The sequence below is a fragment of the Bacillus sp. JJ1566 genome, assembly GCF_036962685.1.
In the GTDB taxonomy this organism is placed as follows: domain Bacteria; phylum Bacillota; class Bacilli; order Bacillales; family Bacillaceae_L; genus Ferdinandcohnia.
Genome location: NZ_JBALOP010000002.1, coordinates 92,132 through 142,277, shown reverse-complemented (window position 1 = coordinate 142,277; position 50,146 = coordinate 92,132). Strand labels below are relative to the sequence as shown.

Below are 50,146 nucleotides of genomic sequence, written 5' to 3'. Positions count from 1 at the left end.
TGGCGTTCTTAGTCTTTGATCTTAAGCTCGAAAAACTTCCTTTGAAAAATCTGAGGCATCCGCCGGAGGCTTTAACTTTATTCAGTCGGCTTATAAAATTCCAACTGACTTAAATACTTTTTATCACATTTATCCCTTTTAAAAGTAGGACTTGTGCTGAATAAAGTTAAAATTCTTTACCCACAAGTGAAGTACCTATTCGAACGAAAGTAGCTCCTTCTTCAATTGCGGTTTCATAATCATTCGACATACCCATCGATAGCTCTGTACATGGCGCATATGGGAAACCAAGTGCTTGTACATCATCTCTTAACATTCGAAGTCTTTGGAAGCATTCACGAATCGTATTTTTGTCTTCAGTTAATGGAGCCATTGTCATTAATCCGACAACCAAAACCGACGGGTAGTTTTCTAATTGCTTTATGAAAGGCACAACTTGTTCGGGTGTCATTCCATGTTTGGACTCTTCTCCAGATACATTAACTTGGATAAAACATTTTATTTTTCCGGTTGCCCGCTTTTGTATTTCCTCTGCTAAAGAAATTCGATCAAGTGAATGAATGTAGTCCACCTTATCGATAATGTTTTTTACCTTTCTTGTTTGAAGAGAACCGATAAAATGCCAATTCGGCCCGTCTCCAATTTCCTCTCGTTTCTTTAACAGACCGTCGTCACGGTTTTCTCCAATATGGTGAACTCCTGCTTCAATTGCTGCTTTTGCAGTTTCAACACTTACATATTTCGTAACTGCAATAATGGAAACAGCATCAACTGGACGGTTTGATCGTTTGCATGCTTGTTCAATATGTTCTTGTATGTTTAAAAGATTTTCTTTTATGCTCATTTGAAAGTTAATCCTCCTTAAAGCCAATAAAACTCATCATCCTTCCCGTTTTCCCAGCATCCCTTCGATGGGAAAAGAAAAGCTGATTCTCACAAGATGTACAATACGAGGAAACTTGAATATTTTCAGGAGGAATTCCTGCTCTTACCATTAGCTGATAGTTCAGCTCTTTTAATTCCAGTCGATATTGGTTATCACCTATTTTCTCGTAAGGTTTTGAATCGATATCGTCCAAATTTTTAACGAAATTCATTACATAATCATCAACGATGTAACAGCATTTACCTATTGATGGTCCGACGATAGCTTGAATCTCATCTGGCTTGATACCTTCAGTTTCCCAAGCTCTAACCATCTCTCCAGCAATATCCTGAACAGTTCCTTTCCACCCTGCATGAGCAATTCCAACGAATTGCTTTGATGGTGTAAAAAAATAAAGTGGAACACAGTCTGCAAAGCAAAGGGTTAACAAAATATTTTTCTCATCCGTATATAATCCATCAGTATCCTTGATGCCATCCTCGTATGTAAAAACACCAGTATCAAGATCTTTAGTAGTGACCTTAGCAATTTTATTTTTATGTGTTTGTTGAGAGCATACCCAAGTTTCAAGTGGGAAATGAAGATTGTCTGCAAGTTTCTTACGGTTGGAAATAACTAAAGTTTTCTCATCATTAACATGCAGCCCTAAATTTAGGGATTCGTATTCAGTCTTGCTGTCTCCTCCATTTTTAGTCGTAAACCCGACAACCAGTTTTTCTGAAAACTTGCTCCAGGCCGTGACCTTTAAAACCTGTTCTGTATCCTGAATAAATGGTTCACGTTTCATAACAACATCCCTTATTCACATGTTCAACCCATATTATCCGAGACGGGTCGACAATTTTTTATTATTTTTGAAAAATGAACCCTTCTCCTGCCTATTTTATCACATCTTAGCAAAAGAATGGAGAATATGTTAGGAAAAATGTCAAAATTTAGCCGTACTTATTCGATATTATTTTGTGTTCTAACTAAAATAACATCCTTTCCTACTTTTATGATATTTCTCCATGGTATTACAATCTCTTCTTCCCGACCAAATAAACCTAATACTTTTCCATAGCCACCAATTATAATGGATTCGATTTTCCCTGTTGTTAAGTTAATATCGATATCACCTATACTGCCAAGTCTTTTTCCGTCGACAACACTCACAACATCCTTTGCCTGAAAGTCAGAAATTTTCACCATATCCCCCGCCCCCTTATAGTAAACTATATGACTGTCTCACTGTCTTTTATGAGACAAAAATAGACGGGTTGAACGACCGTTCTGACAGTTGACGAAAAAAAGACATTCGAATAATCCGAATGTCTAGTGATTTTACATTTTTCAAGTGATAAACTTGTCCGAAAAATGGGTTTTAGCCCCATTAATTTTGGATATTCTTATTCATTTGTTTGATTGCTGCTTTTTCAAGACGTGAAACTTGGGCTTGAGAGATTCCGATTTCTTCAGCAACCTCCATTTGTGTTTTTCCTTGAAAAAATCGTTTGCGAAGGATTAGTTTCTCACGATCGTTTAATCGTCTCATCCCTTCTTTTAAGGCAATCTCTTCAATCCAATTTGAATCGCGATTTCGCTCATCACTTAATTGGTCTACCACATAAATCGGATCTCCGCCATCATTATAAATTGGTTCAAATAATGATACAGGGTCTTGTATCGCATCAAGCGCAAAGACGATTTCTTCATGTGGCACTTCAAGAACCTTTGCGATCTCTTCCGCTGTGGGCTCCCTGGATGTTTCGCTCATTAGACGCTCTCTTACTTGCAGGGCCTTATAGGCAATGTCTCGCAGTGAGCGCGACACCCTGATAGGATTGTTGTCTCGTAAATAGCGCCGAATTTCCCCGATAATCATCGGGACTGCATAGGTAGAGAATTTCACATTTTGACCGAGATCAAAATTGTCGATTGATTTCATTAGGCCGATACAGCCGACCTGAAACAAATCATCCACAAATTCTCCTCTGTTGTTGAACCGTTGAATCACACTGAGAACAAGTCGTAAATTTCCATTTACGAGTTTATCGCGGGCTGACAAATCATCACCACTTTGCATTTGTCTAAATAAATGCCGCATCTCTTCATTTTTTAATACTGGAAGCTTTGAAGTATCAACACCACAAATTTCTACTTTATTTCGAGTCAATTCTTTCCCTCCTAACAGGAGTTGCTGTACAAAGTTAAGTATCTCCGTTAGAGGGAAAAATATGCATTTTCAATTCACAACTATTTCCAAAATAGGTGAATAAAAACAGTAAAATCAATTGCTCACAACGTAAAACTTTATTCTATTAAATACGCTTTGGCGTATTTTCTCCCGATTTTTAGGCCTACAGGAAGTGGGTCATAAAGACGATGCCACAGGATGTGGCGTTTTTAGTCTTTGATCTTACTGCACGAAAAATTTCCTTTAAAAAATCGTGGCATCCGCCGGAGGCTTTCACTTTATTCAACCCCAGTTGAATAAAGTCAAACCATTTTATTAAATTCTTTACGTAGTCGTTTAATGATTCGTTTTTCTAATCTTGATATATAAGACTGTGAAATACCAAGCATGTCTGCAACATCTTTTTGTGTCTTTTCCTCGCCACCAATTAATCCGAACCGAAGCTCCATAATTTGTTTTTCACGGTCATTTAGCTGGTGGAGAGCTTTTACTAATAATTTACGGTCGACATTTGCTTCTAAATCCTTTGTAATGATGTCCTCCTCTGTTCCTAGAACATCAGATAATAACAACTCATTGCCGTCCCAATCGATATTTAATGGCTCGTCGAAAGATACCTCAGACCTAATTTTATTGTTACGACGTAAATACATCAAAATTTCATTTTCAATACATCTTGATGCATAAGTTGCGAGTTTAATTTTCTTTTCAGGATTAAATGTATTCACTGCTTTAATTAAGCCGATAGTACCAATACTAATTAAATCCTCAATATTAATTCCAGTATTTTCAAATTTACGAGCGATGTACACCACTAGTCTTAAATTTCTTTCAATCAAGATTGATCTTGCAGCCTTGTCTCCGCTAGGAAGCTTGTTTAAAAGGACTTCCTCCTCATCTTTTGACAGGGGTGGCGGTAACGCCTCGCTCCCACCTATATAATAAATCTCATCCGTTTTTAAGCCTAATTTTATTAACAGCTTATACCACCAATATGTAAGTTTTAATTTTAATTTAGTCACAAGTAAGTTCTCCCTTCTAATTTGTAAAAAGCGTGAGTATGATATTTATAGGAATCTATTCGTTGATTTCACCATTAAGAAGCTGTTTTGATGGAGGATGAAATAAGCATTTTCGGATGGACGATGCAATCATATTCCCCGTCTGTAGACAATGTTGTATGGTTGAAAGCAACAAGACCTTTTTTCACGATATTTTCATCTTTTCCCTGATAAATCGTAATGTGATCTGGCTTAACAGCGAGTAAAAATTGATGCTCTTGTCCAACCCCCCGATATGGAATAAGTCTTACACGGCTTTCCCACTTATGGGATTCTGTTGATGTACTATTTGTTAATAACTCGATATTCTTGGATTGTTCGATTAATGTTTTAGGAAATAATTCCTCATATTTCGTCGTGTCTAAAATCATAACCGGACTTTTTGAAATTGGATCAAACAATTGATTTCCGCTGTCAACCAAACCTTTTAATTGTAAGGTAACATCATCTATTTCAAGCTTTACATCAACAATCTGGTCATAGAAAACTTGTTTCGTTTCGATGTCCGCTATTCTATTTTTAGAAAAATACCATAAAAGGGGAAAACCGATTAATACAAATCCCCAACTAATTGGATTACCATATCCAGTAGATTCCGTTAGGATTGTTCCATCAAAAATTTGAACATCAAACTCTAAGAAATAATGAACCCCTATCATTCCTCCTCCAATCATGAATGTAGCAAAATAAAAGGTTAATAGCCCCTGAATAAAATAACGAAATCGTTTATACCCAAAAGCAACTCCTACAATTACGATTGAAAAGAGTAGTTTAGAAAGTGGATGTGACCCAAATGCCGCAAAAGGAGAAACTACTATCAGGACTACTAATGATCCAATTAAAGCACCTACTAAGATTCGCCATTTAACAATCTTACGCTTAAGAATCATCGCAGTTAAAAGTAATAATAGGGCGTCAAAGAAAAAGTTTAATAACCATATTACATCTAAATAAATGGACAACCTATTTCTCCTTTCACCAATAGTCACAGCTCTTTTTCAAACGTAATAAATGAAACTAGTTAGCTTAAAAAATAGTATATAGTACATCTAATATGAAAGTCTGTCACTTCATGCCGATAATAAAAGAGAAATTTTGGAAGATTAGTTCTTATTTTGTCAGTTTGTTAAGAATAAAGAAGCAAGGGAGTAAAACGGAGAAAAAGAAAAAAGGCATTCGACAATTTTTTGTCAAATGCCTCTCTAAATTTTATAAGGATAACTAATTATCCTCTTCTTTTACGGTTTCGTAAGAATGTTGGTACATCGATTTCATCTTCAACATGAACTGAGCTACGTGTATTTACTTCTTGTACTGGCTCTTCACGCTTCACTTCTCTTCTTGGCGCAGCCTGTACCTGTGGTTGCGGTTTAGCACCAAATGAAGGACGGGATGGACGTGGTTGTTCAATCTCAGTTTCTTTAAAACCAGTAGCAATTACAGTAACAACTATTTCTTCTTTTAAGTTTTCATTGATAACAGATCCAAAAATCATGTTAACTTCTTGGTCTGAAGCTGATGCAACAATATCGGCAGCTTCTTGAACTTCATAAAGACTTAAGTTTGTTCCGCCTGTGATGTTCATAAGGACACCTTGTGCACCATCAATTGAAGTTTCAAGCAATGGACTTGAAATAGCCTTTTTAGCAGCTTCTGCAGCACGGTTTTCACCAGTAGCAACACCGATACCCATCAGTGCAGAACCTTTATTAGACATAATTGTTTTTACGTCTGCAAAGTCAAGGTTGATTAATCCAGGAACAGCGATTAAATCAGAAATACCTTGAACACCTTGGCGTAATACATTGTCAGCTTCACGGAATGCTTCAAGCATAGGTGTATTTTTGTCCACAATTTCAAGAAGACGATCATTTGGAATAACAATCAAAGTGTCTACTGATTCTTTCATTGCAGCAATACCGCCGGCAGCTTGTGTTTGACGTTTTCTACCTTCGAATGTGAACGGTCTTGTTACCACGCCTACTGTAAGAGCACCTAAATCCTTTGAAATTTGTGCAATCACTGGAGCAGCACCTGTACCTGTTCCACCACCCATACCGGCAGTTACGAATACCATATCTGCTCCTTTAAGAGCTTCTTCAATTTGTTCTCTGCTTTCTTCTGCAGCTTTTTTACCTACTTCTGGATTTGCTCCAGCACCTAAACCACGGGTTAATTTCCCGCCAATTTGCATTTTTATTTCAGCTTTTGAAAGATTTAAAGCTTGTGCGTCAGTATTAACCGCGATAAACTCAACACCTTGTACACCATGTTCAATCATTCGGTTAACTGCGTTATTTCCACCGCCACCTACACCTATTACCTTTATCGTAGCTAATTGATCAACATTTGTATCAAACTCTAACATTATTAGATCCTCCTAATTTGCAAATATACTTCTCTTGTAAAATCGTTATTCAAAGAAGAGACCAAAAAACCTCTTAACCTTTTTCCCTATATTTTGTTCTTCCTTTGAGTTTTTAGGGTGACTTTTCGCTTGAGGCTGTCTGGTTGGTCTTTTTTCAGGGCTTTCCACCTGGACCGTCGTGCTAATTTTTCTTCCCTGAACTCTTGCTTGTTCATAAGCGAACTGCAATAATCCTACACCTGTTGCATATTGAGGCTCTCTAACGCCAATATAGTCAGGCTTTGCAATTCTAACATTACTTCGTAATACAAGTTGAGATAGCTCTAATACTCCAGGCATATTTACAACTCCACCTGTAAGAACAAAGCCACCAGGAAGATCTCCTACACCCATTTTCTTAATTTCCTTTTGAACCAATTGTAAAATTTCTTCTAATCTTGCTTCGATAATTTCAGAAATTTGTAATTGGGTAAATTGTTCTTGTTGATCACTGCCGATAATTGGAACTTTAAATACTTCTTCATCAGAAGCATCATCGTAGAAAGCATGTCCATGTTTAATTTTAATTTTTTCAGCATCTTCAGTTGATGTGCGCAAACCAATTGCTAAATCCTTTGTAATATGGTAACCACCAACAGGTAGGACACTTGTTGCTTTTAAGTAACCATTATCAAATAGTGCAACCGTAGTAGAACCTCCACCAATATCAACGAGAGCAACCCCAAGATGTTTCTCGTCATCCGATAATGAGATTGAACCAGATGCAAGTGGCTGCAAAGATATTGCAGTGATATCAAGGCCTGCTTTTTCAACACAACGAAGCAGGTTATGTAAGATTGTACGTGAAGTTGTAATGATGGTACCTTCCACTTCAAGTCTAACACCTAACATACCACGTGGATCACTTATTTCATCATATCCATCCACAATAAATTGATTTGGAATCATATCGATAATTTCTCTTTCTGGTGGTAGAGAAATAAATTGTGCGGCGTCGATTACACGTAGAACATCTTCATTGCTTATTTCTCGGTTTTGACGAGACTCAGTAGAAACTGCTACAACACCGTGGGCATCCTGTAACTGTACATTAATCGCTGGAACAGATACGACTACTTGATTAATAGAAATGCCTACCATTCTTTCTGCTTGTTCAACTGCCTTTTTAATAGAATGAACGGTTTCATCTATGTCTACAATTGAACTCTTTTTCAATCCTTCTGATTTAACATTACCCACACCTATTATGTTAAGAGAATCATCAACCATTTCACCAATGATAACCTTAACATTGGATGTACCGATGTCAAGACTAACACATATTTCATTGCTGTTCATTCTGTGGCACCTCCTTTTTTCACATAACACATTTAAATATCATTTTGAAAAACAGCATCAATTTTTCATATACTTAAAAATCAAATACGCCTTGGCGTATTTGCGCCCAGATTTTTTAGGCCCACACGATGTGGGTCACAGAGACGTTGCCACAGGACGTGGCGTTCCTAGTCTTTGATCCTAAGCCCGAAAAGATTCCTTTGAAAATCTGTGGCATACGCCGGAGGCTATTATTTTTTTCAGTTTAGCTGAAAAAAATAATCATATGAAAAATATTCAACAACCATAGGGATTTTCCCTCTATAAAAAATCAATTTTTTTCTATTTTATCACGAGAAAGGCTCCATTTGGATAAAATTATTCGTCTGATAACCGCAATATTTTGGAAAAGCCTCACTCCGAATGCAAAAACGGCTACCAAGTACAAGTCTACACCAAGATGAACACCTAGAAAAGCTAAACTTGCTGCCAACAAAATATTAAAAAAGAAACCAGAAACAAAGACGGACTGATCATAAATATTTTGTAGGTGTGCACGAATACCACCGAATAATGTATCAAGTGCTGCTAAAACCGCAATCGATAAATAATTTGAATACTCTGCCGGAATTTTAAATTCCGATAATAGTCCGAGAATAATTCCGACTATTAGTCCGAAAATTGGGAGCCACATGACTATGTTCCACCTTTATCACTTTTTATCTGGTACCATATTAGGTTGCATTTCTGTAATCCTAATTGGGTCGTCATACGCAGGTATCGTTACGACTTTATTTGGCTTTGATATTTTCAAACGTAAATTGTCAATGAAAAACTGACGCTCGGCTTCTGATGCTTTTAGCTTATTGTAAAGTCGTTCTGCATCATCAGCAATGACTTTTATTTCAATCGGTAATGGACTTATAGAGTACGAATCGATTTTCGGTCTTCCTTGAATTTCTCGAATCACCGTTGTTGTAATGACTCGGTGACCATCAATTGAAATCGCCTTTGCTTGATAGGAATTTAATTCATTTACTAGCCATCTTAGCAAACTAGGAGTAATGGTTGTGGCTTGCTTGCCAGCTTCATTGAACGATTGCTCAACCGTAATCGTGATTCCAGGGCCAGATACTTGGGTAAGCCCAGCCTCTTTCTTTAATTCATCAAGAGTATCCTTAAGAATCATGATTTTACTATCATCACGCTGACTTTCATATTGTTCTAACTTCGCTTCATATGTATAAATTTTTGTTAAAAGCTCCGTATACAATTCTTGAGATTGCTTTAAATCCTCGCGTAATTCCCATAAATCACGGGTATCACGTACTTCAGGTTCTTTAATGGTTTGAAATTGGACAGCAACCATAAACCCAATTATACACGTAATAACCGTGAAGCTAATGCCTGTTTTTTTGTCCAATTAATCCACCTTACCTTTTATGTAAAAACACATTACCCGTATTATTATTTTGCATTAATTAATGGAGCCATTTGAATTTGTGCCTTGTTCTCAATTTTTACTACAATATTGTCCTGTATCAATTGGTCAGTAATTCCTCCATTCATATTTAAAGCAGGCACCAGTACATTTGGATCACCGATTGCTGAAATCACAAATGGAGCCGGAAAAGGGTTACCGTCAACGACAACAACAGGTCCATTGCAGTAAATATAAGAATCATGGCTAAGTCTCTTTCCATTAACAGAAACCGCTTGAGCACCAGATACATAAAGTTCGTTAATGACCTTGAATAAATGACTTTCATGAACTAAATAATTATTCACATCCTGACCTGATGGTACGTAAGAGGCATCTTCAAGTGACACAACAACCCCCGGACCTTTTACACCAATCTCACCGACAACCATCCGGTACTTTTCTACTTCCTCGACAAGATTGAAATAAATTTGTTCCTGTTCTTCTTTTGCGAGCTCTTCTTCAATTGCTTGAATTTCATTTTGCTTTTCAATCAACTTTATTTGGAGCTCATTATTTTTTTCGTTTTGTTCATTCAAATCAGTTCGAATTTTAGCTTCTTCATTCCATTGTTGTTCAGTTACCCGATTTGATTCCAATTGTTCCTTTGTAAATTGGTACGAGAATGAAATCATAAAGCCCAGGACTAAGCAAACAAATGAGAGAATGACGTGCTTACCCTTCACCTTCATCTGTTACCATCTCCTCATTTTCATTGGTGTTCTCGTATTCGTATGGAATAAATGTTGGTACAACATCTAGTTCAATATATCCATTAAGAGACGGATCCAATTCACTTATGATCGTTGGATAAGCCGTTATATTTTTCGCAAAGTTTCTTACCGTAGCTTTTACCTCATACCCATCTATCATATACAAAGTCATCTGAAGCGGATCATACTCTGTGGGTGTATGATGAATTTCAGAAATAAGCTTTGCAATCGACGGTTGGACTTTTTTAAGTTCCTTTGCAAGCAGTGTTAAAGCCTCATCCTCCCAATCAACTAAGATGGGTGCATCAACTGGAATCGCTTTTGATCCGAACTCCTGTGGTTTTTCAATAATGTCTCCATTTTCAAGAATTGGATAAAAAGTATTAGGTCCACTTATGTATCCTACCCGATTCAATTCACTAACATTTAGCATAATATGATTTGGAAGTCTTTTTTCAACCGTAACTTCCTTAATTTCAGGGTGTTTATTAATATTTTGGATTACTATATCCTTATCGACCTTCCAAAAGCTTGTCCCAACTTTTAGTTTACTTAAACTTACAATTTGATCAGATGAGATATTTTGGTTGCCTGTAATGGTGATATCGCCAATTTTACTAAAAGGAGATTGAAAATAAAGAATTCCAGCAAGCAAAAAAAAGAAAAACATAATATACATAATCAACCTTCGATTTGCCTTTTGTTTTCTCCGTTGCTTCAGCTTTGGAATTCGGTCTTCTATTGTAACAACCTTTTGTTTTGCCAAATACATTCACCCCGCTCTAGGAAAATCCTAGAAATACAAAATTATGTATGTTTTAATCAGTTTTCAGTTAAGAATTATCTCGGTCATAAAGTACTTAAAACGAAAGAATAAACGGCATGTATACATGCCGTTTTAATTAATCAATACAGTAACACATACATGTTATTGTATTATATCATATTTTCCTAAGAAATGGGTGTTGAAACTGACTACATTCGACCAATTATTTCAACTTCCGTTTCCATTCGCACACCATGTAAAGTGTAGATTTTCTCTTTTACAAATTCAATTAGATCCAGCACGTCCTGGGCTGTTGCATTTCCGGCATTGACAATAAAATTCCCATGCATTTCAGAAATTTTTGCTCCGCCAAGGACATACCCTTTTAAGCCTGATTTTTCAACTAATTGTCCCGCATAATTTGGAAGTGGATTACGGAAAATACTTCCGGCACATGGAAGGTCCCATGGCTGAGTATCTCTTCGATAGTCTTTATTTTTCTTCATAACTGCCGAAATATCTGCTTTATCTCCTTCAGATAATTGAAATGTCGCTTCCACTACAATCCCCGGTCGCTTTTTTTGAAGGATTGAGGTGCGGTATGAATAATCCATTTCCTCATTTGATATCCATTCAAAGCTACCGTCATCAAATAAAATATGTGCTTTTGTTAATACTTTAGATATATCAGACCCGTGTGCCCCTGCATTCATATAGACAGCCCCACCAACGGAACCGGGAATCCCACTTGAAAATTCAAGTCCTGATAATCCTTTTCTTGCAATTTGTACGGCAAGACTTACAATTGAAAATCCTGCACCAACTGTTAACGTGGTTCCATCAAGTTCCATTTGGTTAAGGCCATTACCTAGCTTAATGACAGCTCCTTCAATCCCTTTATCAGAAACAAGGAGATTTGACCCTCTTCCGATTGCTCGCCATTTGATTCCATGCCTTTTAATTATCTCAAGCGTCTTTTTTAATGATTCAATACTATTTGGTTCGATGAATAAATCGGCCGGTCCACCAATCTTAATCGTTGTATGCTTTGATAAAGGCTCATTCACTAAAACCTTGCCAACATTTTCCTCTTGAAGTTCTTTTACAATTTTGTCCATATTAACCTCCTTTATCAGCATTTTCACTGGGAACAAACATAATATAGTTTATGCTCCACGTGAGCTTCATGGTACATTTGTCTAAAATAGAAAAGCGCAAGGCGCCTGCTTATCGGCGACAAGCATAAGACGTGCACTGATAGAAGGCGTTTTTGCCTTCAGAAGTGATTGACTTATGACCTCGAGCCGATGGCGCATGAAGCTAGACACTAAATTAGATTTTTCATTACATTGTATAGCCGTTTTGCTGCATCTGGTATACCTATTTGTGAGGATGCTTTTTTCATTTCCTCAAGTTTTAATTGATTTAAAAGGATGGAGTCAATGTCATTTATTAGCTGAGTGCCAGTTAACTCCTTCTCAAGGCGTAAAATCGCAGCCCCTTTCTCACTTAAGGACCTTGCATTTTTTTCTTGGTGATTATTTGTTACATATGGGCTTGGCACCAAAATGCTTGGCAGACCAAGGGCAGTCAACTCAGCTAATGTCGTCGCACCTGCACGAGCAACTACGAGATCTACGCCAGCTAACACCTCTGGCATATTGTGAATAAACGGCTTGATAATGACATTATCAGGATTTCCAACCGCTTTTACCTGGTTAAGTACATTTTCATAATGAACCTCACCTGTTACATATAAGAATTGATAATCCTTTACCTTCACTTCAGATAAGGCATTTAAAAAAGCATCATTTAAAGGTTTCGCGCCTCTACTTCCCCCCACTAATAAAACGGATTTTTGGGAGCTGTTAAGTCCAACAGATTCTCTACCCGCTCGGCCATCTTTGCCTATGACTTCAGAAGCCCGTGGATTTCCTGTAAGAATGACTTTTTCCTTAGGAAAATACTGCCCTGCTTCTTCAAAACAAATTGCCACTTTATCGACATAGCGGCTTAAAAATTTATTAGTGAGTCCTGGAATGCTATTTTGTTCATGAATTATTGTAGGAATATGTAATTTTGATGCTGCGTAGACAACTGGTCCACAGACATAACCGCCTGTACCAATAACCACATCTGGTTTAAAATCTTTAATTAATTTCTTGCTATCACTAACTCCCTTTAGAAAACGCGTAATGGTTTTAATGTTTTCAAAGGAAAGCTTTCTTTTAAACCCTGTGATATGTATCGTTTTAAAAGGAATACCTTCGCGTGTCACAATACTACTTTCTAACCCTTTTTCAGTGCCGATATAAAGAAATTCAGCTGTAGGGTTTAGCTTTTTGATTTCTTTGATTAAGGCAAGCGCAGGATAAATATGCCCCCCTGTACCTCCACCACTAACAATTATTTTCAAGGAAACTCCTCCCGTTTGGAAGTTTTATCATTAAAAGAAGTTTAACCCTGTTCAAGTAAACAGGGTTAAAACCATAACATAGTATAACATATATTCATATCATTTGGGGTTAATACCTTGAATACCTGCTAATATTTAAAAGGACTCCCACTGCCATAAGCATTAAGGTTAGGGATGAGCCTCCGTAACTTAAAAATGGAAGAGTAATTCCCGTTACAGGCATTAGACCTGTAACCACTCCGATATTGATAATCACTTGAATCGCAATCATTCCAATAATTCCAATCCCCAGAAAACTTCCATATAAATCAGGAGCACCTAGAGCAATACGTACGCCTCTCCATAGTAAAATACTAAATAAAATGATGACAAATGAACCTCCGATAAAGCCTAATTCTTCCGCAAGGATAGCAAAGATAAAATCTGTCTGCGGTTCTGGTAAATAGAAAAACTTCTGTCTACTTTGTCCTAAACCTAAACCGAATAAACCGCCCGGACCAATTGCGTAAAGGGATTGAATGATTTGAAACCCAGTTCCCAACGGATCTTCCCATGGATCTAAAAAGGAGGTAATTCGTTTAATTCGATATGGAGCTGATAAAATTAAGGCAACAAACCCGGCCACACCGATTAATCCCAATCCAACAAAGTGGGAGATTCTTGCTCCCGCCACATAAATCATTACGATACAAGTACCTATCATAACTGTTCCTGTTCCTAAATCCGGCTGTAACATAATCATACCGAATGCTAGAAAAACAATAGACAGGGATGGCATTAAACCTTTTTTAAAGGATGTAATTTTCTTCTGATTTTCAGATAAGAATTTTGCTAAAAAGGCAATCATCGCTAACTTCATAAATTCTGATGGTTGGATAGAAAACGCTCCAACACCAATCCAACTTTGTGAACCGTTACGCTCCATCCCAATTCCAGGGATCAATACTGCAACCAATAAAACAAAACAAATAATGATGAGGACTTTTGCCCAAGTTCTCCATGTCCAATAGTCCACATTCATTATAAAAAACATTGCAATGACTCCAACACTAGCAAATAGAAGCTGTCTTTTAGCAAAGAAAAACGAATCATCAAATTTATATGTAGCCCATATCGCACTGGCGCTGTACACCATAATCAATCCGACTGCTAAAAGTGTAAGTGTTGTAATAATTAATATGATATCCGGAGTCGTTTTTTGGCTCACAATCAAAACACCTCTACATTCTAGATTCAGAGCTTATGATGACAATCAGTAAGTGGATTTTCCCACCACAAGCTTTGCTCTAGATTGTCCAAGCCCTTACTTAAGCTTATGCACGGCGTTTATAAAAATGTCTCCTCTTTCTTCAAATGTTTTATGTTGATCCCAGCTTGCACATGCAGGTGATAATAAAATAATATCATCCTCATTTGAAAGGGCATAAGCCGTATTTACCGCTGCTTCAACATTATCGACAGTTTTTAACATTTCTATTCCAGCTATTTTCCCTGCTCGTTCAAGCTTTTTCGCTGTTTGACCAAACAGAACCATTGCTTTAACACTAGTTAATTCAGGGACAAGATCGTCAAATTCATTTCCTCGATCAAGCCCTCCCGCTAATAAAATAACCGGTTGTTCAAAAGCAGAAATCGCCTTTTTCGTTGCAAGGATATTTGTTGCTTTTGAATCATTATAAAATTTACGATTCTGAATCGAAGTGACAAATTGAAGGCGATGTTTTACCCCCGTGAAGGTTGTTAATACCTCGGCAATGGCACTATTAGGCGTATTAACGAGCTTTGCAACCGCAACAGCAGCCAAAATATTTTCAAGATTATGGACCCCAGGTAAAACAATATCCTTAATTTCGATGATTTTTTCTTGGTTAAAATAGATTGCTTGGTCCTTAATATAGGCACCCGTTTCTAATACTTTCATCGTTGAAAATGGAATTTTCTTTCCTTGAGTACCCTCTGCTGCTCTAACAACATCCTTGTCATCGACATTAATGACGCTGTAATCGGCTTCCGTTTGATTTTCAAAGATTCTTGCCTTTGCTTTCACATATTCTTCTTTCGTTCCATGATAATCGAGATGGGCATCAAAAATATTTAATAAAACGGCTATTTTTGGTGCGAAATCTTCAACTCCCATTAATTGAAAGGAGGAAAGTTCAGTAACGATGATGTTTTCCTGCTTCGATTCTTGTGCAACCTCACACGCAACTGTTCCAATGTTTCCTGCAATCAAAGGGGATTTCTCACCCTTGTGAAGCATTTCAAAAATCAAGGTCGTCGTTGTTGTCTTTCCATTTGAACCCGTAATACCAATAAATTCCGCAGGGGTAATATGGTACGCTAGTTCCACTTCTGTAATAATGGGAATTCCTTTTTCTGTCGCCTTTACAAGAAGTGGGTTGCTATAAGGGATTCCCGGATTTTTAACAATAAAGTCAAAATGATCATCCAAGATTTCAATTGGATGACCTCCACATACTACCTTTATTCCTATATTGTCAAGTTCCTGAGCAGCCTCGTTTTCTTGAAATGGCTTCTGGTCATTAACCGTTAGGCGTGCGCCAAGATTATGCAGAACTTTAGCAGCAGCGAAGCCACTTTTGGCAAGTCCAAGTATTAAAATATGTTTGTTAGTAAACTTCTTTGTATTTTTCAATTAAATCCACACCTCAATATAGATTCCAAGAATCGCACATAATAAACCTACTGTCCAAAATGTCACAACAACCCGCCATTCAGACCATCCCACTAATTCGTAATGGTGATGTAAAGGACTCATTCTAAACACACGTCTACCGGTTGTTTTAAATGAGATAACTTGAATAATAACAGACAATGTCTCAATTACAAAAACGCCACCGATTAATATAAGTAAGATTTCTAGCTTTAGCATAATGGCAACCGCTGCAATCGCTCCACCAAGTGCTAGTGACCCTGTATCACCCATGAATACCTTTGCCGGATTTGCATTAAACACTAGGAATCCAAGAACCGCTCCGACCACAGCTACACAGAAGATAGCAACATCATATTGCGCTTGGTTCCAAGCTAATACCGCAAACGCACCAAATGCAATTGCTGCCGTCCCTGACACCAATCCATCTAAACCATCCGTTAAATTGACAGCATTGGAGAAACCAACTAACCAAAAGATTAAAAGGAGTACATACAGAATTTTTAAATCAAACACAAAATCTGTACCTGGTATTGAAACTGCCGTTGAGAAATTATTTTGTTTAAAAATAAAATAAAAAATGATAGCAATAGCGATTTGACCGAGCAACTTTTGTAAGGAGGTCAAACCGAGATTCCTTTTTAATACTACTTTAATAAAGTCATCCAAAAATCCTAATACCCCGTATCCCAATGTTACAAATAAAAGTAAATATGTCGTAACCGACAGCTCTCCTAATCGAGTCGACACTAAAATCGTCGTAAGTAAAATCGAAACCAAAATAATGATTCCACCCATCGTTGGTGTTCCCGATTTTTTTTGATGGGATTTAGGACCTTCCTCACGGATACTTTGTCCAAATTTTAATCTACGTAAGAAAGGGATAAAAATGGGGGAGAGAATGACACTTATGATAAATCCTATAGCGATTGAATATATGACTACTTCTTCAATCATTTTTATCCCCTCCCTTTTTCAATCATTGATATTTTTTTTGCTAGCATCTTAATTTCATTTACCGTTTTTTTGTCTTGCTCATAGGTTTTAGTTTCATTTGTAAATAGTTTAAATTTTGTCATTGTATCATACCCATTTTCTTCGATTTTTTTTAGATAAAATTCTATGATTTGTTTGAGTGCTGGTAATGGATCTGTGACTACGAATACAGGGAAATGATTGGGAAGAAATAGCGGTATTTTTTCATCCTTTGGCCAAACTGCTGCAACAGCACCATTATAAAGTGCCTGCCTTAAAAATTCATCCCTTTTTTCTTGTTCAATTGAAATATAAAGTCCTTTTTTCGATAAGACGCTCGAGTCGGTTATCACTTCCTCAAGATTAAAATTTTGTGTTTTAATCCCATACGCCTCTTCAAAAAGGGTCCACATATCTTGATTGGATAACAATTAATTCAACTCCTTAATTGCACGAGCTGCAACAAGGCGGTCATCAAATGAATGAGTTTTATTCCCAATGATTTGATAGGTTTCATGTCCTTTTCCAGCAATGATTATTATATCATTCTCAGACGCATTTGAAATAGCATAAAAAATTGCTTTTTCACGATCAGGGATGGTGATATAAGATTCACCTACAACCCCCGCTTCCATCTCCTTTAAAATTTCAAGAGGATCTTCAGAGCGAGGATTATCTGATGTAAAAATGGGGACATCCGCGAATTTTGTTGCGATTTTCGCCATGAGTGGACGCTTCGACCGATCTCGGTCTCCGCCACATCCAATAATTACGTTGATTTTCCCTTTTGCAAATTGTCTAACCGTTTTTAAGACATTTTCTAAGCTATCAGGAGTGTGTGCATAGTCGACAATCACAGTAAAATTTTGCCCTTGGTTCACTATTTCAAAACGTCCAGGTATACCCTTGACCTTTTCGACAGCTTTAATAATCGTTGAAATCGAGATCCCGGAAACGATACAGGTAGCAATAGCAGCTAATACATTATAAACACTAAACAATCCAATTAAATTCATTTTCACCTCGTAAGAACCAAACGGGGTTTGTAAATAAAATTGCGTCCCAGAGGCGGTCATACGAATGTTAGAAGCCACGATGTCTGCCGCATGTTGTATTCCATATGTAACGATTGTTGCTGAAGTTGATCTTGCGTATTGCTCTGAAGCAGGATCATCATTATTTAAAACCGCGTATTTCGGATGATCTTTATCAAATCGATTTCCTAAACTAGCAAACAACAAACCTTTCACTCTGCGATACTCATCAATTGTCCGATGGTAATCCAAATGATCCTGTGTCAAATTTGAAAACACTGCAATATTAAAATCACATCCATGTACCCTGCCCATATCAAGAGCATGGGAAGAAACCTCCATTACAGCCCTGGTTACTTTTTTTAATACCATTTGATGAAAATACTTTTGGAGCATCACTGATTCCGGAGTTGTATTCTTCATTTCAAATGTTTGCTCTCCGATTTTAGTATACATTGTTCCAACAAGGCCCGTTTTTTCACCGGCTTCTTTAAAAATTTCTTCAATGATATGACTTATTGATGTTTTCCCATTCGTCCCAGTTACCCCTATTAATTGAAGCGTGTGTGTCGGGTGCCGATAAAAAGCATCTGCTATTATCGCCATTGCTCTTCTTGTATCCTTTACCATTATGACCGGAATGGACACCTGTACCTGTTTTTCCGCGATAATCGCAACTGCACCCTTCGCTTCAGCTTTTGCTGCGAATAAATGACCATCAAATGAACTACCTTCTACACAAAAGAATAAACTCCCCTTTTCGACCTCCCTCGAGTCCATTTCAAGAGATGTGATAAAAGGATTGGCATTACCTTTTTCCGTAAAATCATGCAGGTTCGCTAATAAGTCCTGTAATCTTATCATGAATTTTACCATTCCCTCTCGAATATATCTTTAGGAATTGCATCAGAGTAACATAATCCACAAGTGTTGTCTAGTACCCTATTTTCCTTTTAAAAAGGACACCTTACCAAAAATTTTATTCCTCTATATTAAAGGTATTCCTTTTTATAGAAAAAAGAAGCCTAAAGGAGGAATCCTCTAGAGCTACTTAGTTCTTATCTTTTGATTCACTTTTATCTGCAGCTTCCCCTAGATGGATCCGTAATGTCGTACCTTCTTGAACCCGTTCTCCTGCATTCGGTGCCTGGTCAACAACAACATTTCCTTCTCCACTAATATCCAATTTTATATTCATTAATTGTTGCTGTAATTCTTGTTTCGTTAAGCCAATTACATTCGGTACTTCAAGATATTTTTTGTCCGTCCATAATCTCATTTCTTTTTCGATTTGGTTGTCACGCTTTTCAATTCCAAGCAGCGGCAGGCTTTCACGCATGATATTTCCAACTATAGGTGCTGCAACGACTCCACCGAATTGGACCGTGCCCTTCGGATTATCGACCGCAACGTAGACGACTATTTGTGGATCATCCGCGGGTGCAAAACCTATAAAGGATACGATATGGTTATTTTGGAGATAGCCACCACCTTTTTTTGATTTTTGAGCCGTACCTGTTTTACCACCTACACGATAACCATCCACATAGGCTCCACCACCTGAACCTCTCGCTACAACATTTTCAAGTGCATATCTAACTTTTTTAGACGTTTCTTCAGAGATGACCTTACGTTTTACTTCAGGTGTGTTGCTCTTTACCACTTCCCCGGTAATAGGGTCCACCCATTCCTTTGCAACATATGGCTTATACAAGGTTCCACCATTTACGGCAGCCGCAACAGCTGTAACCTGTTGAATTGGTGTTACTGCAACCCCTTGACCAAATGCAGTTGTGGCTAGCTCTACGGGTCCTACGTTCTCTGGTTTAAAAAGAATACCAGTTCCTTCTCCCTGAAGGTCAATGCCTGTTTTTTGGCCAAATCCAAAATTGCGAACATAGGTAAATAATGTGTCCTTCCCTAATCTTGTTCCTAACTCTACAAAACCTGGGTTACAGGAGTTTTGAACAACTTCTAGGAATGTTTGATGGCCATGTCCTCCCCGCTTCCAGCATTTAAGGGTCGCTCCCCCTACCTTAACGAATCCAGGGTCATTAAAATAATCATTATCTAAATTGACTTTCCCTTCTTCTAATGAAGCAGCTAGAGTGATAATCTTAAAGGTGGAACCAGGTTCATACGTACTCCAAACTGGGAGATTACGGTTGTATACCTCTTGTGGAACATTCCGAAAATTTGCTGGATCAAAGTCTGGCCTTGATGACATCCCTAAAATTTCACCATTATTAGGATTCATCGCAATCGCAATGATTCCATCAGGATTATATTGTGCTTCGGTATTATCGAGTTCACGTTCAATAAGGGATTGAATTCTCGTATCAATCGTTAACCTTAAGTCCAGACCATCCTCTGGTGGTGTATAATCATCTGCAATATCTGGCATTCTTCTTCCTTTTGCATCGGAATAGAATTGCACACTTCCTTTTTCACCCTTTAATTCTTCATCATAGCTTTTCTCAAGTCCTGTCAATCCTTGATTATCAATTCCAGCAAAACCTAATACATGAGATAGATAGCTGCCAAATGGATAATGACGTTTCGAATCCTCCGCTATATAAACACCCTTTATCCCAAGTGCGCGGACTTCATTGGCTTTTTCATGAGAAATCTTTCTGCCCTCAGGGTTGATATAAACTTTTGATTCATTTTGGGTTATTTTTTTATACGCTTTTTCTTTAGACATATTTAAAACCGCAGCAAGCTTTTCTGCCGCTTCAGCAGGATTTTCAATTTGCCGAGGAACAACTAGAACAGTTGGAGCACTCTGGTTCGTTGCAAGAACGACGTCATTTCGGTCTAGTATTTTTCCCCGCTCAGGCTCAAACGGTATATCCCGGCTCCATGAATCCTTCGCGAGTGCGGTTAGCTTATTCCCAACAAAAAATTGAACATATCCTAAGCGAACGTCGATAATTAAAAATAATAAAATCCCTATAAATAGTACTAATGATAATCTTTTACGTACTGTCACATTCGAAACACGCATATAGATGTACCTCCTATTAAACTTGCAAATCCAAGGCTCGTCTAAATATATGCTTGTACACGTACGAATAGAACGTGTGTGAGAATATCGGATTTCTTGAGGCATAGAAAAAGGAACTGAAATCAGTTCCTTTATTGTTCATTCTCACTATTCTCTTCATCATCTGTTTCTTCTTTTGGTGTGTACGGTGGTGCTAAATTGACGGAAAGTTTATCACCATTCTTTATGATAGAACCCGGCGCTAAGCTTTGTTGTACGACATATCCAGTACCACTATAGGAAACTTGAATATTTGTTAAATCAGCCACCCTCATGACATCCCTTATTGACCAACCTGTTAAATCTGGAAGTGTCGGTTCCTGATCTGTAAGAAGCAACACCTGTCCATTAGGCAGAATTTTTTCACCTTGGCTTGGGCTTTGGGCGATAATATTCTCTCCATTTCCAATTAAAGTTGCCTTAAGATTGAGCTTTTCAAGCGAAGCTTTAGCCTCTTCAATTGGGCTGCCTTCAAAGGAATCAACTTCAATTTCTTTATCAACATCGACATTCTCTTCAGAGTTTTGTTCAATCGGTTGAATATTTAAATATTGTAAGCTATTTTTCATGACATGATTAAAGACCATTACAACAGGTTCATGACCGATGTCTGTATCTTTCAGCTTAGGCTTCTCTACAGCAACATACACAATTAATTTTGGGTCATCCAATGGTGCCATACCTAGGAATGAGTATAAAAAATTACCTCTTCCCGATAAATACCCACCTTCAGGACTCGGTATTTGAGCAGTACCTGTTTTTCCTGCCACTTGATAGCCTTCAAGATCATAAGCTTTCCCTGTACCATCTGTTACAACTTGGCGTAATAAATTTAAAACTTTATTAGCGGTTTCTGCTGAAACAGGTTGTCCTGCAACTTGAGGCTTGTGATCCACAACAGTTTTATCAGTATCAGGGTCAACAATTTTATCAACAACATATGGTTTCATCATCTTACCGCCATTAGCAATCGCCGTTGCTGCTTGGATCTGCTGAATCGGGGTAACAGAGGATGCTTGACCGAATGCCGTTGAAACTCTATCAATCTCCCATTTAAAATTGATGGTATTTTGGACTTCGCCTTCCAAATCGATGCCAGTTGGTCGATCGAGTCCAAAACGTCCTAAATACTCCAATAATTTATCCGTTCCTAACTGTTCATTTGCTAGCTTTGCAAACGCAACGTTTGAAGATTTAAGAACACCCTCATCATAGGTAATCGTCCCCCATCCGGACCTATTGTGGTCACGAATTGTTTCTCCTCCAGCAGTGTATCTTCCCGAAGCAAAGGACGCATTCCCATTATAGACTCCCTCTTCAATCGCTGCGGCCAATGTGAAGATTTTCATCGTTGAACCTGGTTCAAACGGATAGGCAATGACATCATTCAAGTAATTTTCGATGTTTCGAACATTCGGGTCGAAACTAGGTCTTGTCGACATCGCTAAGATTTCACCTGTTTTTGGGTTTGCCACAACACCAATGATTTTTTCAGGTTCATATTCCTTAATCGTCGTGTTCATAGCATCCTCTAAAAACGTTTGAATCGTTTGGTCAATGGTTAGATAGACATTGCTTCCATTATCAGGTGCGACAATCTGTTCCTTTGCATCTGGTAACTTATAGCCTTTCCGATCACTCTGAAATTTCATGTAACCATCTTCTTCTCGAAGGTATTTATCGAGACTTTGCTCAATTCCCATCTTCCCGACCGTTCCCGTCTCTTTCGTTTCCTTGTCAGTCACCTTTTGAGCATACCCCACTACATGTGATGCAAAAGTCCCGTTTGGATAGTAACGTTTTAGCTCTCTCCTAAACGCAACACCTGGCAATTCTAAGCTTTCAATTTCCTGTTTGAGAGATGTACTAATGTCTCGGCCATAAGTCCCGAATTCAACTTGTTTTTTATCCCGCGTTAAAATTTCATACATCTCATTTTCGTCCATCTTTAATAGGGGTGAAAGCTTGCGAGCCGTTTCCTCTGGATCAACGACATGTTGTGGATTATCTTCATCTACAGTCAAATCCTTATCAAGGATTGCGACAACCGTGTAGGTAGAAGTGTCCTCTGCAATTGGGTTTCCATTGCGGTCATAAATGGTTCCTCGATGTGCCTCAATTCCTCTTTGTTTCGTATATTTTTCTTCTGCTAAAGCTGCTAATACAACACCATCAACTGTACCTGTACCTTGGATATACACAAATCTTGCCACCAATGTAAAAAAGAGCAAAGCAAATATTATACTAATAAATGCTGCTCCTCTATTTATATTGTTATTTTTAACCTTCATTTTCATAATTAATTACCTTGAACAACCTTAACATTATTTTCGTTTAAGCTCCGACCAAGCTCTCTAGCTTTATCCATCAAGCGTTCATATTCACTTAATTCCTGAACTTGTACATAAAGGTCACTATTCGTTTTCGATTGTTGATTGATTGTTGCTTCGATTTGTTGAATTTCGATGTTTGTATGATAGATCGATACTTGGTTAGATATGATATGAATTGCGCAGAATATAACAGCTGCGGAGAATACAATCCCTAATACCTTTTCCCCTAACGTAAATCGAAACTTCTTTCTAATTGGTTGTGTCTTTGGTGTTTGATATGGTTGTTGTTGTTCAGTCTGTCTTACTTTGTATGCTAAATTACCCATCATATCCCTCCTTAAGTACCTATCTTATTTTTAGGGTTAAAGTTTTTCCGCGATCCTTAACTTTGCAGACCGGGCTCTATTGTTCGCCTCTAATTCTTCCTCTGTAGGTAATATCGGTTTTCTTGTAATAAGTTTTAATATTGGTTTATATTCATCTGGAATGATTGGAATCCCCGGTGGTAAGGGGGGACCTTCACTTGCCTTTTTAAAGACAACTTTACAAATTCTGTCCTCAAGCGAGTGAAAGGTTATGACACTCACTCTTCCTCCTGTTGCAAGGAGCTCGATTGACTGTTGAATCGCATCTTCAAATACCTTTAGTTCATCGTTTACTGCTATGCGGATGGCTTGAAAGATTCTCTTTGCCGGATGTCCGCCAGTCCTTCTTGCTGCTGCAGGAATTCCCTCTTTAATTAATTCCACCAATTCTCCAGTTGATTCAATTGGTTTCTTCTCCCTGGCAGCTTCTATTTTTCTAGCAATTTGTTTTGAAAATTTTTCTTCACCGTATTGAAAAAAGATTCTAACCATTTGCTCATATGACCAATGATTTACAATGTCATAAGCGGATAATGATGCACCCCTGTCCATTCGCATATCAAGTGGGGCATCGTGGTGATAGCTAAAGCCTCTTTCTGGAGTGTCCAATTGTGGAGATGAAACACCTAAATCAAACAATATGCCATCGACAGCTGTTACACCTTGGTCATGTAATTTTTCAGTTATGTTTGCAAAATTACTTTTGATGATTGTAACAATATCACCATATTTAGCAAGCTTGTCCTTTGCATTTTCGATTGCGATATCATCTTGGTCAAATGCATATAGCTTGCCTTTGTTTGAAAGCTTTGAAGCTATGTATGTACTATGTCCTGCTCCACCAAGTGTGCAGTCTACATAAATGCCATCTGGATCTATCTTCAATCCTTCTACAGCCTCTTCTAATAGAACGGTTTTGTGTTCGAACATGCTAACACCTCTTATAATCATCTTTGTTGTACTCTTATTATCTTTACACAAAAGATAATTATATATCAAAACCGATCATATTTTCAGCAATATCGGAAAAAGATTCCTCAGAAGCAGCGAAGTATTCTTCCCACTTATCCTTACTCCAAATTTCTATGCGGTTTGATACGCCAAGCACTACACATTCCTTTTCAAGCCCTGCATATGAAATAAGTGGTGATGCAATATTCACTCTTCCTTGTTTATCAAGTTCACATTCAATGGCTCCTGAAAAGAAAAATCGCGTGAAAGCGCGAGCGTCTTTTTTAGTTAGTGGGAGTGTTTTTAATTTCTCTTCAAGTATTTTCCATTCAGATTGTGGGTAACCAAATAAGCACTGATCAAGACCTCTTGTTAAAACAAATGTTTCACCAAGGTTATCTCGAAACTTAGCAGGTATAATCATTCGGCCTTTCGTATCAACAGTATGATGGTATTCTCCCATGAACATATCTATTGTCCCCACTTTCTGTATTTATATTACCACAATCCCCCACTTTCCACCACCAGTTTTTATAAATTTTTACCAAAATATTCTCAAATGCGCCTTGGCGTATTTGCTGCCCGATTTTTAGGCCTACAGGAAGTGGGTCATAAAGACGAAGACATCAGGATGTGGCGTTCTTAGTCTTTGATCCTTACTGCTCGAAAAATTTCCTTTGAAAAATCGTGGCATCCGCCGGAGGCTTTTTTGTTCAGTAGAGGTTTCCAACTTCTGCTGAACAAAAAAAATCCTCGGAAATTCCGAGGATTTTTAATACGATCTACATCTTTATGACCTTATGCTTTCCGTTAAATTCGAACGGAAGAGCTAATAAATCTTTGATAAAATCGTCTCCATATTTATTTAAATAGTAAAAAACATTCCATAATCTCTCCTGCGGGGAGCGAAGTGGTAGAAGTGATTTTTCAATTCGGTTAAAACGGTTCAATTCAATTTCATTACGCTTAAGGATACTTCTGCTGAATGTATTCTTTAAAAAATCAAACTGGGATTGAATATTTTGAGCATTCTTTAATAAGAGTTCCGCAAGACCTGGATCTACTTCAATACCCACGTTCCGGACCTTTTTATGAATTTGCTCCACTTCTTTCTTTGCTTCCGAGATAATCCCGTCTACATCCGCCGTTTGTTTTTCCAGCCATGATTCTTTCGCTTTTACTAGTTCCCCAGTTAAAACAGATTGAACCGTTAAGCCGATTTCATCTATAGTAGACTCAATCGCTCTTTCCACAATTGTCATCATTAATCGTGGTACGACTGGCGGCATCTTAATTTCCATAACCGAAAATACTTTTTTGAGTTCTGCCCAATATGAAACCTCACCCGGTCCCGAAATGAAAGCAAGTGTCGGAAATAAGAACTCCTGCATAACGGGTCGAGTTACTACATTATTACTTAATAGCTCCGGTTTTTCTTTTGCTACTTCAAGCAATTCGTCACTACAAAGAATGCATTCATTATTTTTTCCGCTAAAAATATCATGTTGGACATTGTACTCAAGTAAAATACGTTCATCATTTTCCGTATAAAAAAGGTTAGCACAGGATTCATTCATATCGATTGTTTTAGGATATTGGTAGGTTGACAATACTTCTTGCTGAAATAACAATGAATCATGAATCTCTCTATTTTTTTCAATCATTTTTTTAAAATAAAGTGATTGAAGTGTTCTAATTTCTTTAGAACCAGAATCAACAAGAACAAGACCGGATTCTCCAAAAAGTTCATTGATAATCTGTATAAAGAAATCAACATATGTTTTTGATTTATCCACATATCCTTTCAGAAGTTCGAGAAGTCCATTCGTATAATTGGTTTCACCATATGTCTCAAACACATCTTCAATCCATTCCATGAAGCCATCCTGTTCAATTTCAATTGATGATACCATTGTTTTACGGTTGTGATATTGTGGCACAGCCCTTTTTCGGATGCCAGTTTGAAGATTCACATAGAGATGATTGATTTCAGCAAAATCATGGTCCTCCCCAGCAATCCAAAATACCGGTATTACGGGTACATTTAATTTTTCCTCTTGTTCTTTTGCAAGCTTAATAATAGAAACGATTTTATGTATGGTATAAAGCGGTCCAGTCAATACACCTGCTTGTTGTCCACCAATTACCACAACACTTCTCGGATCTATTAGCTTGTTAATATTCTCAATCGTATGTAGATGATAATTAAATCTTTTATTAAAAGAAAGCAAATGTTCTACAAGTTTTTCACGTTCAAAATGTCTTTTTTCTAGATCTTTTTTTCTTACCTCATAGACAAGAGGTGATTGTATATCATAATCGAAAAATTTCTCTATATCCATTTTATTTGAAAGATAATCGTTCACTAATCGATTTGAAGATGGCAAAGAGAGATCCAAAACCTCCATAAATTCTTGTTCTTCCTTTCATATCCAGTTTATATCTTAGTCGAGTATAGCACGGTTTTTTAAGAAACCAAAAATTACTGCTCACTGTCATTTAATTTATCCCTCATCAACTGGCAGTAAGACACCCACTGAATGAAATTTCACTTTATTGTAGTTATAAAAATTCGTTGAACGAGCCCGATGAGTAATAATAGAAAATAAACAACCGTGGAAGCAAGGAAAACGAAACGCCAAGACTTTCTTAACACCTTCACAGTTTCAATTTCATGGCTTTTCCTCCAGGTTATATAGCTTATAAATAAAATGGTCACAATGAGAATCAGGATGATTAGCCAAAGCATGCTTTTTCCGATAATCAGAAGTAATAAGTAATGCACTGCTATGAGAAAAAATACGGTCGTTACATCAACCGAAAGAAAAAAAGATTTTCGGTTGTTTTTCATTATAAATCTACTAATCAAGTAGACTAGTATAAATCCTAGTAATGGAATTGTTACAAATGTCGCAGCTATACCAGCAAAAAAGTCGATCATTCCTTATCCCCCTTTTTTTCTATCCCTTTTATAGAATCATATAGAAATTGTGTAATGACTACTTCCACGTTCATCTTCATGCTCTGCGTTAATACATATCCTAGAATGGCATCAATTTCTGTTTTTCTTCCTTCTTCAATGTCACGTAGCATCGATGATTTATTTTGGGCTGTATTTTTACAAATTGCTGTGACAAGTTCCCACATTTTTTCTTTATTAGAAGGTATGACAGAGGTGATTTCTTGAAATAAGGCTTTCATTTGGTTGTGAAAATAATGATTGTTGAGCAGTTCCCCATTCTTAACTCTATAAAGGGCAGTTAAAGGGTTGATGACGGCATTAGCGATTAGCTTCGACGTTAATATTTCGTACCAATTTTCATAGGAATCGATTGAAAAATCAGTGGATGCAACTTCAATTTCCTCATTTGTTCCTTTAAATACTCCTATTTTCGTCCGGCCGACCCCCGTATGGATGACGGTGGTTTCATTGACTTTTAATGCGCCATGTTCAACAACACCTACAAGGATTGTTGGATTTTTTAGATTTTCAATGATGTTGATATGGCTCATTCCATTTTGTAGGAAGCAGACCGTTTGGACTTTCTCTAGGTCCCTGGTTTCTGATAAAACATCTTTTAATATGTATTGTTTTACAGCAAAGAAGACAAAGTCTTCTTCTATTACGGATGCGGAAGCTTTTACAGCTTGTACTCTATATGTTTTTGACGTATTTTGTTTATTAATTGTTACACCTTTTTGGTTTATTTCGTTTGCCTGGTATTCGGTTCGTGTATAGACGGTTACATCATGTCGTTCTGCTAGGTAGCCAGCAAAAAGCAACCCGATGGAACCACCACCTATTATTCCAATTTTCATACTCACAACTCCATAGTTTGTCCTACCTTTATTTTACCAAAAAGTCCGACAATATGACTAGTAAATGAATGATGAAAAGGATTTAAATCCAATTTACACACCTAGACCCCAAAGGTCAATCCTTTGGGGTCAAGCTAAACTATATCTATACCGGGTAGACAGGATGTTTCTTTTGTCCGAGCCCAAGTTTTTTTGTTTCATAAACGGTCAATCGGTTGATGAGAACATCTCTTAATTCAGACGCCGGGACGATATCATCAATGATTAACTCTGAAGCAAGCTTGTAAATATCAATTGACTCTTTATACTCTTGTTGTTTTTGCTGTACAAAAGCAATTCGTTCTTTCGGATCTTCAATTTCATTGATTTTATTTGAATACACTGCATTTACCGCCGCCTCCGGACCCATTACAGCAATCTGAGCAGTTGGGAGCGCGACACAATAATCCGGTTCAAATGCAGGACCTGCCATTGCATAAAGACCTGCCCCATATGCTTTTCGAACAATGACCGAGATTTTCGGTACAGTTGCTGAGCTCATGGCTGCAATTAACTTTGCTCCGTGTCTAATAATACCAGCTCTTTCAACCTTCGTACCAATCATAAAGCCAGGAACATCTGCCAAAAATACTAATGGGATATGGAACGCATCACATAAAGTAATAAATTTAGCCGCCTTGTCTGCTGAATCTACAAACAAGACGCCCCCCTTCACCTTAGGCTGATTTGCAATAATTCCAACCGCTCTTCCGTCAATACGCGCAAGCCCAGTAATAATTTCAGGGGCAAATAGTTTTTTTATCTCATAGAAACTTCCTTCATCAATGAGGGCATTAATTCCTTCATACATATTAAAAGGTGCATTCTGATTAACAGGAATGATTTCTTGCAGACTCTTGCCTTCCTTAGGCAATACGGCTTCTTTTATCGCCGGTTTGTTCATATAATTGGCAGGAAAGAATTTCAGGTAATCCCGTGCACTTTGAATTGCTTCTTCTTCATTTGCTGCAAGCACATCACCACAGCCACTTACGGTACAGTGCATTCGTGCACCACCCATTTCTTCTAATGTAACCTTTTCACCAATGACCTTCTCAGCCATCCGTGGCGATCCCAAATACATGGATGCATTCTTATCAACCATGATGACAATATCACAAAAAGCTGGTATGTATGCTCCACCTGCTGCTGATGGGCCAAATAAAATACAGACCTGTGGAATCATGCCTGATAATCTCACCTGATTATGAAAAATTCTCCCCGCTCCACGGCGATTTGGGAACATCTCAAGTTGGTCGGTTATTCTTGCTCCTGCCGAATCTACTAAATATAAAAGTGGTATGCATAGCTTTTCAGCAGTTTCTTGAATACGAATAATTTTCTCAACCGTACGAGCCCCCCACGATCCAGCCTTTACAGTAGAATCATTCGCCATTACACATACTTTTTGTCCGTTTATCGCTCCAATCGCGGTGACGACACCATCTGCTGGCAGGTCCCCCGCTGTATTGTTCGCAAATTTACCATCCTCTTGGTAATTCCCATTATCAAATAACAGGGCAAGACGGTCACGAACAAACAATTTATGTTGCTCTTTAAGCTTTTGATGATATTTTTCATGACCCCCTGCTTCGATTTCTTTGCTTTTTTCTACGAGCTTTTGGTCTAAATCCTTAGTAGTGCTAAGCATTGTAACCCACCTTTCCTTATTCTAGAACAAGTAATACATCATCCTCGTTAACAAAATCACCAATATCTACTTTTACGTTAATAATCTTGCCAACCAGTCCACTTTCAATCGGGATTTCCATTTTCATTGATTCCAGAATGACAACCACTTGACCTTCTGAAATATCTTCACCCTCTGAAACCAATACTTGTAAAACAGTCCCTGCCATGCTTGCTGTAATTTCCTTCATCTTAACTCCCCCTAATGTTTAAATAGTTAGTTGTATATTCTCCTTTAAGATAGGTATCTTCATTCATAATATCTTGGAATAATGGGATATTCGTTTTTACTCCTTTTATCACGATTTGATTAAAATAATCCTTAGCTATTTGAATGGCTTCGGGACGATTGTTAGCTTTTATAATTATTTTAGCAATCATCGGGTCATAAAATGGTGTAACTGTATTACCCGCTTTATATCCGCTGTCGACCCGGACCCCCTTATCGTTATGCGGTAACATAAATTCCTCGATTTTACCTGGAGATGGTAAGAACTTTATCGGATCTTCAGCATAGACGCGAAATTCAATTGAATGGCCCTCATGCTTTATTTCATTTTGGGACAATGGTAGTTTTTCTCCGCTTGCAACGAGCAGCTGCCATTTTACAAGATCAAGATTCGTAATCATCTCCGTAATGGCATGCTCAACTTGAAGCCTTGTATTCATCTCTAAAAAATAGAAATTTTCCTGTTCATCAACAATGAATTCGATTGTTCCAGCATTTGTATAGCCCACATATTCAGCAGCCTGTTTTGCTGCATGACAGATTCTTTCACGTATCTCTTCCGAAAGAAATGGTGAGGGTGTTTCCTCAATCACCTTTTGATTGCGCCGTTGAATTGAACAATCTCTTTCAAAAAGGTGAACAATATTGCCATGATGATCGCCAAAAATTTGCACCTCAATATGTCTAGCGTTTGGGATGAATTTTTCAATAAACATTTCATCATTTCCAAAATACGACTTGGCCCTAGCCTTGGTTGTTTGAAACGCTTTTTGCAATTCTTCTTCAGAATGGCAGCATACCATCCCGATTCCGCCACCGCCGCCACTTGCCTTTAACATAACAGGGTAGCCAAATTCTGCAGCAAGTTTCAAGGCATCTTCTATTGTTTGTATCCCTTCATCACTCCCTGGCACAACAGGCACACCCGCATCGATCATTGTTTGTCTCGCTTTCACCTTATCCCCCATTAACGAGATAACCTGCGGTTTGGGTCCTATGAAAACAATGCCTTTTTTAGCTGCCGCATTGGCAAAGGATGCATTTTCCGATAAAAACCCGTACCCAGGATGGATGGCATCTACCTGCTCTTGCTCAGCAATTTCAATGATTTTGTTCATTTGAAGATAAGATTTCATGACCGGTGGCTCACCAATTCGATAAGCTACGGTTGCATTTTTCACAAAAGGTAAATCGTGATCCGCATCAGAATAGACAGCGACTGTTTCAATCCCCATCTCATGACATGTTTTCATAATCCTGGATGCAATTTCTCCCCTGTTTGCAATCAACACTTTTTTCAAGTTCTTTTCCCCTTTCGCCAATAGTTCAAATACGCCTTGGCGTATTTGTGCCCGATTTTTAGGCCAACAGGAAGTGATTCATAAAGACGAAGACATCAGGATGTGGCGTTTTTAGTCTTTGATCTTACTGCTCGAAAAACTTCCTTTGAAAAATCATGGCATCCTCCGGAGGCTTAACTTTATTCAGGCAGGGTTTGAACACCCACTGAATTGTTTACTCGTATACTTTCTTCCCCCACTTATAAAAATAGAGGGCTTCTGCTGAATAAAGTTAAAAGGTGCAATATATTATTTCTACATTCATCTACATATTCCTGCACCAAATTGAAAACGCTTTCTATAATTTTCTACAGAATTTTTTGTTATTTTGTTATATAATGAATGTAATAATAAATTAAAACAGTTTTTCATTGTGGAATCGCAAGGGGGATATCAGATGTATACGGCTAAGGTTGAGAAATTATTAGTAAACTATAAAACTCTTGAAGAATTCAAGGAGTTTAGGGAATATGGTCTCCAGGAGCTCTCCATGCTTGAAGACCTTGAATCAAATATAATTGAAAATGATAGCGTTTCACCTTTTTACGGAATTTTCTTTGGTGATAAATTAGTGGCGCGAATGAGCCTTTATCGTGTTGATAAAAAATTCAACAAATATTTTGAACCAGCTCAGGACTACTTAGAACTGTGGAAGCTTGAGGTACTTCCAAATTATCAAAACAAAGGCTTCGGAAAAGCATTAGTGGATTATGCCAAAACCTATAAACTACCGATTAAAACAAATCCACGTGTCAAATCTTCAGAGTTTTGGGAGAAGATGGGCTTTTCGCCCGCGGCTTATAATATGGAGCGTGACCTTGGTGAAAACCCGCTTCTTTGGTTCCCTGAAGGAGTACATGAAATCGACTAAACAAATTCTTCAGGAGTATAGGATAAAAGAAAAACAGCTGAACATGATGTCAGCTGTTTTCTTTTTTATTTTTCAACGCGTTCCAGATTCCCATTCCTGTCCATTTGAAATTTAACCTTTTTACTTCTTTCATCTTCTTGGAGGACCACCATTTTACGGGCGCGTTCCATGATTTCAATCAATGCCTTATAATCTTCCTCAATTAATTGAATATTATTTTCTAATGTGTTATTTTCTGCCTTTAACGTGTTAACTTGTTCCTGGAGTTTGCTAATTTGATTGTTCAAGCTGTTATTTTCTTTAATAACATTTTGGAGCTCGTTTTCCGTTTTTTCATATTCTTCAAGAAAGCGGATAATATCCCTAAGCTGTAGCTCAGCTGAATGATTATTTGTGATTTCGGTAGTTTCAGTTTCTTGTTGTTGAAGCTGTTCTCCATCATTTTGCTTTTTTAATTCTTTTCGCTGTTTTTTCGCAAGTTCGATTCCGGATTTATATTGTTTGCGTACATATGAATTCCATCTAAAGCCACAGGCAGCTGCAGTACGAGATAACGTACGACCTACCTCTTCAAATGCACCTAATTGTGTTCCCCCCTCACGGATGTGGCGCAAAACCACTTCAGCAAGGAATAAATCCTCATCTTGTGTCCATGCATCTTGACGTGTTGAAGTCATATCTTTCCCTCCTAAACTTTTTACTTATACTTATGCATGTAATAGAAAAGATAGACTACTCACACTCTAGTAAGAGAATAATTATTCTTTACGCATGATTTTTTGAACGGCTTCAAGATGTTCATCCGTTACCCACAAAGCGGAACATTCCTTAATTTCTTCAAGCATTCTCTCTTTCAACCCTGTTGCACACCATTTTCTATTCACTACCTTTTTATATGCTTTTACTACCTTAGTACTAATTAAGAATTCATTAGCTATAAATTCTTTACAATCCTTTATTGCATTTTCTTCTGATAGGACATGTTGAATAAAGCCAAGCGCCTTTCCATCATCGGCAGATGTTATTTCCCCTGTCATAAGGAGGTGATATGCTTTATCAATTGGTACTCTTTCTAGTAAGATAGTCGCACCACCCCAACCTGTCGTAATCCCTTGTTTTCCTTGAACAAAGCCAAATCTACTTCCGTGAGATGCTAGTCTATAGTCACAAGCCGCCGCAAGCTCACATCCACCACCAATTGCTAGTCCATTCAATAGAGCAATTGTGGGTTTCGATAATGTGACAAGCTTGTATAAAATCATGCCCATCTTGCTAAGCATTTGGTATGCTTCTTCTACAGTTTGAAGTTTTTGAAAAACTGATAGATCTCCACCGGAACAGAATGATTTTTGTCCAGCTCCCGTAATGACTAAAACACGATTATCCTCTTTCTCTTCTACTTCTGTGATGGTTTGCAACAATCCATCCATTACATCATAGTCGATTGCATTCCATTTTTCAGGTCGATTGATTGTAAACCAAACAATCCCTTGTTCATCACGTGTAACTATGTATTTTGACATATTTTTCCCCTTTATCCCTTTTACTCTTATTGTACTGGTAAAATTATGATTATCAACTTGGTAAGAAGAAGGAGTAGGGATTTGTCGGGGATTCGGACAAAATAAAAAGCGTATCAATAACATTGTTATTGATACGCTTTTAACTTGTTAACAAAATTATTTGCTAACAACTTCTTTTCCTTTGTAAGAACCGCATTCTTTACATACGCGGTGTGCTAATTTCATTTCACCACAATTTGGGCATGCCACCATACCAGGCACTTGTAATTTGAAATGTGTACGACGTAATCTTTTTCTTGTCTTAGATGTTCTTCTAAAAGGTACAGCCATTATTCCCACCTCCTTAAAAAAATAAATAGATAAAGATGGATTTTATTCGTCTTCAAAGAATTTTGCTAGTCCTGCCAATCGGGGGTCAATCTTGTTCTTTTTGTCATCTTCAGTGATAACTTCCCAATCTTGTCCTGATTGTGGCGCAGCATCTTCAGAGTTCGAATTATCACAAAAAATCTGCATCGGTATTTCAAGTAAAATATTCTCCTTGATTAGTGGAAGTAAATCAATTACTTCACCTTGAACTTGATTAACATCCTCGTCCGACTCTAGATCATAATCAGAAGTCTCTCTAAGTAGAAACGTTTCAGTTGTTCTGATCTCGAATGGAAATTTCACATCAACCAATGTTCGAGAACAAGGCAGAATCATTGAACCTGAAATTGTTATATGAAAGCTCGCTTTTGTAGAACTGAGATCAGCACGACCGGTAACATGCACCGGAGGGATGTCTCGTATCGATTTTTCGATCTCCATTAAGTCTTTAACATCAACAGTTTCATCAATCATTAGGCCTTTTCGAGCCAACTGATTTAATTGATTAATTGTCCATTTCAATTGAAATCACCTCAAAGAGCAACAAAGGTAATTATAGCTTTGCGGATTACATTTGTCAATATTTTTTCTTTACACTATACTTGGTGTGTAGATACTTTTCTACTATATCAGCTTTTCCAATAAAATGATATTTAAAAATTAAGTTTAAATTAAAAAGGGTGAAATGATGAAAGCAGTTGGCGTAGTTGTTGAATATAATCCATTTCATAATGGACATAAGTACCATCTTGATGAAACAAAAAGGAAGACAAATGCAGATTGTACGATTGCAGTAATGAGCGGAAATTTTCTTCAACGAGGGGAACCTGCCTTAGTATCAAAATGGACACGAACGAAAATGGCTTTGGAAGCAGGCGTTGACATCGTCATTGAATTACCATATGCCTTTGCGACTCAAAAAGCAGAAAACTTCGCAAATGGTTCGATTTCACTTCTGAATGCTCTTCACTGTGAGGAAGTTTGCTTCGGTAGTGAAAATGGGACAATTGATGACTTTGAAGCAACTGTTGAATTTATGCAAAACAATAAACAAGCCTATGACCACTCGACCCAGCAATACATGAAGGAAGGATATAGCTATCCAAAAGCAGCATCTCTCGCCTATTCTTCTCTTTCAAATCATGATTCATTCGTGGATTTATCAAAACCAAATAATATTTTGGGCTATCATTATGTCAAAGCGATCCATGACCAAAGGAGTTCAATTCATGCAGAAACCATCTTGAGGACGTCTGCCGGCTACCATGACGAGACATTTTCACATGAGACCATTGCTAGCGCAACAAGCATTCGAAAAACATTATTTTCAGCTGAAAAAAATATTGAGGAAATCAAAAGCTATCTTCCCGCTGCCACTGCCAAATGGCTTTCATCTTATTATAAGGAGAATCTGCTATTCCATCGGTGGGAGGATTATTTTACATTGTTAAAATACAGACTGCTAACTTCTTCACCTTCCGAATTAGCAAATATTTATGAAGCAGAAGAAGGTATTGAAAATAGGCTACTCACTTATATTTCGGAAGCAACTTCTTTTCAAGACTTTATGGAAAAAATAAAAACAAAACGCTATACATGGACAAGATTGCAAAGACTATGCGTACATATTTTAACAAACACAACAAAGGAACAGCTAAAACCTATAAATGAAAAACCTGTCGCTACCTATATTCGCTTACTCGGCATGTCTCAAAAAGGACAGAGCTATTTACACCATATAAAAAAGGATGTTGAACTGCCTATCCTCTCAAAGGCAACAGGATTTTCTGATGAACTCTTCACACTTGATTGGAAGGCTTCTCAAACTTATTTAACTATTTTTCCTGAGCCTCTTCGCACAAAACTTCTACGACAGGAATACGTAACTCCACCAATTCGATATAATGAAGAACTACAAAAATATCTCTAAAATAAAACAGCCGCCCAATTTTGGCAGCGGCTGCTTGTATTTGTTATTTCACTTCAAGTTTCTCTAAATAATTGAGTGCATCTTCAAATGTATCGACAGGTACGATTTTCATATCACTTTTGATATCCTTCGCTGTTGCTAATGCTTGTTGGTAATCAGAATCTGCAGCACCATTTTGATTTGGAGCAAAGAAAATATCAACATCTGAGCTATCGGCAGCAACGATTTTTTGACCAATCCCTCCGATTGGTCCAACCTTTCCATCGATATTAATCGTTCCTGTACCCGCAATACGCAATCCATGTGTAAGGTCTTTCTCTGTTAACTGATTATAAATTTCAAGTGTAAACATTAGTCCGGCAGAAGGACCACCGATTTTTTTTGTATCAATTTTTATTTTCGGATCGGTCACCACTTCAATATCTGTTATTAATTCAATTCCAATTCCTGTTTTGTCTGGATTATTTGGAAAAGGAGCAAGTGGAACAGCAACTGTTTTCTCTTCACCGTTTCGCTCGACTGAAATAGTAATGACATCATTTTCTTTTTTCCCGGCTACATACTTCATAAACTCCGTATGTTCTTGGATTTCATTTCCATCCACTGCAAAAATTCGATCACCCGCTTTTAGTTCTTTTTCTGCAGGCATTCCTTCGACGATCCCCATTATGTAAATTCCATGATTTTTGACCGTTACAGGCTTATTTGCATGCTGATAAGCAACGGTAATGGCAGATTCCTGTGAATCCTCCATATAAAACAGTTGTCGATTGGCATATTCCTCATCACTTTCATTGTTACGTCTTACTTGTTTAATCGGTAAAATTTCATGATATTTTTGGAACTTAGCTAAAGAATAACTAAAGATATTGGCTTGCCCCATACGAATGGTCGTTAACATGAATTCTCCTTCTTCTTTATAGCCGTTCTCGACGTTGATAATAGGCTCAAGCTCTGTCGCCATTCCAGGCTTTGTCACGTAGTATGGAAGCTGGATAAAGGTGCCTAGAATTGATAGCACCACTCCAACTGCAAGAGCTTTTAAATAGGCCTTATTTCTCTTTTTCTTCATTCAGTAATGACTCCCTCCACTTTGCGATTGCCTCTTCGATTGCGGGAAGTTGTTTTCTTGTTTCCTCTTCCCCAATTCGGATAATGTCCTCAATATTTGTGAAAGCACGTGAACTATAATGTCCTACATGTGGTCGGATCATAATATCGGTTGAAAATTCTCCATACTTCACAAGCTCTTTTTGCATGATATCAATACTCTGTAAAATCACATCAAATATTGAAGTAACCTCTTCATTTATTTTAACATGTGAGACGTCCACCGCAATAACTATATCAGCTCCCATTTCTTTTGCAACAGAAATGGGGACCCGATCAATGACACCTCCGTCTACAAGAATACGGCCATCAATTTTTTCAGGAACAAAAATTCCGGGGATGGCAATGCTTGCTCGGACTGCATCTGCGACAGGCCCATTACGAAACACCACTTTTTCACCAGTTAATAAATCTGTTGCAACAATGCCTATGGGGATATCAAGTTGCTCGATATTTTTACCATGTGTAAAGACACGGATTAATTCCTTTACTCTTTTCCCTGCAATAAAGCCCATTTTTGGAACAGTAAAATCTAAATAATACTTCCGCTTAAAAGCAAGCGCTAGTTTATACATTCGATCGATATCTAATCCCGCCCCGTAAAAGCTTGCGACCAAAGAGCCCATGCTCGTTCCTGCAATAAGATTGATTGGAATTTTATGTTCTAAAAGTACTTTAATTACACCCAAATGAGCAAATCCTCTTGCACCACCAGATCCAAGTGCCAATCCAATTATAGGTTCGTTCAAAAGAATCATCCCCTAACAATAGTCCTTCTATGTTAATTTCACTTTATATCATTATATGAAAAAAGAATTGAAAACTTGTACATTCTTTTGGTCTAAACTTGCCACCCATCTACGTATATTTAAATAGATGTACAAACCATCCATTTGACTTCGATTAGATGAGGGAAGATTTTGAAAATTACGGACCCTCTTATTCTATCACTCTTATGATCTAACTGAAAAGAAGACTTCTGTAGGAGGAGTACCATTGATACGTTCTAGATTTAAAACAGTAACAATTGCGGCAGGAATTTCATTACTAACGATAGCACTTATTTATTTTCCAAAGGAATCACTGGAAGCTTCTAGGGTTGGTTTGGAAATGTGGTGGAAGATTGTATTTCCTTCCTTACTCCCTTTTTTAATCATATCAGAGTTATTAATTGGTTTTGGAATTGTTAAATTTATCGGTGTCTTATTTGAACCTTTAATGAGACCATTGTTTCGAGTCCCAGGTGTGGGTGGATTTGCTTGGGCAATGGGTATGGCTTCAGGGTTCCCAGCTGGCGCCAAACTAGCTGCACGGCTTAGACAGGAGAAACAAATTACGAGAGTTGAAGCAGAGAGGCTTGTTTCCTTCGCAAATGCTTCAAATCCCCTTTTTATATTTGCTGCGATTTCTGTAGGATTTTTTGAAAATCCCAGGTTAGGGATCTTACTTGCAGTCAGCCATTATGTCGGAAATTTTTTTGTTGGTTTAATCATGAGATTCCATGGTAAAAAGGGTGATGAGCACACACCTAAAGATGACGAGAAGAAAAGTATTATTGTAAAGGCCTTACAGGAGCTTCATCGCACAAGACTAAAGGAAAAAAGGCCTTTCGGGCAATTATTAGGCGACGCGGTCACAACCTCTATTCATACGTTACTAATGATTGGAGGATTTATCATTCTATTTTCCGTTTTTAACAAACTTCTTTCATTAATTAATGTGATCGCATTAGTCGGTGCAGGACTATCCATATTATTAAAACTATTTCAAATGCCTGCTGAACTCAGTATCCCCTTGATTTCTGGGATATTTGAAATTACCACAGGTTCAATGATGACAAGTGAATTAGAACATATTGAACTACTTCCTAAGGTGATTACCGTAAGTTTTATCCTGGGGTTTTGTGGCCTTTCTGTACAAGCGCAAGTTGCAAGCATTTTAGCAGAAACGGATGTAAGGTTTAAACCATTTTTTTTCGCGCGAATTATGCATGGATTTTTAGCAGGGATTATCACATTTCTTTTATGGAATCCACTTTACGTAAAAAATGCCGGGTCAGAGGAAACATTCGGTGTCTTCGCTCCAATGATTCCTGAACAGACTTCCGTTTGGATTGAAACCTTATGGAACGGATTATTAATCTATGGACCACTCGTTACGATTTTTTCGTTGTTATGTTATATTGCCGTTTACTACAGCAAAATAAAAAGCCCTCGCATTTAATTTGCGGGGCTATTAAATTTTTCCTTAAGCGCTAATTCAACTGGTTTTGGTACAAGCTCGGAAATCACTCCATGATATTTCGCAGCTTCCTTCACAATACTTGAGCTTAAAAAAGAATATTGGTTATTTGTCATCATAAAAAAAGTTTCGATTTCTTCATTTAAAATACGATTCATCGAAGTAATTTGCATTTCGTACTCAAAATCCGAAACGGCACGAAGCCCACGTAAAATCGCATTTGCATTTTTCTCGCTTGCGTAATCCATCAATAAACCACTAAAACATTCAACTTCAATATTATGTAAATCCTTCGTACTTTCCTGTAACAGTTTAATTCGTTCTTCAACTGTGAACAAAGGCTGTTTTGATGAGTTATTTAAGACACACACATAAATTTTATCAAATACTTTTGCCCCTCTTTTGATAATATCAAGGTGTCCATTTGTTACTGGATCAAAGCTTCCTGGGCAAACAGCAATTCTGGTCATTTCAGTTCGCCTACCTTTCCCTCTTCATTCCGATAAATGGATACGCCAATGACACCGTACACTTCATGACGAACCAAACGAAGGTTACCAATGGATTGTTCCAATAAAACGTCCGATCCATGTTCTGCAACAATATAACCGTTATTGGTTAATAACTGATGTTTATTTATTTCTTCGATTAACTCTGTTAATTTTTGCTGTTTATATGGCGGATCTAAAAGGATTAAATCGAATTTGATATCACGTTTTACGATGGCCTTTAAAGCCCGGAAGGCCTCGTTTCGATAAACTTCAGCATCATCGACAAGTCGACATGTTTCTAAATTTCCTTTAATTGTTTGAATTGCTTTTTGATCACGGTCAACAAAAATGACCTTATCAATTCCACGGCTTAACGCTTCAATTCCAAGTCCACCGCTTCCACCAAATAAATCAAGTCCATTCCCACCATCAAAATATGGACCGATGATATTAAAGATGGCTTCCTTCACCTTGTCTGTTGTTGGTCTTGTGGACATTCCTGGTACCGCTTTCAAGTGGATACCTTTCTTCGACCCGGACACGACTCTCACTGCTATCACCACTGTCTATGTAAATTAATAACATTATCCTACCATAAACGTAAACGTTTGTTAATGAATAATAAAAAATTCTAAGATATCATTTAGGCAAAAATTTTATTGGGATAATAAAAAAACGTGACATGATGTATACACAATTTTCAATTGGTCATAATTAGTAATAACAACATCATTCGAGGATGTTGTTGCCAACCGCGGAGAAGACTTACGTTTCCCCATAAGTTCTTCCTCCGGTTTCTCCTCTCCCTTTGCCTTCTTCCATGTGAACGGTAACGAAAAACATGGAATGGAAGGACCCTGCAAGTAGACTTGCAGGGTTTTTTTGTTTTCGTTTGTTAATTCAAATCTATTCATGATAAAGTAGACATGGAAAATATGAAATCGAGGGGAATTTAGAATGATACAACGTTTTATTGAGCTAGGCGAAGGTTATTCAGATATTTATGAACTTCTTGAGCTTGCAAAAGGAAATAGACATCGAGTTTCAAAGCTATTTGCATTTCACACAACCATTCAGGATATACAAGTTACCTCATTGGCTGTGGCACTTCAGCCGACAAAACCTGGTGATTTTCAAGCAATCTATATTTGTAGAGAAGGAATTCCCAATCCTGTTGTCAAACCAAATCAACGCTACAATCTTTTTGCAGAGGTAGCGATTGAACTTGATTTACAAATCATTACACTGGATGTAAAACCTTCTACGATGTTTCACGAAAAAGATCTTTATTATCAGCATTTAATCGGAATTTTACGAATGAACCGCTATTTACCGCGAATGAAATAAAAAATAAAAAAGCTTATCAAAGCAAAAAAATGCTTTTGATAAGCTTTTTTATAATCCGATCTTATAATCGTATTCCTTTGCACGATCCGGTTTCTTGTTCTCAAATTCAATCTTTAAAAATGGTTTATAGGATGGCTCTACCCTTTTGACAAATGCAAGAGAATTTAACTTTTCTACGATTGAATCTGTATTTTCCATATCATTATAAAGGACCACGTATTTTAGACGTTTTGATACAAAATGAATATTACCGAATTTTCGAAGCATTTTTGAATGCTTTAGCGAATGAAGCCAAACGATAATACCTTGGCGTTGTCCAATCATAGCATTTTCTCCTTTTATTTCAATAGAATCAAATACGCCCTTAGCGTATTTGCGCCCGATTTTTAGGCCCACAGGAAGTGATGCTTTTAGTCTTTGATCTTACTGCTCGAAAATTTTCTGCTGAAAAATCGTGGGCATCCGCCGGAGGCTATAACTTTATTCATCATTGATGAATAAAGTTATAAATAGTGTAGCATATCAAGTAAAAATTTTACAATACCAAATAAAGTAGAAAACTTACTTTACTCGGAAAGTGTCGGTTACTTACAGCCGCAAGCTCCACCACTTCCACAGCCACCGCCACAGCTTGAAATAGAATCAAAATAAGGGTTCCCTGTTGGCACTTTAATATACTTGGATACAGCACCACCTAGTAACACGCTAATTTCATCAAGTACTTTCTGGAGATTATCCTCTGCTTTTTTAAAATCAGCAATCGTTTCATGAAGATCAAGCTTTCTTTTAAGTTCCCTTGTCTCTTTTGAAACAGTTCGAAAATCAGGATGATATTTCCCGAATCGTTGAACCTCATCATATTTTTCTTTCATATTTTGAAAATCAGCGATTAGTTTCTGCGCTTCTCTATCTTTTTGTAATGTATATAAACAGCTGCGGTATTCCTCTGCCAGTTCAGATTGTAGAATCATTGTTGATAACTCCTGTGCCTCTTCCAGAATTTCAACTTTTTCAATTGTTGCTATCAAAATAAACACCTCCACTTTCACTATACCACGAATTATTACGAATCGCATCTACTGCGATAATACAAATAATAAAAGTTAATCTATATGGATATGAATTGTATGTTCAAGAGGATATGTAGTTAAATCATTATGAACGACTTGAATTTTTAATGTATGCTCTCCTCTAGATAACCCTTTAATAATGAAGGCTGCTGTCGAAATTTTTTCTGTTTTCTTCCCATCAATCATGATATTTAGATGGCCCTCTCCTTCCTTTTTAAGGCCACCGCTTTGCTTGAATGTAAAATTCGGGATTATACACTCAAGATACACATCATTACCTCTAACATGATGTACAACTTGAAGGGTACGCTCTATTTCTAACTCACTTGTTTCGCTAAAAAAAGTGGAGTGAACGTTCTTTGATGCAACCGCTTTTTCATTTATGTGAATGGTTAGGAAGCATAGGAAACAAAAAGGTAAAATATACTTGTACACATTCTTCCAACTCCTTTTTTCCTAGTTTTTCCTATAACGCCCCAAATATCCTTGCACAACCAAAGAAGGAGCCCATTCAAGAGAGCTCCTTTCTTAATCACTTTGTCGCATGCCCTGATACATTTGAAGCATGAATGAGGCCATTTCCAAGGACTGGTTAATTTTTTGAACTTTATGTGGAAAGGTTTGTTTGAAATATGCCTTTGCCTCGTTTTCCAAACGTTGAAAATCTCTTGGATTCCGAGTTAATTTTCGGTACCAAATCGGATTCTGTCGGACAAAAGCACGCAGTTGTTTTTTTGAATTGAGATATTCATATGATTCTTGTCGCATCCTATGCTCCCTTCTGGCCTAATCTTTGCGAAAGGCAAAAGGATGATGAACTTCTCGGCTAGTTCGCCTCTGCTGTTGCTTTTCATCCCCGCGAAACTGATGAATAACGGCCTGAATTGTTGAAATAGCTTCCCCTACATTCGAGATTTGCTCTTGTAGATTATTCATATCAGCATTTTTAAAGGATGAAAAAATTTTTCCGATAAAATCTGATTTGTCGGTATCCTCTGTTTTGCTATCTTTATCTTTAAACCTTTTCCACTTTTCATCTTCCTCACCAAGTATATACCAGTCTTCAAATACTTCCTGCCAATTAAGGGTTCCCTTTCGCACTTCCTGCACAAGTTTAGGATGTTTTTTAACGAAGGCCTTAAACTCCTGTACAGATGGATGAAGCTGATTTCCCATTTAAATCACCCCAATTTCATACAATTGCCTACTATAGTTTATCTATATTAAATTGAATGGTTCGCCCAAATTGCCAAAACTCTGTATATATTGTTAAAATGAGAATAATAAAAATATTATGGATTTGAGGTTAGGTTAATGGAAGATCGTATTCTACAAAAATTACAATCATTTTTTCTAGAGGCATCTGAAGAAGAAAGGCAAGCAATGGAACATGTAATCGATGCTGTGATTCGTAAACAAACTAAACAAAATGGCTCCTATATTGGTGGCTTAATGCAAACAAACCGTCGGGTTATTGATGACGAAACCTATGAAATTACCATTCCAAATACGGAACTTATTCAAAATCCATTGCAAATTGTTCATGGAGGCATTACTGCCACTTTACTTGACTCCGCAATGGGATCAGTTGTTCATCATGTCCTATCACAAGAAAAAGCAGCTGTAACAACTGAAATGAAAATCAATTATGTTGCTCCAGGAATCGGAAAAGAATTACGCTGTGTCGCACAATTAATCCATAAAGGTACAAAAATATGTGTAACCGAAGGTAGAGTTTATCGTGATGACGGAAAATTAATCGCGCATGCAACCGGAAGTTTCTTTATTATTGACCGTCCAAAAAATTAAGAAGATGATAAAAGAAAAGTAAGCAATACACATGTCGTCGTATTGCTTACTTTTTTATCTAATCCCATTTCTGGATAAAGTTTTGGGTATAGTATTTTTCATACACCCCAACCCCAAGGTAATTGTATTCTTCATTTAAAAGAGTTTCACGATGACCTTCACTATTTAACCAGCCTTCAACAGCCGCGATTCCGTCCACATATTTAGCTGCAATATTTTCACCAGCCAACTGATAACTTATGTCTCCGCCTGCTAACCTATCCGCTAGACCCCCTTTTGTCGGGGAAGTATGATCAAAATATTGATTCACTTGCATATCCTTACTATGTAAATAAGCAACTTTTGCTAATTGTTCGTCCCCTTTTAACGGATGTATACCATGTCTTATCCGAATAACATTCGTTAAATCAAGGATTTGGGCTTTGTTCCCCTGTTCAATTTGCATCCATTCTGTCTCTGAAACCTCTTTTGCTGAGAGTAATTCTCCTCGGTATGCTAATTCATATGGGCGAAGCTTGATTAAGGTTTTTCCATCTAAAAACCGAATACTTGAAATTTTTTCTGTAAATGTGTCCACATATAATTGAATATAGACATTCCCCATAGCAATTAAAGGCCTAGCTTTCATTTCCACATCTGATAATTCAAATCGATAAGGGTTTTTATCGACATTTAATGAAATTTTAGGCTTTATTAACCCTTTTGAGCGCAACTGTGCGATTGGTTGTCCAATTTTAAAAGGTTCAACGAGAACATCATTGCCCGTTCCAAAAACAGTGACAACTCTACCATTTTCGATTCCAACCTGGATATAATTTTGTGGATTTTTATTATAAACCCACCAGTCATAATCATAGGATGACCGGTCGATTCGATGCGGCTCGCCTAATGTTTCTTTTATTTGTGTGCTTTCCATACCAATGAATGAGATTAGACCATTAAATTGGTGGATTTCTTTTTGATAAGGGATATTTTGTTTCGTTATGCTCGTCTGGTTTAATATGGCTGGTGTATGTTCAACACCATTCACGAATCCTGTTCTTCCTTGCTTAATAGAAATATAATAAATGCTAGAAGCCAATAGTAAGATAGTAACTGCAATCTTAGCAAATTTCAGAAGAACCACTTCCTAACATTAAACGTATTTCTACCATATATATTAAATTTTGCTAGAATTATGCGATTTTGAAAGAAAAATAAACAGGCACCCCTTGGGTGCCTGTGCTTTAATGAAGCTGGTCTTGTTCAGAAATATCACTTAAAGCTTCTCCTGCATAATGATCAGATGTTTTGTTTGTCGATAAATCACCAATGGATAACATTCCAACCAACTGTTCATTTTCAATAACTGGTAAACGTCTAATTTGATGTTTCGCCATCAACTGAGATGCTTCCTCAAGAGACGTATCAGGTGTACAAGTAATTAAGTCTTCACTCATAACATTTGTCACTTTATTCGAACCAGACCTTTTTTCCGCATATCCTCGAACGACTAAATCACGATCAGTAATCATTCCAATTAATTTTTTGTCCTCTAAAATTGGAATTGCGCCGACATCTAAATCCTTCATTTTAACGGCTACTTCATACACATTATCAAGGGGCGTGCAGTATTCCACATCAGTACTCATTACATCGCGAACAGAGTCCATTGTAACCTCCATTTTCTATCCACTTATTTTCCAATAAACATTTGTGTCCAGTAATGCCTCTTTGAACCACCTTCTGCATATCCGACTCCTATATGGGTAACATCACGCTTAAGAATATTTGCACGATGCCCTGGACTGTTCATCCATGCATTTACAACTTCCTGTGGAGTTCTTTGTCCAGCTGCAATATTTTCTGCAGCAGTACGATAGGAAATACCAAAGTTTCGCATCATCGTAAATGGCGAGCCATATGTCGGTGAAGTATGCTCAAAGTAGTTTCGATCTCTCATATCTACCGATTTATAGCGTGCTACACGTGAAAGTTCCCAATCTATTTTTAAAGCCGGTAAACCATATTTTGCACGGTGTTGGTTGGTTATTGAGATAACCTGATTTTCAATGCTTTTGACATTCTCTATGATTGGAATTGTGACTTTTTGACCCGGATAAATAAGGTTGGGATTTCTAAACTGCGGGTTTGCTGAAATGATTTCTGACAAACCAACTTGGTATCGTACAGCAATTTTCCATAAAGAATCTCCACGCTGCACAGTGTATGTAGTTGTACCTTGTCCATTCGCCAACATTGGACTACTTAAGACAAACAATAAAGTCGTAATAATTAAAAGTAATTTCTTCATCTTGTCCCTCCTTTCCATGTTAGTTTGACCAAACCTACAAAAAATTCACATTAAATATTTTTTATTTTTCGTGACATATTAATGTCAAACGTTGCAACTTGTATCTTTTCGTACTATTATTATACTGAGAACATATAAATCGTTGTTTGACGGTTTTTGGAGGGATTTTAAATGAGATTTGAAAATACGGGGATTGAAAACGTAACAATCGAATTACCAAGATTAACTGACATAATGAGATCAGAAGGGTTTATTCTTGCAGGTCAGTGGGATTATGAAAGAATTACATATGACCGTAAGTTTGAAATTAAAGGTGATATTTACTACCTTCGTGTTCAAGGTTATGCAGTTGAAGGAATTATCGAAGAAAATGCAAAAGATGCAGTCATTAAGCTACTTACTCCATTTGTTGGTAAATACTATTACCCACACGGTGTTGAATATAGCGAAGATGAAAACTTCCCTAATGCATTAGTTGATCAATGCAACCGCATCCTTGCAAAAGTAAAAGAAGAAATCGATGCAGTTGTAAACGCATAATAACGAAAAGTGCAAGGCGCCCGCTTATCGGTGACAAGCATAAGACGAGCGCTGACAGAAGGTGCCTTTTACCTTCCGAAGCGATTGGCTTATGACCTCGAACCGATGGCGCCTGGAACTAGACAATAACGCAGAAAAAGGAACAGTCAATGCTGTTCCTTTTTTGTTATGTTGTTGTCGCAAGGGCTTGCGTATTTGTTAGTCCTTCTACCTTAATTGTTAAACTTGAAAGACTAATGCCAGTCATGCTTTCTATTTCATGTAAAATTGCTTCTTGTAAAAGCTCACAGGTCCTTTTTATTTCTAACCCATATTCAATCGCAATTTTGACCTCCAGGGAAATCCCTTCTTCTTCTTCAATAACTGTTATTCCATTTTTGTGGAAATTTCGATTCAAAATGCCGGAAACGCCATCCTTAAATCCGGAAACAATCGTTACTCCTTCCGTATCTTCAGCGCAAATGGAAGCAATCATCGCCAACACATCATTCTTAATATAAAGAGAACCATTTTCCAATGATTTTCGAACCACCCCAACCACACTCCTTCACATTGTCAATATCACTTAGGTTACTCCTACCTTATGCAATAAGGAATGAATTGGGCACAAGTCTAGAAAATCTTTTTCATTTTGCTTTATTAAATGACCTTACGAAGCTCCCAAGTTAAAAATCTACCATCCTTCTTCGTACACCTCATCCCTAGTTTTTCAAACAACTGTATTGACTGATAATTACTATCACTGCATTCCATTAATACCTTCTTCGCATCGGCTTGCATAACAAGCCAATCAATTAAAGCATCAACAGCTTCATAGGTTAAACTGGTCTTCTGATAATCGCGATTCATCGTATACGTCAGTTGGACATTCCCTTTTTTATCCGGTTTCTCATGAAGATAAATATCACCAATTATCCGTTTTTCAGCGTAATTAATAATCAGCCATAGTCCCCATCCATAATGATTTTCATCCTTCTCAAGCTTTTCTATATAAAACGGAAGAATACCAGTTATTAATGGAGATGGCCAGTTTTGTGGAATCGTTATAGGTGATCGTTTTTCAAGTTCTTTGCGATGAAAAACTAATGATTTGGCAATATCCAGAGAACATGGAACCAATAATAAGTTTTCTGTAAAGATCTCAATCATCCTTAACACTCCCCTCTGCGAAATTAGGCTGTCATTATCCCGCATTAACTTGCAGTAAGACCCCCATTACAAGAGCTTAGGGAAACCAGAAGAAATATAAGTAGGGGATCAACTGCCAGTAAAAGCCCGATTGGTTCAACTAACATTCAGTGGGGGATGAAAAAAACCCCCACTGAATGAAGTTTCACTTTATGTGAAACGAAGTACAAAATAAAAAGGTGCTCTAGAATATTGTATTCTAGAACACCTTATACATATTACAAACAATACGTTTTGGATTTTATTAAAAACCTAATATTGCTTTTAACATCGATGTTGTTTCTCCGCCTTTATAAAAGACGTACAGTAAGAAATATACCGCTACACCTGTTATAGCTGAGAAAAACCAAATGATGCTTGTAATTGGACCAAGCTTGCGATGCTTCGCAATTTTATTTTTATAGCCAAGATATAGTGTAACAACCCCGAAAATCGCACCAGTCGTTGCCAGAAAGATATGAAAGATTAAGAAAATCGTGTAGTACACCTTCACATCGTCAGGGCCACCGAATGATGTATTACCGATAAAAATCGTTCTTGACATATAAATAACAAAGAAAGTCAAAGCAAAAATAGCAGCAGTCGTCATCGCTTTTTTATGAGCTTCTATTTTTTTCTGTTTAATTAAATACCAACCGATGGCAACAGTAACTGCACTTAATATGATAAAAATCGTGCTCATTGTAGGCAGAATCGGTAAATTCATGTTTAACCTCTCTTATCGTGTTTCTCTTTAATTTGTTTGTGGCTCAATTAATTGCTTTTCTAGTAATTGCTCATCTAGTAATTTTTCTTGTTCACGCTCTTTTCGAACCCATTCAAAGAATACTTTCGCTAGTAGTATCGCGTACACGAACTCTTGAATAATTTTCATAATGACACCGCCAGTACGTTGATCTTCAAGCGGTGGCATAAAGTTAAACATTTCTGGCCCAGTAAGATTTATACTGGATAGCATTGAAGCTGGCACACAAAGTGCGAGAGCAGTCGTCCACGCCCCAAGATCTGTATATGTTGAATACATTGCAGTATCTGAAAAAATGATTAAGGCACATGCAGGCGTTAATAGCATCCCATCAGCAAAAATATAGCCAACTTTTTTAAGACCACTCAATGTGTTCCACTCTTCTAATTTATTGATTAATGGCCACCACATAAAGAAGGCAGCAATAAAAATAAAAATGGTCGTGGCAGCATGAATGAAGACATTAATTTTTACAAAGTCAAAAATGAGTGGGATATGATAAAAAGAAAATGAACCGTTAAACATAACTAAAGCAATTAAAGGCTTTGTAAGAAATTTAAAAATGGGCTTTATTACTTTAAGATTTATAAACTTTCTCCATAACCAATTTGGCACACCTAAAATAAAAAATACCGGCACAATTAAATAAAGAACAGCCATTTGCGTCATATGAGCAGTCATCGTCATATGACCTAGTAAATCGATTGGACTTCCTTTACAAGCATAGAGTAAGATTATCCCTACTACAAATAAAATCTTTGTTTTAATTGATGTAGGTTCAGAATGAGTAAATCGATGTCTCCATGGACCAACAATCATAAAATATAGAATCGTAACGATGATAAGTGAAGCTAAAAAATAGGGACTCCATAATGCCCGAAAACCAAAGATATCTATAGACATCTCCATCTCACCCCTTTTATTAAAATCAAATGCGCCTTG

At 37.3% G+C, this 50,146-nt stretch carries 56 protein-coding genes; 6 read left to right on the top strand and 50 right to left on the bottom strand.

Annotated features, from left to right (window positions below):
* Positions 1-166: 166 nt before the first annotated feature.
* The 30 genes from V7112_RS01610 to V7112_RS01465 all read right to left on the bottom strand — a co-directional run bounded on the left by V7112_RS01610 (position 167) and on the right by V7112_RS01465 (position 31,638).
* Positions 167-844 (bottom strand): YggS family pyridoxal phosphate-dependent enzyme, encoded by a 678-nt coding sequence (locus V7112_RS01610; RefSeq protein ID WP_335414407.1) that lies wholly within the window; start codon positions 842-844, stop codon positions 167-169.
* Between the two features lie 7 nt (positions 845-851).
* Positions 852-1,673 carry a peptidoglycan editing factor PgeF gene (gene pgeF, locus V7112_RS01605; RefSeq protein ID WP_335414404.1) on the bottom strand — a complete coding sequence of 274 codons (822 nt, stop codon included), beginning with the start codon at positions 1,671-1,673 and terminating at the stop codon, positions 852-854.
* Positions 1,674-1,831: 158 nt separating this feature from the next.
* A complete protein-coding gene (locus tag V7112_RS01600; protein ID WP_335414401.1) occupies positions 1,832-2,077 on the bottom strand; it encodes a YlmC/YmxH family sporulation protein in 246 nt (81 codons plus the stop codon).
* Positions 2,078-2,258: 181 nt separating this feature from the next.
* Complete coding sequence (gene sigG / locus V7112_RS01595) at positions 2,259-3,041, bottom strand: RNA polymerase sporulation sigma factor SigG (RefSeq protein ID WP_335414398.1); 783 nt, start codon at positions 3,039-3,041, stop codon at positions 2,259-2,261.
* 323 nt (positions 3,042-3,364) lie between these two features.
* A complete protein-coding gene (gene sigE / locus V7112_RS01590; RefSeq protein ID WP_229140493.1) occupies positions 3,365-4,084 on the bottom strand; it encodes an RNA polymerase sporulation sigma factor SigE in 720 nt (239 codons plus the stop codon).
* A gap of 74 nt (positions 4,085-4,158) precedes the next feature.
* Positions 4,159-5,085 (bottom strand): sigma-E processing peptidase SpoIIGA, encoded by a 927-nt coding sequence (spoIIGA, locus tag V7112_RS01585; protein WP_335414390.1) that lies wholly within the window; start codon positions 5,083-5,085, stop codon positions 4,159-4,161.
* Between the two features lie 263 nt (positions 5,086-5,348).
* Positions 5,349-6,491 carry a cell division protein FtsZ gene (ftsZ, locus tag V7112_RS01580; protein WP_335414387.1) on the bottom strand — a complete coding sequence of 381 codons (1,143 nt, stop codon included), beginning with the start codon at positions 6,489-6,491 and terminating at the stop codon, positions 5,349-5,351.
* Between the two features lie 45 nt (positions 6,492-6,536).
* Complete coding sequence (gene ftsA / locus V7112_RS01575) at positions 6,537-7,829, bottom strand: cell division protein FtsA (protein ID WP_335414384.1); 1,293 nt, start codon at positions 7,827-7,829, stop codon at positions 6,537-6,539.
* A gap of 310 nt (positions 7,830-8,139) precedes the next feature.
* The gene (locus V7112_RS01570; protein ID WP_010282644.1) at positions 8,140-8,502 is read right to left on the bottom strand and encodes a small basic family protein; all 363 of its coding nucleotides are present in this window, start codon (positions 8,500-8,502) and stop codon (positions 8,140-8,142) included.
* Positions 8,503-8,520: 18 nt separating this feature from the next.
* Positions 8,521-9,231, bottom strand: a complete 711-nt coding sequence (locus V7112_RS01565; protein ID WP_335414381.1) for a DUF881 domain-containing protein — start codon at positions 9,229-9,231, stop codon at positions 8,521-8,523.
* Between the two features lie 44 nt (positions 9,232-9,275).
* Positions 9,276-9,980, bottom strand: a complete 705-nt coding sequence (locus tag V7112_RS01560) for a DUF881 domain-containing protein (protein ID WP_335414379.1) — start codon at positions 9,978-9,980, stop codon at positions 9,276-9,278.
* Positions 9,964-10,773 carry a cell division protein FtsQ/DivIB gene (locus tag V7112_RS01555; protein WP_335414377.1) on the bottom strand — a complete coding sequence of 270 codons (810 nt, stop codon included), beginning with the start codon at positions 10,771-10,773 and terminating at the stop codon, positions 9,964-9,966. Before V7112_RS01555 ends, V7112_RS01560 begins: the two co-directional genes overlap by 17 nt.
* A gap of 203 nt (positions 10,774-10,976) precedes the next feature.
* Positions 10,977-11,885 carry a UDP-N-acetylmuramate dehydrogenase gene (murB, locus tag V7112_RS01550; protein ID WP_335414373.1) on the bottom strand — a complete coding sequence of 303 codons (909 nt, stop codon included), beginning with the start codon at positions 11,883-11,885 and terminating at the stop codon, positions 10,977-10,979.
* Positions 11,886-12,094: 209 nt separating this feature from the next.
* Positions 12,095-13,183, bottom strand: coding sequence for an undecaprenyldiphospho-muramoylpentapeptide beta-N-acetylglucosaminyltransferase (gene murG, locus V7112_RS01545; RefSeq protein ID WP_335414370.1), 1,089 nt, complete (start codon positions 13,181-13,183; stop codon positions 12,095-12,097).
* A 109-nt stretch (positions 13,184-13,292) separates the two neighbouring features.
* Positions 13,293-14,393 (bottom strand): stage V sporulation protein E, encoded by a 1,101-nt coding sequence (spoVE, locus tag V7112_RS01540; RefSeq protein WP_335414847.1) that lies wholly within the window; start codon positions 14,391-14,393, stop codon positions 13,293-13,295.
* Between the two features lie 93 nt (positions 14,394-14,486).
* Entirely contained in the window at positions 14,487-15,839 is a 1,353-nt protein-coding gene (gene murD, locus V7112_RS01535; RefSeq protein ID WP_335414367.1) for a UDP-N-acetylmuramoyl-L-alanine--D-glutamate ligase, read from the bottom strand.
* Entirely contained in the window at positions 15,840-16,814 is a 975-nt protein-coding gene (gene mraY / locus V7112_RS01530; protein ID WP_335414364.1) for a phospho-N-acetylmuramoyl-pentapeptide-transferase, read from the bottom strand. It lies immediately after the preceding gene.
* Positions 16,815-16,816: 2 nt separating this feature from the next.
* Positions 16,817-17,263, bottom strand: a complete 447-nt coding sequence (locus V7112_RS01525; RefSeq protein ID WP_335414362.1) for a hypothetical protein — start codon at positions 17,261-17,263, stop codon at positions 16,817-16,819.
* Complete coding sequence (locus V7112_RS01520) at positions 17,264-18,727, bottom strand: UDP-N-acetylmuramoyl-L-alanyl-D-glutamate--2,6-diaminopimelate ligase (RefSeq protein WP_335414844.1); 1,464 nt, start codon at positions 18,725-18,727, stop codon at positions 17,264-17,266.
* A gap of 190 nt (positions 18,728-18,917) precedes the next feature.
* The gene (locus tag V7112_RS01515; protein ID WP_335414360.1) at positions 18,918-20,873 is read right to left on the bottom strand and encodes a stage V sporulation protein D; all 1,956 of its coding nucleotides are present in this window, start codon (positions 20,871-20,873) and stop codon (positions 18,918-18,920) included.
* A gap of 131 nt (positions 20,874-21,004) precedes the next feature.
* Positions 21,005-23,209 (bottom strand): penicillin-binding protein, encoded by a 2,205-nt coding sequence (locus V7112_RS01510; protein ID WP_335414358.1) that lies wholly within the window; start codon positions 23,207-23,209, stop codon positions 21,005-21,007.
* A gap of 2 nt (positions 23,210-23,211) precedes the next feature.
* Positions 23,212-23,571 (bottom strand): cell division protein FtsL, encoded by a 360-nt coding sequence (gene ftsL / locus V7112_RS01505; protein WP_335414355.1) that lies wholly within the window; start codon positions 23,569-23,571, stop codon positions 23,212-23,214.
* A gap of 36 nt (positions 23,572-23,607) precedes the next feature.
* Entirely contained in the window at positions 23,608-24,540 is a 933-nt protein-coding gene (rsmH, locus tag V7112_RS01500) for a 16S rRNA (cytosine(1402)-N(4))-methyltransferase RsmH (RefSeq protein WP_335414352.1), read from the bottom strand.
* 58 nt (positions 24,541-24,598) lie between these two features.
* Complete coding sequence (gene mraZ / locus V7112_RS01495) at positions 24,599-25,030, bottom strand: division/cell wall cluster transcriptional repressor MraZ (protein ID WP_335414349.1); 432 nt, start codon at positions 25,028-25,030, stop codon at positions 24,599-24,601.
* A 313-nt stretch (positions 25,031-25,343) separates the two neighbouring features.
* Positions 25,344-26,969 carry a bacillithiol biosynthesis cysteine-adding enzyme BshC gene (bshC, locus tag V7112_RS01490; RefSeq protein WP_335414346.1) on the bottom strand — a complete coding sequence of 542 codons (1,626 nt, stop codon included), beginning with the start codon at positions 26,967-26,969 and terminating at the stop codon, positions 25,344-25,346.
* Between the two features lie 140 nt (positions 26,970-27,109).
* On the bottom strand, positions 27,110-27,502 hold the full coding sequence (locus tag V7112_RS01485; RefSeq protein WP_335414344.1) for a DUF3397 domain-containing protein: 393 nt from the start codon (positions 27,500-27,502) through the stop codon (positions 27,110-27,112).
* Positions 27,499-28,380, bottom strand: coding sequence for a 2-dehydropantoate 2-reductase (locus V7112_RS01480; RefSeq protein ID WP_335414341.1), 882 nt, complete (start codon positions 28,378-28,380; stop codon positions 27,499-27,501). Before V7112_RS01480 ends, V7112_RS01485 begins: the two co-directional genes overlap by 4 nt.
* Before the next feature lie 145 nt (positions 28,381-28,525).
* On the bottom strand, positions 28,526-30,070 hold the full coding sequence (locus tag V7112_RS01475) for an acyl-CoA carboxylase subunit beta (protein WP_335414336.1): 1,545 nt from the start codon (positions 30,068-30,070) through the stop codon (positions 28,526-28,528).
* 16 nt (positions 30,071-30,086) lie between these two features.
* Positions 30,087-30,299 carry a biotin/lipoyl-containing protein gene (locus tag V7112_RS01470; RefSeq protein ID WP_335414333.1) on the bottom strand — a complete coding sequence of 71 codons (213 nt, stop codon included), beginning with the start codon at positions 30,297-30,299 and terminating at the stop codon, positions 30,087-30,089.
* Position 30,300: 1 nt separating this feature from the next.
* Positions 30,301-31,638 (bottom strand): acetyl-CoA carboxylase biotin carboxylase subunit, encoded by a 1,338-nt coding sequence (locus tag V7112_RS01465; protein WP_335414329.1) that lies wholly within the window; start codon positions 31,636-31,638, stop codon positions 30,301-30,303.
* A gap of 436 nt (positions 31,639-32,074) precedes the next feature.
* On the opposite strand from V7112_RS01465, the gene V7112_RS01460 reads away from it, so the two are divergent.
* Positions 32,075-32,548, top strand: coding sequence for an N-acetyltransferase (locus tag V7112_RS01460; RefSeq protein ID WP_335414326.1), 474 nt, complete (start codon positions 32,075-32,077; stop codon positions 32,546-32,548).
* A gap of 65 nt (positions 32,549-32,613) precedes the next feature.
* On the opposite strand, the gene gerR is transcribed toward V7112_RS01460, so the two are convergent.
* The 4 genes from gerR to V7112_RS01440 form a co-directional block, all read right to left on the bottom strand.
* The gene (gene gerR, locus V7112_RS01455) at positions 32,614-33,225 is read right to left on the bottom strand and encodes a sporulation-specific transcriptional regulator GerR (RefSeq protein ID WP_335414322.1); all 612 of its coding nucleotides are present in this window, start codon (positions 33,223-33,225) and stop codon (positions 32,614-32,616) included.
* 81 nt (positions 33,226-33,306) lie between these two features.
* Positions 33,307-34,071, bottom strand: coding sequence for an enoyl-CoA hydratase/isomerase family protein (locus V7112_RS01450; protein WP_335414319.1), 765 nt, complete (start codon positions 34,069-34,071; stop codon positions 33,307-33,309).
* Positions 34,072-34,227: 156 nt separating this feature from the next.
* Positions 34,228-34,401: a 50S ribosomal protein L32 gene (rpmF, locus tag V7112_RS01445; RefSeq protein ID WP_057996812.1), complete on the bottom strand. Its 174-nt coding sequence runs from the start codon at positions 34,399-34,401 to the stop codon at positions 34,228-34,230.
* Between the two features lie 42 nt (positions 34,402-34,443).
* The gene (locus V7112_RS01440) at positions 34,444-34,962 is read right to left on the bottom strand and encodes a YceD family protein (protein ID WP_335414317.1); all 519 of its coding nucleotides are present in this window, start codon (positions 34,960-34,962) and stop codon (positions 34,444-34,446) included.
* Positions 34,963-35,128: 166 nt separating this feature from the next.
* On the opposite strand from V7112_RS01440, the gene V7112_RS01435 reads away from it, so the two are divergent.
* On the top strand, positions 35,129-36,370 hold the full coding sequence (locus V7112_RS01435) for a nucleotidyltransferase (RefSeq protein ID WP_335414314.1): 1,242 nt from the start codon (positions 35,129-35,131) through the stop codon (positions 36,368-36,370).
* Between the two features lie 43 nt (positions 36,371-36,413).
* Here the strand turns inward: V7112_RS01435 and V7112_RS01430 are convergent, their stop codons facing one another.
* Together V7112_RS01430 and V7112_RS01425 are read right to left on the bottom strand one after the other, a co-directional pair.
* On the bottom strand, positions 36,414-37,442 hold the full coding sequence (locus tag V7112_RS01430; protein ID WP_335414312.1) for a SepM family pheromone-processing serine protease: 1,029 nt from the start codon (positions 37,440-37,442) through the stop codon (positions 36,414-36,416).
* Entirely contained in the window at positions 37,423-38,229 is an 807-nt protein-coding gene (locus tag V7112_RS01425; RefSeq protein WP_335414310.1) for a patatin-like phospholipase family protein, read from the bottom strand. Before V7112_RS01425 ends, V7112_RS01430 begins: the two co-directional genes overlap by 20 nt.
* 247 nt (positions 38,230-38,476) lie before the next feature.
* Between V7112_RS01425 and ylbJ the strand changes: the two genes are divergently transcribed.
* Positions 38,477-39,703: a sporulation integral membrane protein YlbJ gene (gene ylbJ / locus V7112_RS01420; RefSeq protein WP_335414306.1), complete on the top strand. Its 1,227-nt coding sequence runs from the start codon at positions 38,477-38,479 to the stop codon at positions 39,701-39,703.
* Here ylbJ and coaD read toward each other — a convergent pair.
* Together coaD and rsmD are read right to left on the bottom strand one after the other, a co-directional pair.
* Positions 39,700-40,191, bottom strand: a complete 492-nt coding sequence (gene coaD, locus V7112_RS01415) for a pantetheine-phosphate adenylyltransferase (RefSeq protein ID WP_335414304.1) — start codon at positions 40,189-40,191, stop codon at positions 39,700-39,702. The genes ylbJ and coaD overlap by 4 nt on opposite strands.
* Complete coding sequence (rsmD, locus tag V7112_RS01410; RefSeq protein WP_335414301.1) at positions 40,188-40,763, bottom strand: 16S rRNA (guanine(966)-N(2))-methyltransferase RsmD; 576 nt, start codon at positions 40,761-40,763, stop codon at positions 40,188-40,190. The genes coaD and rsmD overlap by 4 nt, the downstream gene beginning before the upstream one ends.
* 406 nt (positions 40,764-41,169) lie before the next feature.
* On the opposite strand from rsmD, the gene V7112_RS01405 reads away from it, so the two are divergent.
* Positions 41,170-41,559 (top strand): DUF7147 family protein, encoded by a 390-nt coding sequence (locus V7112_RS01405; protein WP_335414298.1) that lies wholly within the window; start codon positions 41,170-41,172, stop codon positions 41,557-41,559.
* Between the two features lie 48 nt (positions 41,560-41,607).
* Here the strand turns inward: V7112_RS01405 and V7112_RS01400 are convergent, their stop codons facing one another.
* The 5 genes from V7112_RS01400 to V7112_RS01380 all read right to left on the bottom strand — a co-directional run bounded on the left by V7112_RS01400 (position 41,608) and on the right by V7112_RS01380 (position 43,805).
* A complete protein-coding gene (locus tag V7112_RS01400) occupies positions 41,608-41,883 on the bottom strand; it encodes a YlbG family protein (protein WP_335414295.1) in 276 nt (91 codons plus the stop codon).
* A 260-nt stretch (positions 41,884-42,143) separates the two neighbouring features.
* A complete protein-coding gene (locus tag V7112_RS01395; RefSeq protein ID WP_335414293.1) occupies positions 42,144-42,587 on the bottom strand; it encodes a YlbF family regulator in 444 nt (147 codons plus the stop codon).
* Positions 42,588-42,662: 75 nt separating this feature from the next.
* Positions 42,663-43,064 carry a hypothetical protein gene (locus V7112_RS01390; RefSeq protein ID WP_335414290.1) on the bottom strand — a complete coding sequence of 134 codons (402 nt, stop codon included), beginning with the start codon at positions 43,062-43,064 and terminating at the stop codon, positions 42,663-42,665.
* 93 nt (positions 43,065-43,157) lie between these two features.
* On the bottom strand, positions 43,158-43,397 hold the full coding sequence (locus V7112_RS01385) for a YlbE-like family protein (protein ID WP_335414287.1): 240 nt from the start codon (positions 43,395-43,397) through the stop codon (positions 43,158-43,160).
* Positions 43,398-43,415: 18 nt separating this feature from the next.
* Entirely contained in the window at positions 43,416-43,805 is a 390-nt protein-coding gene (locus V7112_RS01380) for a YlbD family protein (RefSeq protein WP_335414285.1), read from the bottom strand.
* A gap of 138 nt (positions 43,806-43,943) precedes the next feature.
* Between V7112_RS01380 and V7112_RS01375 the strand changes: the two genes are divergently transcribed.
* Positions 43,944-44,438, top strand: coding sequence for a PaaI family thioesterase (locus V7112_RS01375; protein WP_335414282.1), 495 nt, complete (start codon positions 43,944-43,946; stop codon positions 44,436-44,438).
* A 58-nt stretch (positions 44,439-44,496) separates the two neighbouring features.
* On the opposite strand, the gene V7112_RS01370 is transcribed toward V7112_RS01375, so the two are convergent.
* The 3 genes from V7112_RS01370 to safA form a co-directional block, all read right to left on the bottom strand.
* Positions 44,497-45,468 (bottom strand): CAP domain-containing protein, encoded by a 972-nt coding sequence (locus V7112_RS01370; protein WP_335414279.1) that lies wholly within the window; start codon positions 45,466-45,468, stop codon positions 44,497-44,499.
* Between the two features lie 196 nt (positions 45,469-45,664).
* Entirely contained in the window at positions 45,665-46,090 is a 426-nt protein-coding gene (locus V7112_RS01365; protein WP_335414841.1) for a CBS domain-containing protein, read from the bottom strand.
* 23 nt (positions 46,091-46,113) lie between these two features.
* Entirely contained in the window at positions 46,114-46,677 is a 564-nt protein-coding gene (gene safA / locus V7112_RS01360) for a SafA/ExsA family spore coat assembly protein (protein ID WP_438823852.1), read from the bottom strand.
* A gap of 225 nt (positions 46,678-46,902) precedes the next feature.
* Between safA and V7112_RS01355 the strand changes: the two genes are divergently transcribed.
* Positions 46,903-47,271: a YugN family protein gene (locus V7112_RS01355; RefSeq protein ID WP_335414273.1), complete on the top strand. Its 369-nt coding sequence runs from the start codon at positions 46,903-46,905 to the stop codon at positions 47,269-47,271.
* A 166-nt stretch (positions 47,272-47,437) separates the two neighbouring features.
* Here V7112_RS01355 and V7112_RS01350 read toward each other — a convergent pair whose 3' ends face one another.
* The 4 genes from V7112_RS01350 to ctaG form a co-directional block, all read right to left on the bottom strand.
* Entirely contained in the window at positions 47,438-47,803 is a 366-nt protein-coding gene (locus tag V7112_RS01350; protein WP_335414270.1) for an Asp23/Gls24 family envelope stress response protein, read from the bottom strand.
* A 107-nt stretch (positions 47,804-47,910) separates the two neighbouring features.
* Positions 47,911-48,420, bottom strand: coding sequence for a GNAT family N-acetyltransferase (locus V7112_RS01345; protein WP_335414267.1), 510 nt, complete (start codon positions 48,418-48,420; stop codon positions 47,911-47,913).
* Between the two features lie 283 nt (positions 48,421-48,703).
* The gene (locus tag V7112_RS01340) at positions 48,704-49,165 is read right to left on the bottom strand and encodes a DUF420 domain-containing protein (RefSeq protein WP_335414264.1); all 462 of its coding nucleotides are present in this window, start codon (positions 49,163-49,165) and stop codon (positions 48,704-48,706) included.
* A 27-nt stretch (positions 49,166-49,192) separates the two neighbouring features.
* Entirely contained in the window at positions 49,193-50,113 is a 921-nt protein-coding gene (gene ctaG, locus V7112_RS01335; protein WP_335414838.1) for a cytochrome c oxidase assembly factor CtaG, read from the bottom strand.
* Between the last annotated feature and the right edge of the window lie 33 nt (positions 50,114-50,146).

Excerpts from the sequence above, each read along its gene's own strand:
- V7112_RS01610 (WP_335414407.1), bottom strand. The coding sequence starts at position 844 with ATGAGCATAAAAGAAAATCTTTTAAACATACAAGAACATATTGAACAA.
- pgeF (WP_335414404.1), bottom strand. The coding sequence starts at position 1,673 with ATGAAACGTGAACCATTTATTCAGGATACAGAACAGGTTTTAAAGGTC.
- V7112_RS01600 (WP_335414401.1), bottom strand. The coding sequence starts at position 2,077 with ATGGTGAAAATTTCTGACTTTCAGGCAAAGGATGTTGTGAGTGTTGTC.
- ftsZ (WP_335414387.1), bottom strand. The coding sequence starts at position 6,491 with ATGTTAGAGTTTGATACAAATGTTGATCAATTAGCTACGATAAAGGTA.
- ftsA (WP_335414384.1), bottom strand. The coding sequence starts at position 7,829 with ATGAACAGCAATGAAATATGTGTTAGTCTTGACATCGGTACATCCAAT.
- V7112_RS01570 (WP_010282644.1), bottom strand. The coding sequence starts at position 8,502 with ATGTGGCTCCCAATTTTCGGACTAATAGTCGGAATTATTCTCGGACTA.
- V7112_RS01560 (WP_335414379.1), bottom strand. The coding sequence starts at position 9,980 with ATGAAGGTGAAGGGTAAGCACGTCATTCTCTCATTTGTTTGCTTAGTC.
- V7112_RS01555 (WP_335414377.1), bottom strand. The coding sequence starts at position 10,773 with ATGTATTTGGCAAAACAAAAGGTTGTTACAATAGAAGACCGAATTCCA.
- murB (WP_335414373.1), bottom strand. The coding sequence starts at position 11,885 with ATGGACAAAATTGTAAAAGAACTTCAAGAGGAAAATGTTGGCAAGGTT.
- mraY (WP_335414364.1), bottom strand. The coding sequence starts at position 16,814 with ATGATTGAAGAAGTAGTCATATATTCAATCGCTATAGGATTTATCATA.
- V7112_RS01515 (WP_335414360.1), bottom strand. The coding sequence starts at position 20,873 with ATGCGTGTTTCGAATGTGACAGTACGTAAAAGATTATCATTAGTACTA.
- V7112_RS01510 (WP_335414358.1), bottom strand. The coding sequence starts at position 23,209 with ATGAAAATGAAGGTTAAAAATAACAATATAAATAGAGGAGCAGCATTT.
- ftsL (WP_335414355.1), bottom strand. The coding sequence starts at position 23,571 with ATGGGTAATTTAGCATACAAAGTAAGACAGACTGAACAACAACAACCA.
- rsmH (WP_335414352.1), bottom strand. The coding sequence starts at position 24,540 with ATGTTCGAACACAAAACCGTTCTATTAGAAGAGGCTGTAGAAGGATTG.
- mraZ (WP_335414349.1), bottom strand. The coding sequence starts at position 25,030 with ATGTTCATGGGAGAATACCATCATACTGTTGATACGAAAGGCCGAATG.
- bshC (WP_335414346.1), bottom strand. The coding sequence starts at position 26,969 with ATGGAGGTTTTGGATCTCTCTTTGCCATCTTCAAATCGATTAGTGAAC.
- V7112_RS01485 (WP_335414344.1), bottom strand. The coding sequence starts at position 27,502 with ATGATCGACTTTTTTGCTGGTATAGCTGCGACATTTGTAACAATTCCA.
- V7112_RS01480 (WP_335414341.1), bottom strand. The coding sequence starts at position 28,380 with ATGAAAATTGGAATAATAGGTGGTGGTTCCATCGGGTTGCTTTTTGCT.
- V7112_RS01475 (WP_335414336.1), bottom strand. The coding sequence starts at position 30,070 with ATGCTTAGCACTACTAAGGATTTAGACCAAAAGCTCGTAGAAAAAAGC.
- V7112_RS01470 (WP_335414333.1), bottom strand. The coding sequence starts at position 30,299 with ATGAAGGAAATTACAGCAAGCATGGCAGGGACTGTTTTACAAGTATTG.
- V7112_RS01460 (WP_335414326.1), top strand. The coding sequence starts at position 32,075 with ATGTATACGGCTAAGGTTGAGAAATTATTAGTAAACTATAAAACTCTT.
- gerR (WP_335414322.1), bottom strand. The coding sequence starts at position 33,225 with ATGACTTCAACACGTCAAGATGCATGGACACAAGATGAGGATTTATTC.
- V7112_RS01450 (WP_335414319.1), bottom strand. The coding sequence starts at position 34,071 with ATGTCAAAATACATAGTTACACGTGATGAACAAGGGATTGTTTGGTTT.
- rpmF (WP_057996812.1), bottom strand. The coding sequence starts at position 34,401 with ATGGCTGTACCTTTTAGAAGAACATCTAAGACAAGAAAAAGATTACGT.
- V7112_RS01435 (WP_335414314.1), top strand. The coding sequence starts at position 35,129 with ATGAAAGCAGTTGGCGTAGTTGTTGAATATAATCCATTTCATAATGGA.
- V7112_RS01430 (WP_335414312.1), bottom strand. The coding sequence starts at position 37,442 with ATGAAGAAAAAGAGAAATAAGGCCTATTTAAAAGCTCTTGCAGTTGGA.
- coaD (WP_335414304.1), bottom strand. The coding sequence starts at position 40,191 with ATGACCAGAATTGCTGTTTGCCCAGGAAGCTTTGATCCAGTAACAAAT.
- V7112_RS01405 (WP_335414298.1), top strand. The coding sequence starts at position 41,170 with ATGATACAACGTTTTATTGAGCTAGGCGAAGGTTATTCAGATATTTAT.
- V7112_RS01400 (WP_335414295.1), bottom strand. The coding sequence starts at position 41,883 with ATGATTGGACAACGCCAAGGTATTATCGTTTGGCTTCATTCGCTAAAG.
- V7112_RS01385 (WP_335414287.1), bottom strand. The coding sequence starts at position 43,397 with ATGCGACAAGAATCATATGAATATCTCAATTCAAAAAAACAACTGCGT.
- V7112_RS01380 (WP_335414285.1), bottom strand. The coding sequence starts at position 43,805 with ATGGGAAATCAGCTTCATCCATCTGTACAGGAGTTTAAGGCCTTCGTT.
- V7112_RS01375 (WP_335414282.1), top strand. The coding sequence starts at position 43,944 with ATGGAAGATCGTATTCTACAAAAATTACAATCATTTTTTCTAGAGGCA.
- V7112_RS01365 (WP_335414841.1), bottom strand. The coding sequence starts at position 46,090 with ATGGACTCTGTTCGCGATGTAATGAGTACTGATGTGGAATACTGCACG.
- safA (WP_438823852.1), bottom strand. The coding sequence starts at position 46,677 with ATGTTGGCGAATGGACAAGGTACAACTACATACACTGTGCAGCGTGGA.
- V7112_RS01355 (WP_335414273.1), top strand. The coding sequence starts at position 46,903 with ATGAGATTTGAAAATACGGGGATTGAAAACGTAACAATCGAATTACCA.
- V7112_RS01345 (WP_335414267.1), bottom strand. The coding sequence starts at position 48,420 with ATGATTGAGATCTTTACAGAAAACTTATTATTGGTTCCATGTTCTCTG.
- V7112_RS01340 (WP_335414264.1), bottom strand. The coding sequence starts at position 49,165 with ATGAATTTACCGATTCTGCCTACAATGAGCACGATTTTTATCATATTA.
- ctaG (WP_335414838.1), bottom strand. The coding sequence starts at position 50,113 with ATGGAGATGTCTATAGATATCTTTGGTTTTCGGGCATTATGGAGTCCC.